The sequence below is a fragment of the Reyranella aquatilis genome (assembly GCF_020880995.1).
In the GTDB taxonomy this organism is placed as follows: domain Bacteria; phylum Pseudomonadota; class Alphaproteobacteria; order Reyranellales; family Reyranellaceae; genus Reyranella; species Reyranella aquatilis.
In genome coordinates this window covers 227,001-282,438 of sequence record NZ_JAJISD010000007.1, presented here as the reverse complement: position 1 = coordinate 282,438, position 55,438 = coordinate 227,001, and the positions used below count along the sequence as shown (strand labels likewise).

The following is a 55,438-nucleotide window of genomic DNA, read 5'->3' as shown; positions in this document are numbered from 1 at the left end:
GCGGGATATCGAGGGCGACAGGCGCGGGCCAGGGCTGGCACACTTGCGGCCGGAGGCATTGCATGACCAACGAACTTTGGCGTCTTACCGCGGTCGAGGCCGTTTCGCGTCTCAGGAAGAAGGAGATCACGCCGCTCGACCTGGTCGAGGCGTCGGCCCGGCGCATGGAAGAGGTCGAGCCCGCCGTGAACGCCATGCCGACGCTCTGCCTCGATCGTGCGCGCGATCATGCGAAGAGGATCATGGCAGGCCAGGCCAACGAGGCCGAAGGCGAGGCGGGCTGGCTGGCCGGCCTGCCGGTTTCGATCAAGGACCTGACCGACGTGGCGGGCGTGCGCACGACCTACGGCTCGCCGATCTTCGCCAACCATGTGCCGGAGAAGTCCAATCCGCTGGTCGAGCGCATCGAGCGCAAGGGCGGCATCGTGATGGGCAAGTCGAACACGCCTGAGTTCGGCGCAGGCGGCAGCACTTTCAACGAGGTCTTCGGACGCACGCGCAATCCCTGGAACACCTCGCTTACGTGCGGCGGCTCGACCGGCGGCGGCTCGGTCTCGGTGGCGACCGGCGAGGTCTGGTTGGCGCACGGTTCCGATCATGGCGGCTCGCTGCGGCGGCCCGGTACCTACTGCTCGACCGTGGGCCTCAGACCCTCGGCGGGCCGCGTGACGCGCGGCACTTCCAACAATCTCTATTCGCCGCAGTCGGTGCAGGGGCCGATGGCGCGCAACGTCGCCGATCTGGCGCTGTTCCTCGACACCATGGCGGGCTTCTGTCCGCAGGACGCCATGACCTTCGACGCGCCGGCCGTCTCGTTCAGCGCGGCCGTGGCCAATCCGGTGGTCCCGAAGCGCGTCGCCTTCACCATCGACTTCGGGGGCCGCTTCGAGGTCGACCGCGAGATCCGCGAGATCTGCACGAAGATGGCGCAGCGCTTCGAGGAGCTGGGCTGCATTGTCGAGGAAGTGTCGCCGGATTTCGGACCGGTCGACGAGGTCTTCATGGCGCTGCGCAGCCAGCAGTTCGTGGTCGATCGCGAATCGCAGATCCAGCAGCATCGCGACAAGTTCAAACCCGACATCATCTGGAACACTGAACTGGGCCTCAAGCAGACGACCAGCCAGCTCGCCTGGGCCGAGCGGGAGCGCGCGGCGCTCTACCGGCGTATGTTCGCCTTCTTCCAGACCTACGACCTGCTGGTGACGCCGGGCGCGCCGACCGCGGCCTTCGACGTCAACCTGCGCGCGCCGGCCACGATCGCCGGCAAGAAGCTCGAGAACTACATGTCGGGCTCGACGCTGAACTCGGCCATCACCGTGACCGGCAGCCCGGCCATCGCCGTGCCCTGCGGCTTCGACAGCTTCGGCCGGCCGGTGGGGCTGCAGCTGGTCGGCAAGCCGCGCGGCGAAGCGGCGCTTCTCCAGGCGGCGGTGCTCTACGAGAGGCTCGTCGGCCTCGACCGGCTGCTGCCCATCGACCCCAAGCCGGGAACCGTGCCACCATCCTCCCCATAACGGGGGAGGAGAACAATGAGGGTTGTCATCACCGGCGCGAGCCGGGGCATCGGTCGCGCGACCGCCCTGAAACTGGCGGCGGACGGCGCGGAGGCGATGACGCTCTGCGACGTCGCCTATCTCGACGAGCTGGAGACGCTGGCCACGAACCTGCGCACCTCGGGCTGCAAGGTGCGCACGCTCAAGGCCGACATGGCCAAGCCCACGGAGCCCGCGAAGGTGATCGCCGCGGCGGTGAAGTCGATGGGCGGCATCGATGCGCTGGTGGGCAATGCCGGCATCACCGCGCCCTCGAAGCTGGTCGACCTCGACCTCGCGACCTGGAACCGCGTGTTCGACATCAACCTGCGCGCCAACTGGCTGCTGGCCAAGGCCGCGCATCCGCATCTCAAGCGCTCGCGCGGCGCCATCGTGATGCTGGCCTCGATGGCGGGAGTCGTGCCGCAGCTGCCGACCGGCGCCTATAGCCCGACCAAGGCGGCGCTGATCATGCTGACCGAGATGATGGCGCAGGAATGGGCGCCCGACGGCATCCGCGCCAACGCGGTCTGCCCGGGCTTCGTCCATACCTCGATGACCGACGCGATCTACAGCAAGCCCGCGCTGGCGCGCGGGCGCGCCAGGATGGTGCCGCTCGGCCGGGTGGCCAAGCCGGGCGACATCGCCGATGCCATCGCCTTCCTGCTGGGGCCGCAGGCGAGCTACATCACCGGGCAATCCCTGCTGGTCGACGGCGGGCTCGTCCACTCGGTCCTCAATCATGTGCCGGGAGTCGCCGCGACACCGAAATCGAAGTAGGGGGCGACCGACATTGACAGGGGAAGCGGCAACCTTCTTGCTAGGTCTGCGGCAGAGCGGGTCGCCTCCGTCGATGCCGCGCTTCCCTTAGACCCCAGCTTCCGCGAGGACCGCCATGGGCATGTTGAGCGACGAGGAACATCGCGGGCTCCTGCCGGCCCGGCTGGCCGGCAAGGCGACACCTGTGCCGACGCAGGTCGTCTCCAGCGACGAATTCCTGCCCGTCCCGCAGACCGAGCAGCAGAAGAAGGTGGAAGCGCGCATGAACGCGCTGGCCGACGAGTATGCGCCGAAGAATGGCCTGTCGCGGCGGCGTTTCTTCCAGACCGCGGCTGGCATGGCGACGGCTTTCCTCGCGATGAACGAGATCTACGGTCCGCTCTATGGCGCGGCGCCCGCGGAGGCCAAGAGCGTCGATCTCGCCCAGGCGCGCGCCGACGGGCTGAAGGACCAGTTCGTCATGGACGTGCACACGCACTTCCTGCGCGACGACACGCGGCTTGCCGGATTCGTGCGTGGCCGGGAGGCGGTTGGCAAGGCCGGCTGGAATCCCGGCCTCGTCGACAGGCCGCAAACACTCGAGGACCTCAAGTATCCGAACTGGTTCAAGGAGATCTATCTCGACAGCGACACCAAGGTGGCGCTGGTCAGCGGTTCGGCCTCGGAGGATCCGCGCGACTGGTTCCTGACCAACGAGATGAAGGCCGACGCACGCGAGAAGGTGAACAAGGCGGCTGGCTCGAAGCGCTGCCTGTCGCACGCCATCTTCACGCCGGGCTACGACGGCTGGATGGACGAGGTCGACAAGTGCATCGCGACGCTGAAGCCCGATTCCTGGAAGGGCTATACGGTCGGCGACAACACCAACAAGGACCTCGCGCGCCATCCCTGGCGCATGGACGACGAGAAGCTGGTCTATCCCTTCTACGAGAAGATCGTGAAGGCGGGCTACGACATCGTCTGCGTCCACAAGGGTCTCTATCCCCCGTCGGTTTCGCAGCGCTGGCCTCATCTCACGCCGTACGCGACGGTCGACGATGTCGGCAAGGCCGCGAAGGACTGGCCGCAGATCCGCTTTGTCGTCTATCACTCGGCCTTCCGCTGGACCGGCGCGCCCGGCGCTTCAGCCGCGGGCTACGAGCAGTTCGAGAAAACCGGCCGGGTCGACTGGACCACCGATCTCGCGGAGATTCCCTCGAAGTATGGCGTCAGCAACGTCTACGCCGACCTCGGGCAGATCTTCGCGCAGACGACCGTGACCGAGCCGCGGCTGTGCGCGGCCCTGATGGGCATGCTGATCAAGGGCATGGGCGCGGACCATGTGGTGTGGGGCACCGACGCGGTCTGGACCGGCGCGCCGCAATGGCAGATCGAGGCGCTGCGCCGCCTCGAGATTCCCGAGGACATGCAGAAGAAGTTCGGCTTCGCCCCGCTCGGCAGCGCCGACGGCCCGGTTAAGCGCGCGATCTTCGGCGAGAATTCGGCGAAGATGTACAAGTACGACATCAAGAAAGCCGCCTGGCGCGACGACCGCTTCGCCGCGATCAAGTCGGACTACGAGCGCGGCGGCCGTGATCCGTCGAACCTGCGCTACGGGTTCGTGGTGCCGGGCTGACTTGCCGCGCCGAACCGCATGGAAACCTCGACCAAGACGGCGCGCCAGCTCTACGAGGAGCTGAAAGCCGATCCGCGCCGCCGTCGTTTTGGATTCGGACGCAAGCCGGCCCTGGTGAACGTCGATCTCCAGAACGCCTACACGCGGCCGGCCGAATTCCCGACCGCCTACCAGACCGATCCGCGCCAGATCGAATACGTGAACGGGCTGGCGCGGCGGATGCGCACCCATGGTTGCCCGGTGATCTGGACCTTCGTCGCCTATCTCGACTCGGGCGAGGATTGCGGTGTCTGGGGAACGCGTGCCGACCTGTCCCGGTCGCTTCGCAGCATCACCGCAGAAGATCGACGGTCACGGCTCGACGATCGCTGCGACATCGATCGCGAACGCGACATCGTCATGAACAAGCGCATGGCATCGGCCTTCTTCGAGACGAACCTGGGCTCGCTACTCACCTATCATCGTGTCGACACGGTGATCGTCACCGGCGGCTCGACGTCGGGCTGCGTGCGCGCCACCGTGGTCGACAGCCTCTCGCGCGGCTTCCGCACGATCGTTCCGGAGGAGTGCGTCGCCGACAAGCACGAGAGCCCGCATTTCGCCAACCTCTACGACATGATGGCCAAGTACGCCGACGTCCTGACGGTGGCCGAGGTCGTCGATTTCCTCGAGCGCTACGAGCCTTCGGTTAGTTGAAGATCGACGGATCGATCAGCGGCCGGCCGCGCGGGCGTGCGGCTTCGGGGCGGTCGCATTTCTGGAACTGGCCGCGGCCGGCGGAGCCGCTCATCCGGCCTTCGTCCATTACGACCTCGCCGCGCGAGAGGGTCATCACCGGATAGCCGGTGAGCTCGCGGCCCTCGTAGGGCGTGTAGTCGCAATTGTGGTGGAGGATCGAGTTGGTGAGGCTCACCTTGCGCTCGGGATCCCACAGCACGATGTCGGCGTCCGACCCGACGGCGATCGTGCCCTTGCGCGGATGCAGGCCGTAGATCTTCGCCGCATTGGTCGAGCTCAGCGCCACGAACTGCTGCAGGGTGATGCGGCCCTTGTTGACGCCCTCGGAAAAGAGCAGCGGCAGCCGCGTCTCGACGCCCGGCACGCCGTTCGGGATCTTGCGGAAGCTCTGGGCCGCGCCCGGCAGCTTCTTGCCGCGCACATCGTCGAACTTGAAGGCCGCGTGATCGGAGGACAGGACCTGGAAGGTGTTGGCCGAGAGGCCGGTCCAGATATGCTCCTGGTTGTCGGTGCCGCGCGGCGGCGGCGAGCACACGCACTTGGCGCCCTCGTCGCCGGGCTTCTCGAAATCCTCCTCGCTCAGGAACAGGTATTGCGGGCAGGTCTCGCCATAGACCCTGAGGCCGCGCGCCTGCGCCCGCTGGATCTCGTGCATGGCTTCCTTGGCCGAGACATGGACCAGCAGCATCGGCACGTCGAGCAGCTCGGCCAGCGAGATGGCGCGGTGCGTGGCCTCGCGCTCGACCACGAACGGGCGCGAGGTCGCGTGGAACTTGGCGGCGGTCATGCCCTTCAGCTCCAGCCGTTCGGTCAGCCAGGTGATGCAGTCGGAATTCTCCGCATGGATCATCAGCATCGCCTGCTCGCGCCGCGCGGCCGCCAGCGCATCGAGCATCTCGCGGTCCGTCAGCTTCACGTCGTCGTAGGTCATGTAGACCTTGAACGAGGTGTAGCCGTCGGCGACCAGGGCGGTGAAGTCCTGGCCCATGATCTTCTCGCTGGCGTCCGACAGGATCACGTGGAACGCGTAGTCGATCAGCGACTTGCCCTCGGCGCGCGCGTGATACTTGTTCACCGCGTCGCGCAGCGGCTGGCCCTTGTTCTGGTAGGCGAAGGGGATGATGGTCGTCGTGCCGCCCGCCGCCGCGGCGCGGCTGCCGCTCTCGAAATCGTCGCAGAAGACCGAGCCGTCGGCGGTGTCCTGGTCGAAATGGACATGGGCATCGATGCCGCCGGGGACGGCGATCCGTCCCGTGCCGTCGATCTCGCGGCGGCCCTTGTCGAGGCGCTCGCCCAGCGCGACGACCCGCCCGCCCGCGATGCCGATATCGCCCTTCACGACGTCCGAGGCCGTGGCGATGGTGGTGTTGCGGATGACGAGATCGTACTCGGCCATGGTTCCTCCGGGGGCGGCTTGGAGTCCGGCTTTCGGAGCCAGCTTAGGGCCGAGTGTAGCAAGTCCCGTGCCCGCCGAACCGGACTTCCTCTTCGCCTAGACCCGGGACGCGCCCCGGTCCAAACTCGGGGCAACAACATGGGAATCGCAATGAATCGCTGGGTCGGATCGCTGATCTCCGTGCTGGCTGCCGCCGGTCTCGCAGCCGTCGCGCAGGCACAGACGGCGCCCATCAAGCCCGCCGTCGTCTTCAGCACGGGCGGCAAGTTCGACAAGTCCTTCAACGAGGGCGTCTGGCAGGGTGCCGAGCGCTTCAAGAAGGAGACGAACATCGCCGTCGCCGAGTTCGAGCCGAGCAACGAGACGCAGTTCGAGCAGGCGCTGCGGCGCTTCGCCCAGCGCGGCCAGGATCCGATCATTGCGGTCGGCTTCGCGCAGGCCGTCGCGCTCGAGAAGGTCGCCAAGGAATTCCCCAACATCCATTTCACGCTGATCGACAGCGTGGTGAACCTGCCCAACGTCCAGTCCGTGGTGTTCAAGGAGCAGGAAGGCTCGTTCCTGGTCGGCATGCTGGCGGCCATGGCCTCGAAAACCGGCAAGATCGGCTTCGTGGGCGGAATGGACATTCCGCTGGTGCGCCGCTTCCAGTGCGGCTTCGAGCAGGGCATCAAGTACGCCAACCCGAATGCCGAGCTGATCACCAACATGACCGGCACCACGCCTGCCGCCTGGAACGATCCGGGCCGCGGCGCCGAGCTGGCCAAGGGCCAGTTCGACCGCGGCGTCGACGTCGTCTATGCCGCTGCCGGCAGCACCGGGCTCGGCATCCTCCAGGCCGCCAAGGATCGCGGCAAGCTGGGCATCGGCGTCGATTCCAACCAGAACCATCTCCATCCCGGCAACATGCTGACCTCGATGCTGAAGCGCGTCGATCTCGCGGCCTATGACAGCTTCAAGGCGGCGCAGGCCAACCAGTGGAAGGGTGGCGTGCAGGTGCTCGGCCTCAAGGAAGCCGGCGTCGACTGGGCACTCGACAAGGACAATGAAAAGCTCATCACGCCGGAAATGAAGGCGAAGGTCGATGCGGCGAAGGCTGCAATCATCTCGGGCCAGATCGTCGTCCACGACTACATGAGCAACAATTCGTGCAAGAGCTGACGTCCGACGCTGCGATCGAGCTTCGGGGAATCGACAAGTCGTTCGGCAGCGTGCAGGCGGTGCGCGGCGTGTCGCTGCGCATCGAACGTGGCAGCATCACCGGCATCGTGGGCGAGAACGGGGCCGGCAAGTCGACGCTGATGAGCATCCTCTATGGTCTCTATCGCGCCGACGCGGGCGAGATCCGGGTCGAGGGACGTCCGGTCGAGATGACCTCGCCGCGCGATGCGATCGGGCGGGGCATCGGCATGGTCCACCAGCATTTCATGCTGGTCGACAGTTTCACCGTGCTGGAGAATCTGATCCTGGGCGCCGAAGGCGGGCCCCTCCTGGCCGGCGGGCTGGCCGCGGCGCGTGCGGAACTGGCGCGTCTGGCGCAAGACTATGGCCTCGCGGTCGATCCCGACGCGCGCGTCAGCGATCTCTCCGTGGGCGAACAGCAGCGGGTCGAGATTCTCAAGGTCCTGTTTCGTGGTGCCCGGATCCTGATCCTGGACGAGCCCAGCGCCGTGCTGACGCCGCAGGAGACCAACCGGCTGCTGCAGATCCTGCGCGTGCTGCGCGACCGTGGCGTGACCGTGGTGCTGATCACCCACAAGCTGCGTGAGATCCTGAGCGTGACCGACAGGGTGATCGTGATGCGCCGCGGCGAGGTCGTGGCCGAGCGGGCGACCTCGAAGACCAGCGCCGAGGAACTCGCGGAGCTGATGGTCGGGCGCAAGGTGCGCTTCTCGTTTGACAAGGCGCCGGCCCGCACGGGCGAGCCGCGGCTGGTGGCGCGCGGCCTGTCGCTGGTCGACGACCGCCTAGTCCGGGTGCTCGACGACATCTCGTTCGAGGTTCGCGCCGGCGAGATCGTCGGCATCGCCGGCGTCTCGGGCAACGGCCAGAGCGAGCTTCTCCAGGTCCTGGCCGGCATCCGGCGGCCGACCGGCGGCGCGCTGGAAGTCTGCGGCCGAAAGGTCGATGCCGCCCATCCCGCGGACCCCGCCGAGATGCGCGAGCTGGGCGTGGCGCATGTGCCGGAGGACCGGCTGCGGCAGGGGCTGGTGCCGGCGTTCCTGGCGTCGGAGACCTCCATCCTCGGCTACCAGGATCGCGAACCCTTCTGTCACAACTACCTGCTCGACGGGCCGGCGGTCGGCAAATACTGCGCCGAGCTGATGGACCGGTTCGACGTGCGGCCGCGCACACCCGGCCTGTTGTCGTCGAGCTTCTCCGGCGGCAACCAGCAGAAGCTGATCCTGGCGCGCGAGATGGCGCGCCATCCGAGGCTGCTGCTGGTCGGGCAGCCGACGCGCGGCGTCGATATCGGCGCCATCGAATTCATCCGCCGCGAGCTGATCGCCAGCCGGGACGCGGGCTGTGCGGTGCTGGTCGTGTCGGTCGAGCTCGAGGAGATCCTGTCGCTGGCTGATCGGATCCTGGTGATGTCCGGCGGACGCATCGTGGGCGAGGTCGCTGCGGCCGACGCCGACGAGCGCACCCTCGGCCTGATGATGACAGGCGCGCGGGCGGCATGAGCACGGCGCCCCGACCGCTACCCGGCTGGGTCGAGATCGGCCTGATGCCGCTGGTCAACGTCGCGCTGGCGTTCCTGCTGGTCGGTCTGATCGTGGAACTGATCGGCGCCGACCCGCTGCAGGCCCTGAAGCTGCTGGTGCTGGGCGCCGTGGGCTCCTCGGAATCGATCGGCTACACGCTCTACTACGCCACCAACTTCATCTTTACCGGCCTCGCCGTCGCGGTCGCCTTCCATGCCGGCCTGTTCAACATCGGCGGCGAGGGCCAGGCCTATATCGGCGGGCTGGGCTGCGGGCTGGCCGTTCTGGCGCTCGACCGGTATCTGCCGGGCCTGCTGACGATCCCGCTGGCCATCCTCGCGTCGGCGGCCTTCGGCGCGGCGTGGGCGGCCATTCCCGCCTGGATGCAGGCCTGGCGCGGCAGCCACATCGTCATCACCACCATCATGTTCAACTTCGTGGCCTCGGCCTTGATGGTCTACATGATGGTCAACGTGCTGATTGCACCGGGCTCGATGACGCCGCAGAGCCGCGGCTTCGAGGCGTCCGCGGCGGTGCCGTCGATGCAGGCGGCGCTGCAATGGTTCGGCATCGCGGTCGCGCGATCGCCGCTCAACCTGTCGCTCCTGCTGGCGCTGCTTTCCAGCGCGGGCGTCTGGATCTTCCTGTGGCATACGCCCTGGGGCTACGGGCTGCGCACCATGGGGCACAATCCGGAAGCCGCCCTCTATGCCGGGACGAACCTCAAGCGCATGACGATGCTCGCCATGTGCCTGTCCGGCGCCCTGGCGGGCGGCGTGGCGGTCAACGAACTGCTGGGTGTGCATCACCGGCTCGTGCTCGATTTCGCCGCCGGCTACGGCTTCACCGGCATCGCGGTCGCGCTCATGGGGCGCGGCCATCCGCTGGGCATCGTGCTGGCGGCGCTGCTGTTCGGCGCGCTGCAGCAGGGCGGCGCGGAACTCGCCTTCGAAGTCCCGGCGATCACGCGCGAGATGGTGGTGGTGATCCAGGGCCTCGTGATCCTGTTCTCGGGCGCGCTCGTCCATCTGCCGCGGCCCTGGCTGCAGGCACTGTTCGCGCGGAAGGGCTGAGATGGAAGAGGTGTTTACCCTCGTCGTCGCGACGCTCGCCGCCACCCTGCGCGTGGCGACGCCGTTGGTGCTCTGCGCCATGGGTGGGCTGTTCTCGGAGAAGAGCGGCATCATCGACGTGGGCCTCGAAGGCAAGATGCTGATGGCGGCCTTCTTCGCGGCTGCCACGGCAGCCGTCACCGATTCGGCCTGGATGGGGGTCGGTGCGGCGATCATCGCGGCCGAGGCGCTCGCCCTGCTGCACGGCTTTGCCTGCATCACCCATCGCGGCAACCAGGTGGTGAGCGGCATCGCGCTCAACATCCTGGCGATGGGCCTCACCGTCGTGCTGGGCACGGCCTGGTTCGCGCGCGGCGGGCAGACGCCACCGCTCAGCGCAGGCGAGCGGCTCAACCCGATCTTCTTTCCCGTCGCGGGCGACAACGTGATCGTCTATGCCGCGCTGCTCTCGGTGCCCGTCACCTGGTGGCTGATCGAGCGCACGCGCTTCGGTCTGCGGCTGCGTGCCGTGGGCGAGATGCCGCTGGCGGTCGATGCAGCGGGCATTTCCGTCCCTTGGCTACGCTACCGCGCGGTGCTGCTGTGCGGCCTGTTCGCCGGGCTGGCGGGCGCCTATCTCTCGATCGCCCAGAACGCCGGCTTCAGCCGCGACATGACGGCGGGGCAGGGGTTCATCGCCCTGGCCGCCATCATCTTCGGGCGCTGGCGGCCATTCCCTGCGTTCGGCGCCTGCCTGGCCTTCGGTCTGCTCGATGCCATCGCCATCCGACTGCAGGGCGTCAAGCTGCCCGGCATCGGCGAAGTGCCGGTGCAACTGATACAGGCCATGCCCTATCTTCTCACCCTGTTCCTGCTGGCCGGATTCATCGGCCGCACGGTCGCGCCGAAGGCGGCCGGCGTGCCCTACGAGAAGGAGCATTGAGTTGGACGACCTTCTCCATCTGGCGCAACGCATGATGCTGCGCGCCCATGCGCCCTATTCGAAGTTCCATGTCGGTGCCGCGCTGCGCGCCGAGGACGGTTCGATCCATGGCGGCTGCAACGTCGAGAACGCGGCCTATCCGCAGGGGCTTTGCGCCGAAGCCGGTGCCATCGCGGCGCTGGTTGCGGCGGGCCACAAGCGCATCCTCGAATGCGTCGTGGTCGGTCCCGGCCCCGAAGTCATCACGCCCTGCGGCGGCTGCCGCCAGAAGCTGCGCGAGTTTGCCGCCGACGACGTGCCGGTCCATCTCTGCGGCCCCGACGGGCTGCATCGCACGGTGACCCTGGGCCAACTCCTGCCGCTCTCCTTCGGCCCCCAGCATGTCGTGAAGCCATGAGCGACGTCATCGCCCGCGCCGCGCCCGGCTTCCGGCCGAAGGTCGCGCTCGTTCTCGGCTCCGGACTCGGTGGCTTCGCCGAGGAGGTGAGGGAGGTCGCCATTATTCCCTATGCCGACCTGCCGGGCTTTCCGCAGCCGACGGTCGGCGGCCATGCCGGCCGGCTGGTGCTGGGTCATGTCGGGCCAACAGCCGTCGCGGTGCTGCAGGGGCGGGCGCATTACTACGAGCGTGGCCGGGTCGACGAGATGAAGGGCGCCATCGACGCCATGGCGCAACTCGGTTGCGAGACGCTGCTGCAGACCAATGCGGCCGGCAGCCTGCGGCTCGATATGCCGCCGGGATCGGTGATGGCGATCAGCGACCACATCAACTTCACCGGCACCAACCCGCTGTTCGGCTCGGGATCGGGCGACAGTCGCTTCGTCGACATGGTCGATGCCTACGATCCCGCCTTGCGCGCGCGTGCGCTGGAGGCTGCCAAGGCCGCGAACGTCGTCTGCCACGAGGGCGTCTACATTTTCTTCAGCGGACCGAGCTTCGAGACGCCGGCCGAGATCCGCGCCGCCCGTGTGCTGGGCGCGGATGCGGTGGGCATGTCGACGGTGCCCGAGACGATCCTGGCGCGCCACGCCGGGCTGAAGGTGGCGGCGCTGTCGCTGATGACGAATTATGCCGCCGGGCTGGTACCCGGTGTGCTGGCGCACGAGCAGACGCTCTCGGTCGCGGCTGCCGCCGCGGGCAAGGTACGTCTCCTGTTGCGCACCTTTCTGGAGCATTACGCATGAGCCTGCTGCCGCAGGAGATCATCCGCCGTAAGCGCGACGGCCACGAGCTCAGCGCGGAGGAGATCGACTTCGTCGTTCGCGGCATCCATGACGGCAGCCTGACCGAGGGCCAGGTTGCCGCCTTTGCGATGACGGTGTTCTTCCGCGGCATGACGGTGCCCGAGCGCGTCGCCCTGACCCTGGGCCTCGCGCGCTCGGGCCTGATGCTCGACTGGCGCGACCTCGACCTGCCGGGGCCGGTACTCGACAAGCATTCGAGCGGCGGTGTGGGCGACAAGGTGAGCCTGATGCTGGCCCCGATCGTGGCGGCCTGCGGCGGGTTCGTGCCGATGATCTCCGGTCGCGGCCTCGGCCATACCGGCGGCACGCTGGACAAGCTCTCCGCCATATCGGGCTACGAAACCGAGCCCGACATCGCGACCTTCCGAAGGGTCGTGCGCGAGGTCGGCTGCGCCGTGATCGGGCAGACCGACGATCTCGCGCCGGCCGACCGGCGTCTCTATGCGACGCGCGACGTCACCGGCAGCGTCGAATCGATCCCGCTGCTGGTGAGTTCGATCCTCAGCAAGAAGGTTGCCGAGGGTCTCGACGGCCTGGTGATGGACGTGAAGTGCGGCTCCGGCGCCTTCTGCGATACCGAGCCCATGGCGCGCGATCTGGCGCGCAGCATCGTCGACGTGGCGAACCGGGCCGGACTGCCGACGGTCGCGCTGATCACCGACATGGATTGCGTGCTGGGCCGCGAGGTCGGCAACGCGCTCGAGGTCGCCGAAACGGTGGCCTATCTCACCGGCAGCGGCCCGCGCGAGCCGCGCCTGCACGAGGTGACGATGGCGCTGGCGGCCGAGATGCTGACGCTGGGCGGTCTGGCAGCGGATATCACCGAGGGCCGGACCAAGGCTGAGGCCGCACTGGCCGACGGCCGCGCGGCGGAGGTTTTTGCCCGCATGGTCTCGGCCTTGGGCGGACCCGGCGATTTCCTCGAACACAGCGATCGCTATCTCGGCCGCGCCCCCGTCGTGAAGCCCTGTACCGCCGAACGGCCGGGTCATGTCGCCGGCATGAACGCGCGCGAGGTCGGCATCGCGGTCGTGGCGCTGGGGGGCGGGCGTCGCCATGCCGACGACGCCATCGATCCGTCGGTCGGCCTCACCGGCTTCGTGGCCGTCGGCCAGGAAGTGCGCAGCGGCGACCCGCTCTGCCTCGTCCATGCCGCCAGCGACGCGGACGCCGACGAGGCGATCGCGCTGGTGCGCCGCGCCGTGCGCATCGAGGATCGCGCGCCTTTGGACAGGTCCGTGATCATGGAGCGGGTTGCGCTGTGACCGACGTCGGGATCGGGATCGACCTCGATGCCTATGCGCGCGACGGCTTCGCGGTACTGCCGGACTTCGTGACGGCCGCCGCGTGCGAGGCGCTGAAGGCGCGCGCCGCCGAACTGGTCGCCAGGTTCGATCCCGGTGGCGCTCCTACAGCCTTCTCGACGCGGGACCAGGCCCATGCGCGGGATCGCTACTTCCGGGAGTCCGGCGGGGCCATCCGCTTCTTCGTCGAAGAGGGCGCGCCCGATCGGCTGAACAAGATCGGCCATGCGCTGCACGATCTCGATCCGGTATTCGACCGCTTCTCGCGCCAGCCGCGCCTGGCCGCGCTGGCAGGCGCGCTCGGCCTCGCACGGCCGCTGCTCCTGCAGTCGATGTATCTCTTCAAGCATCCGCATGTCGGCGCCGAGGTCGGCTGGCATCAGGACGCGACCTTCCTGCGGACGGACCCGCCCAGCGTCACGGGGTTCTGGATCGCTCTCGACGATGCCGATCGCGACAATGGCTGTCTCGTCGCGCTGCCGGGAGCCCATCGCGGGCCGTTGCGGCAGTGGTTCGGTTACGAAGGAAGTGAACTCGTCACCCGGACCCTCGATCCGGCACCCTTCCCGGCCGTCGAGCCGGTGGCGCTCGAAGTGCGGCGCGGTACGCTGATCGTGCTGCACGGGCTGCTGCCCCATGCCAGCACCGCCAACCGCTCGCCACGGCCGCGCCAGGCCTACAGCTTGCACCTGATCGACGGCCGTGCCGAATATCCCGGCGACAACTGGCTGCAACGACCCGACCTGCCGCTCCGAGGTTTTGCGTGATTCCCAAGGCCGAAATCCACTGCCATCTCGAAGGCTCGATCCCGCCGAAGCTCGCCGTCGCGCTGGCCGAGCGCAACGGGCTAGCCCTCCCGCCGAACCTGTTCGACGAGAAGGGCCACTATGCCCTGACGGATTTCTGGAGCTTCCTGCAGGCCTACGACCGCGTCTGTACTTCGCTGAAGACGGCGCGCGACTTTCGCGACGTGATCTACACCTACCTGGCCGGCGCCGCGGGCGAGGGCGCGGTCTATGTCGAGATGTTCTGCTCGCCGGAGCGGCCGGCCGCATTGGGCATCTCCTACGCCGCCTGGCTGGCCGCGCTGGTCGAGGGTATCGACGATGCCGAGCGGGATTTCGGGATCGTCGGCCGCATCATCATCATCTGCATCCGCCATCTCGGGCCGGAGCGGGCCGACGCGATGGTCCGCACCATGATTGCCGAGCCGCATCCCTATGTCGTGGGCTTCGGCATGGGGGGCGACGAGGCGAAGTTCGACCCCGTCGATTTCGCGCCGGCCTACCGGCATGCGCACGAAAACGGCTATGGCTGCACCGTCCATGCCGGCGAAGTGCTGGGGCCGGAAAGCGTCTGGGCCTCGATCCGCGACCTGCCGGTGACCCGCATCGGGCACGGCGTGCGCTCGGCCGACGATCCGGCCCTGATGGAGGAGCTGGCGCGGCGCGGAATCGTCCTCGAAGTCTGCCCCGGCAGCAACGTGGCGCTGGGCCTCTATCCCGACCGGGCGTCGCACCCGCTGCATCGCCTGATCGCGGCGGGCGTCCGGGTCACGCTCAATTCCGACGACCCGCCCTTCTTCCACACCACGCTTGGAACCGAATACGACCTCTCCGGTCTCGACGAACCGGCGCTGCGCGACATCGCCCGCACGACCATCGAGGCCTCGTTCGCCGACGACGCGACGAAACGGCGTTTGCTTGGGAAGGTGTCGCCATGAGAATGCGCAAGGCTCTGATCCTCGGTTTTCTGCTTGCGTCCATATCGGGCGGCGCCGCGCGCGCCCAGGAGACGCCGCCCGCCAGCGACCTGCTGCTGGCGACGCTGTGGACGCAGCGCGCCGTCGAATACAAGGCCAATGCGCTCACCGTGTTCGCCCTCGCGCGGATCCGGCTCGACGAAGCGCTGGCCGACAAGTCGTGGACGGCGGCGCCGGCCGAGCAGACGGGCGATTTCGCGAACCTGCCGCCGGCGGTGGTGCTGGATGTCGACGAGACGCTGCTCGACAATTCGAAGTACCAGGTCTGGATGATGCGGACGAACCAGAGCTTCAGCACGAAGAGCTGGAACCAGTTCTGCGCGGCGCAGGTCTCGACCGCGATTCCGGGCGCGGTCGAGTTCACGAAGTACGCCGACTCGAAGGGCGTGAAGGTGTTCTACGTCACCAACCGCGGCGCCGAGACCGAGAAGGACACGCGCGAGAACATGCAGCGGCTCGGCTTTCCGATGGGCGGGAACGTCGATACCTTCCTGATGCAGGGCGAGCGGCCCGACTGGACTGGCGCCAAGGGCACGCGTCGCGCGGTCATCGCGAAGGACTACCGGGTCCTGCTGAACATCGGCGACAATTTCGGCGACTTCGACGACCGCTATCGCACCAGCGAGGCCGATCGCGTGAAGGCCTTCGAAGCCGGCATGGGTTATTGGGGCAGGCAATGGCTGATGCTGCCCAATCCGACCTACGGCTCGTTCGACACCGCGCCCTTCGGCCACGACTTCAAGAAGTCGCGCGAGGAACAGCGCAAGGCCAAGTGGGACGTGCTGGAGTCCTGGGTGGGGCCGGCGCCGTAGAGCCACCGTCGTCTCGACCGAATCCTCGCGCGGCGAGGCGGAGCGGCCCTTTGTCGGCCCGAAGCCGGCAAGTCAGAAGGTTTCTCTGCTGCGCGCCGTGCGTTCCGGCCGAAACGACGGGTTACCTGATGTCGCTCAGATCGCGACTTCGGTCTCGGCGTCGAAAAGGTGGAGGCGTTCGGGCTTGAGGGACAGGCGCAGCTTGTCGTTGCTTCGGATGCGCATCGTGGGATCGACGCTGGCGACCACGGTCGCCGGGCCTACCCGCGTGTCGAGCAGGATTTCCGACCCGAGCTGTTCGACGACCTCCACGGTGGAATCGAAGCAAAGGTCGGGCGAGTCCGATGCCGTCGCGACATGGACGTCCTCCGGCCGGATGCCGAGGGTCACGCTGCGGCCGGCCTTGGCGCGGGCCCGGGCCGCCTGGGGGCCGGGCAGGGTGAGGCGCAGGCCAGGCGCTTCGGCCACGACGGCGCCGCCGCTTTCAGCCAGCGTCGCCTCGATGAAGTTCATGGCCGGGGAGCCGATGAAGCCCGCGACGAAGCGGTTGGCTGGCGTGTTGTAGAGCTCGAGCGGTTCGCCGACCTGCTGCACCCAGCCGTCCTTCATGACCACGACGCGGTCGCCCAGCGTCATCGCCTCGACCTGGTCGTGCGTGACGTAGATCGCCGTCGTGCCCAGCCGCTCGTGCAGCTTCTTCAGCTCGACCCGCATCTGCACGCGCAGCTTGGCGTCGAGATTGGAGAGTGGCTCGTCGAACAGGAAGACCTTGGGATCGCGCACGATCGCGCGGCCCAGGGCGACGCGCTGGCGCTGGCCGCCCGAAAGCTGGCGCGGCTTGCGCTCCAGCAGGTTCTCGATGCCCAGGATGGCGGCGGCGCGCTTGATGCGGGTCTCGATCTCGGGCTTGGCGAACTTCCGCATCTTGAGGCCGAAGGCCATGTTGCCGGCGACACTCATGTGCGGATAGAGCGCGTAGTTCTGGAACACCATGGCGATGTCGCGGTCCATCGGCGGCACCTCGTTCACCACCGCATCGTCGATCAGGATCTGGCCCGACGTGATCGCTTCGAGGCCGGCCACCATGCGCAGCGTCGTCGTCTTGCCGCAGCCCGAGGGGCCGACCAGGACGACGAACTCCTTGTCGCGGATCTCGAGGTCCACGTCCTTCACCACATGGGTGACGTCGAACATCTTGTTGAGCTTGCGGATACTGACCTCGGCCATGATGCGCTATCCCTTGACCGAGCCGGTGAGGCCCGAGACGTAGTGTTCAACGAAGAACGAGTAGACGATGGCGACGGGGATCGAGCCCAGCAGGGCGCCGGCCATCAACGGCCCCCAGAAGAACACGTCGCCGCGGATCAGCTCCGAGGTGACGCCGACCGGCACCGTCTTCTGGTCCGGCGAGGACAGGAAGACGAGGGCGTAGATGAATTCGTTCCACGAGAGGGTGAAGGCGATGATGCCCGACGAGAGGATGCCGGGCACGGCGACCGGAATGACGATGTAGAGCATCGCCTTCCAGCGCGAGGCGCCGTCGATCCGTGCACACTCCTCGAGTTCCTTGGGGATGGCCTTGAAGTAGCCCATCATCAGCCATGTGCAGAAAGGGATGAGGAAAGTCGGATAGGTCAGGATCAGCGACCATGGGGTGTCGCCCAGCTGGAAGTTGCGGATGATCTCCGCCAGCGGAATGAACAGCAGCGTCTGCGGCACCAGGTAGGTGACGAAGATCGCGGTGCCGAGGCCTCCGGCATAGGGAAAGTTGAGGCGGGCAAGCGCGTAGCCGGCCAGGACACCGCAGAACAGCGATATGATCGTGGATACGAACGCGATCATCATCGTGTTCAGCATCCAGCGCATGAAGTTGGTTTCCTCGAACAGATAGAGGATGTGCTCGATCGTCGGATTGTTCGTCCAGAACGGCATGTAGTTGACCGCGTTCCACGGCCGGTAGAGTTCGCCGTCGGGCCGGAAGGTCGTGATGATCATCCAGTAGAACGGGAACAGCAGGACGAACACGAACAGGATCAGCGGGATGTTGTAGAAGACCCATCGCCGCCACAGCGCGCCTTCGATCATCAGCGGGTCTCCACTCGGCGGATGTAGAGGAGCTGTGCGACCACGATGATGAACAGGAACGGGAACATCGCGAGCGAGATCGCAGCGCCTTCGGACAGCAGTCCGGTCCCGATGCCGAGCTGGTAGGCATAGGTGGCGAACAGGTGGGTGGCGTTGGCAGGACCGCCGCCGGTCATCACGTAGACGAGCTGGAAGTCGGCGAAGGTCTGGATCACCGAGAACAGCACGACCACCAGGGTCACCGGCATGAGCAGCGGCCAGGTAACGTGCCAGAACCGCGCCCAGGGCCGGGCACCGTCGATCGCGGCGGCCTCGTGGAGTTCCGGGCTGATGGTCTGCAGGCCCGCCAGCAGGGTGATGGCGAAGAAGGGCACGCCGCGCCAGATATTGATGACGATGATCGACGTCATGGCGAGGTCGGGATCGCCCAGCCAGTTGATGCGCGTCGTGATCAGTCCGAGCTGGAACAGGGTCCAGTTGATGACGCTGAAGGTGGGATCGAACATCCACTTCCAGGCGAAGGTCGACAGCACCGTCGGGATGATGAAGGGCAGCAGGATGAAGGCGCGGATGATCGCCTTGCCCCTGAAGTGCCGGTTGAGCAGCAGCGCCAGCCAGAGGCCCAGCGCCAGCTTGAAGACCGTCGTCACGCCCGTGTACCAGAACGTGTTCCACACGGTCGTGTGGAAGATGCTGTCGTTCCAGATCTTGTAGAAGTTCTTCAGCCCGACGAACTGGCCGGGATCGCCGACGCGGGCGCTGCTGAGGGACAGCAGCACGCCTTCGACGAACGGATAGGCGATGAACAGGCCGAGCAGCACCGCCGTCGGCGTGAGGAGGACCAGCGCCAGCCAGCGCTCGTCCTCGAGGCGCCGCAACCGGGCGGAGGGGCGCTTGCCCTCCGCGGTCGCGAGTGTGGTTGCAGCCATGACCCGGCGCCGGTTCAGCGGGCCGGGATCAGACGTAGATCTTCCTGAGTTCGCCGTCGGCCCACTTGACCGCATCCTCCGCGGACATGCCCTGGACGGCCTTGGCGTACATGTCGGTGACGATGTACTTCGAAAGCGCTTCGGCCGCCTTGGCGTTCGGCGGTCCGGCATGGCCCGGCGCCTGGCCGAGCTTGGCCGCAACCTTGAAGGGCGCCATGACGGGATCGTCGGTCCAGACCTTGTGGCCCTCCCACTTCTCGGTGCAGGGCGTGGCGAATCCCTTCTGCGAGATGAACCACTTCTCGAAGTTCTTCTCGGTATGGATCCACTTCAGGAACTCCTTCGCGGGGTCCTGGTTCTTCGAGTACTTCATCAGCATGTGCGACTGCAGCAGATGGAAGCCGAACTGCCCCGCCGGGCCCTTGGGCAGCGGCGAATGCAGGATGTCGGTGTGCATCGGCGCGCCCTTCTCGGTCTTGTACTGGTCGGGCTTGCGCAGCGTCTCGATGTAGATCGAGGCGCCGTTCAGCGTGGCCGAAATGGTCTGGGACAGGAAGGCGCGGTTGTTGTTGGTGTCGTCCCAGGCGAGACCGCCCTCGTCATGGGCGTCCTTCCAGAAGCCCTGCATGAACTTGACCGATTCCAGCGTCTCCTTGCTGTTCATGATCACCTTGCCAGAGGGATCGACCTCCATGCCGCCCCATGACCACAGGTAGGGATAGGTGAAGCCGGGGGCGTCGCCGAACGTGTGGCCCAGCGTCTGGCCGATCGGCCGGCCCTTGGCTTTCAGCTTCTTGCCGACTTCGCGATACTGCTCCCACGTCTCGGGGAACTTGGTAGCGCCGGCCTCCTCGAACCAAGACTTGCGATAGGCGATCATGCCGCCGATCACCGCCCAGGGCATACCCATGAACATCTTGCCGTCGCTGCAGACGGCGCGGGCGTACTTGTACATGCCGCCCTGCTCCTTGCCGACAGCCTCGGCGATCTCGGTCAGATCGACGACGCTGTTGGCGTAGAGATAGGTCTGGTTGTTGAACGCCATGATCAGGTCGGGACCGGCGCCCGACTGGATGCCGGCGGTGACGCGCGGCTGCAGGTCGTTGCCGTTGACCGTCTCGAGATTGATCTTGATGCCCAGCGCCTTCTCGGCTTCAGGCAGCATTTCCCTGCGCAGCAGCGTGTCCGACGCCGGCACGAAGTCGACCCACTTCAGCCAGTGGACCGTTCTCTGCTGGGCGAAGGCGGGCATGCGGCCGGTTGCAAGGATGGCGGCCATGCCGCCCATGGACGCGGCGGCAGCACCGCCGGCAAGCTTAAGCACGCTACGACGCTTCGTCTTGGCCATGTTGTCCTCCCAAGGACGGCCGCCTCATTGGACGGCTTGTGATTGCGCTCATCGTAAGCATCCGGACGGAGCCAGCGCAAGCCGAACTACCGAATTTTTATGGGCGATATCGATTCTCGCCCATCGAGTCGACGCTCGGTTGCAATTGCGCCGGCTACATCAACGCAGGATCCAGGGTGAAGAGGTCCTGGGCCTTGCCGACGCCGCGCAGCGCAAAGCGGCCGACGGAGACCAGTCGGTCGCGTTCGGTCGCGGACAGCGCCTCGGCGAAGGTCGATGAGACGAGAAGCGGGCGATCGACCGAACGGCACATCGAGGCGATGCGGCTCGTCTCGTTGACCGCTGGCCCCACGACCGTGAAGTCCAGTCGATCGAAGCTGCCGATGTTGCCGTAGAAGACCTCGCCGATATGCAGGCCGATATAGGCCTCGGTGATCGGTTGTTCCCCGGCAAGGCGCCGTTCGTTCAGCTCCTTCATGCGGCGGCGCAGGTTTTCCTCGGCGCGCAGCGCCCGGCGGCAGGCCTCGGCCGGGTCGCCGGCGCGAAACACCGCCAGCGTGCCGTCGCCGATCAGCTTCAGCACGTCGCCACCGGCTTCGTGGATCGCCGTGATCACCGCCTCGGCATAGTCGTTCAGCAGCGGAATGATCTCGCTGGGCTTCGCGGTATCGGTGATGGCGGTGTAGCTGCGCAGGTCGGAGAACCACAGCGCTGCCTCGATCCGGTCGGCGACGCCGCGCTGGATGCTCCCGTCCAGTACCCGCCGACCGGCGTCGCGCCCCAGATAGACCTGGACCAGCGTGTCGGCGATGCGCGCGAGCGCGGCGCTCTTGATCGCGAGCGCCAGCGCCGGCACCAAGCGGCGCAGCGCTTCGAGATTGGCGTCGCTGAAGCCTCCGGTGTGGCGCGTCGACCAGGCCGAATAGACGCCGTCCATGTCGCCGATCTTGGTGTCGCCGGCGAAGCGATGGATGAAGACGACGTAGTCGGTGTATCCGGCATCCTTCATGTCCTGCACGACGCTGAAGTCGATAGGGTCGCCGAAGCCGATGCGCCGCCGCAGTTCATCTCCGCCGGTCTGCAGCAGGTGGAAGAACGGGCTGCGCTGCCACGACTCGGCGGCAGGCCCGCCCTGGTCGGTGCGTGCATAGTCTGTGGCGGCCTCTTCCTCGACGGAATCGTCACGCCAGCGGTAGATGCGCCCCTCGTGCACGGGATGCAGCGTGTCGATGAAGGACAGGGCACGGGAAAGCATGAGCCCGGCTTCGCGGCATTTCTCGCAGAACTCGCGCAGCAGCTGGGCCTCGTCGACACCGTCGAGGCCGCGGCGGACGATCCAGTCGAGAAGGATTTCCGTGTCGAGGGGAGTCATGCGGCTATCGCCCCATCAACTCACGTGGTCGCGGAAATGACAAGCCGCGCGGTGGCCGGGCGAGACCTCGCCGAATGCCGGATACTCGGCCGTGCAGATGTCGGCCTTCAACGGACAGCGGGGGTTGAAGTGGCAGCCGGCCGGCGGGTTGAGGGCGCTGGCGATCTCGCCGCGCGCCTTGGCGTTCGCGCCGATGGCGGCGCGGTGGAACGGATCGGGGATCGCCGCGATCAGCGCGCGTGTGTAGGGATGGCGCGGGTTCTCGAAGATTTCCTGCCAGCCGCCCTGTTCGACGATGCGGCCGAGATACATCACAGCCACGCGGTCGCTCACATGCTCGACCACGCCGAGGTCGTGGCTGATCATGATGTAGGCGAGCCCCATCTCGTCCTTCAGTTCGAGCAGGAGGTTGATGATCTGGGCACGGATCGACACGTCGAGAGCCGACACGGGCTCGTCGCAGAGCACAAGCTTCGGCTTCAGGATCAGGGCGCGGGCGATGCCGATGCGCTGGCGCTGGCCGCCGGAGAATTCGTGCGGATAGCGGTCGGCCTGTTCGGGACGCAGGCCGACCTTGGCCATCATGTCGATCACCCGCGCCTCGACTTCGGCCTTGTCGGTTATGCCGTGCAGGCGCAGCGGATCGGCCAGCGTCCGGCGCACCGTCTGGCGCGGATTGAGCGAGGCATAGGGGTCCTGGAAGACCATCTGGACCGTACGCGCCATCTTCATGCGGTCGGGCGCCGTCGAGCCCGAGATCTGCTGGCCGTCGATGCCGATCGTGCCGCGCGTCGGCGGCAGCAGGCCCATGATGGCGAGTGCCAGCGTGGACTTGCCGCAGCCCGATTCGCCGACCAGGCCCAGGCACTCGCCGGGCTTCACGTCGAGCGTGACGCCGTCGACCGCCTTCAACGTCCTGACGCCGCCGCCCAGTGCGTTGCCGATCTTGAAGTGGACCGCGAGGTCGTTCAGCGAAAGCAGGGCCTCAGCCATGGTGATGGCACCTCACAAGTCCCTCGGCCGGCAGCGGCGTCGCCTCCGGCACGGTCGAACGGCACACATCGGTCACGGCGGGGCAGCGCGGATTGAAACGGCAGCCGGACGGATAGTTGGCGATCGAGGGTACGACGCCCGAGATCTCGCGCAGCTTCTGGCGGCCGCGCCGCGCGCGCTCGCCCAGCCGCGGCAGGGAATCGATCAGCCCCTGGGTATAAGGATGGCTCGGCCGGGCGAAGATCGAATCGGCCACCTGGCTCTCGACGATGCGGCCGGCGTACATGACGGCGACGCGCTTGCACATGTTGGCGACGAGGCCGAGATCGTGGCTGATCATCAGGATGGCCGTGCCCTTGGCGGCGCAGAGCTCGGCCATCAGGTCGATGATCTCCGCCTGCACGGTGACGTCGAGCGCCGTGGTCGGCTCGTCGGCGACCAGCAGGTCGGGGCCGCAGGCCAGCGCGATGGCGATCATCACCCGCTGGCGCATGCCGCCCGAGAGTTGGTGCGGATAATCCTTGATGCGCCGCTCGGGCGAGGGCACGCGCACCTGCCGCAGCGCCTCCTCGGCCCGGTCCATCGCCTCGTTCCAATTGGCACCCTGGTGCAGCACGAACATCTCGGCGATCTGCCGGCCGACCGGCGACAGCGGATTGAGCGCCGTCATCGGTTCCTGGAAGATCATGGCGATGCGCTTGCCGCGGAGGCGGCGCATCTCGGCGGCAGAGACGTTCTGGATTTCCTGGCCGTCGAGCATGATCTTCCCGCCCGCCAGCGACAGCGGTCGGCGCAGCAGGCCCATCACCGAGAGCGCGGTGATGCTCTTGCCGCAGCCCGATTCGCCCACCAACCCGAAGGCCTCGCCGCGGCCGATCTCGAACGAAACGTTCTCGACCGCGTCGTAGGTGACGCCATCGCCGGCCAGGGCGATGCGCAGGTTCTCGACCTTGAGGAGGGGCGTGGTCATGCGCGCGGCCTCATCCCCGTCGAGTCGTCGATTGCGGGTCGAGATAGTCGCGCAGGCCGTCGCCCAGCAGGTTCAGGCCGAGTACGGTGAAGAAGATCGCGAGGCCCGGGAACACCGACAGCCACGGCGCGGTCGTGATCTGGTCGCGCGCTTCCGACAGCATGCTGCCCCAGCTCGGGAAGGGCGGGCGGATGCCGAGGCCGAGGAACGACAGCGCCGCCTCGGAGAGGATGGCGCCGCCCATGCCGAGCGTGGCGATCACGATCAACGGCCCCAGGATGTTGGGCAGGACCTGCGTGAACATGATGCGCAGGTCGCCGTATCCCAGGATCCGCGCGGCCTGGATGTAGCCCTGGCTCTTCAGCGACAGGACCTGGGCGCGCGCGATGCGGCAGGAATAGGACCAGCTGGTGAGGCCGAGCGCGATGACGAGGCTGACGAGGCCAGGCCCGAGGATCGCCATTATGGCCAGCGCGAAGACCAGCGACGGGATCGCCAGCATGAGGTTGGTGAGGCCGCTCACAAGGTCGTCCCACCAGCCGCCCCAGTAGCCGGCGGTAAGGCCGAGCGTCACGCCAATCAGGCTGTTGCAGATCTGGCTGATGATGCCGACGCTCAGCGACACGCGCGCGCCCCAGACGATGCGGGAATAGATGTCGCGGCCCTGGGCGTCAGTGCCGAAGGGGAACTCCCAGCAGGGCGCGATCTCGGCGTTCATCAGGTTGGCGTCGAGCACGGGATCGGTGAGCGCGATCCAGGGCGCGAGGATGGCCGAGGAGATGGCGATGGCGACCAGTGCGCCGCCGACCCAGAGCGAGGAGCCGCCCTTCAGCCGCAGGCGGGGGATCTTGAGGGCGAGGCTCATCGGTACCGGATCCGGGGGTCGATCACGACATAGGCGATGTCGACCAGCGTGTTGATGACGAGGAAGAACAGCACGATCATCAGGATGCAGCCCTGGACGGTCGGCATGTCGCGCTGGAACACCGAATCGACCATCAGCGAGCCGACGCCCGGCCAGGCGAAAAGCTTCTCGACCACGACCGCCTGGCCCATCAGCGAGCCGAACTGCAGGCCGACGATGGTGATGACCAGGACCAGCGCGTTGCGCAGCACGTGCCATTCGACGACGCGGCGCTCGCTCATGCCCTTGCTGCGCGCGGTGCGGACGAAGTCGGCGTTCAGCACGTCGAGCACAGCGGCGCGGGTGGTGCGGGCGAGCAGGGCCATCGGGCCGACGCCCAGCGCGATCGCGGGCAGAATGAGGTTGCGCAGGCCGCCATCGCCGTAGCCGAAGCTCGGCAGCCACTGGAGTTTCAACGCAAACAGGTACATCAGCATCAGGCCGAACCAGAACTGGCTGAGCGAGAGGCCGGAGATGGCGCCGACCATGGCGGCGGTATCGATGAGGCTGCCGGGCTTGAGGGCGGCAAGGAAACCCAGCGTGACGCCGACCAGGATGGCGAAGGTCATGGCCGCGAGGACCAGCTTCAGCGACGGCCAGATGCGGACCGCAAGCATCTTGGTCACCGGCTCGCGTGTGCGGAAGGAGGTGCCGAGGTCGCCGGTCGCGGTGGCCGCGACATACTTGGCGAAGCGCTCGACTAGCGGATCGTCGAGGCCCATCTCCTTGCGCATGCGCTCCATGACCGCGGGGTCGATGGTCGAGCGGCCGTCCTCGTTCATGCCCGAGATGAAGCTTCCCGGCAGGACGGAGAAGAGCAGGAAGACGAGCGCCACGACGGCGAGCAGCGTCGGGATGACGTTGGCGAGTCGGCGGCCGAGGACAAGGAGCATTGCGAGGGTTCTAAAGGTCCCTCGCTGGTGTTCGGGATGACAAAGGTGCTGTCATCCCGAGCGCAGCGAGGGACACTTAACTTTCTGTGTCGCCGGTTACTTGGCCGGCGAGCTGGCGTCGACCCAGATGTTTTCCGGGTACTGATGCGTGATCTCGGTCGGGTTGGGCTGCAGGCCGTGGACCCACGGCTGGAAGGCCAGGACCGCCTTGTTGTAGTTGAAGAACCAGACCGGCGCTTCTTCGTAGAGCAGGTTGTTGGCCTTCTTCAGGATCTCGTCGCGCTTGGCCATGTCGCCTTCCTGGGCGGCATCGTCGAGCAGCTTGTCGAAATCGGCGTTGTTGAAGCCGGTGTAGTTGCAGGCCGTGCGCGGCGTCTTGGAGTAGTAGCAGCGCAGGGTGGCGAGCGAGTCCGGGCCGGTCAGGCTGGAGGCGATCAGCGACTGGTGGTCGCCCTTCATCAGGATCTCGGTCAGCACCGTGACCTCGACCAGCTTGGGCTTGGCCTTGATGCCGACCTTGGCCAGCATCGGGATCACCGCCTCGACGATCGGCAGGCCCCAGCTCTCGTTCTGGCTGGTCGTCCACTCGAACTCGAAGCCGTTGGGATAGCCCGCCTCGGCCAGCAGCTTCTTGGCCTTCTCCGGATCGTACGGGTAGGGCTTCATGGTCTTGTCGAAGGCCGCGGAGGAGGGCGGCAGCCAGCTGGTGGCGCGATAGGCCTTGTCCTTGACCAGGCGCGAGATGATCAGGTTCGAATCGATCGCGTAGTTGATCGCCTGGCGCACCCGCTTGTCCTGGAAAGGCTTGATCGAGTTCAGGTTGATGTGCATCGAGCGCGTGAACATCTCGGCCACTTCCAGGATGCCCTTGGAGAGCTGAGGATCGGCGCGATAGGCGACATACTGCGCTGGGCCCAGGATCGAGGTGTCGATTTCCTTGTTGCGGAAGGCAACGTCGCGGGCGGCGGCTTCGGCCATGATCAGTACCTCGAGCTTGTCGAGGTAGGGCTGGCCGGTCTTGTAGAACTTGTCGAAGCGCTCCATTGAGACGCGCGAGCCGGGAATGTGCTCCTTGAACTTGAACGGCCCGAGGCCGACCGGATTGGAGGCGTAGTTGCCCTTCTCGACCTCTTCCTTGGGCAGGATCGCGGTCGAGCCGCCGAAGAAGTAGTAGCCGGGATCGACGCGGTCGGTGATCGTCATTTCCAGTGTGTAGTCGTCGATCTTCTTGAGGCCGGAAATCTCCTTGGCCGTGCCTTTCTCGACATCGACCGCGCCCTTGATCAGGCGGACGTAGCGGGCGCCGGGATAGCCCTTGCTGCCGTCCATGATGCGGGTGAACGAGAAGATCACGTCGTCGGCCGTCATCTTGCGGCCGTTATGGAAGAAAGCGTCGTCGCGCAGCTTGTAGGTATAGGTGAGGCCGTCGGCCGACGCCGTGACCGACTTGGCGAGTTCCAGCGTGAGCTTGTTGGCTGCCGTGTCCCAGTTGTAGAGCGAGCGCTGCAGCGCCTTGCCGACGATGTCGTCCTGCGCGCGTGGCGTGACGTGCGGGTCGAGGCTGCCGAAGCTCGCGGCGTAGGGCGCCGTCATGCGCAGCGTGCCGCCCTTGCGCGGCGTCTGTTGGGCATTCGCCGCCCCGGCGCCGATGACGGCAATCGCGGCGACCGCGAGCCATGCCAGTTTACGCATTGACCATCCCCCTCCTGAACATTCTCGTTGGAACGCATTCCATAGTGCCTCGCCCCTCCGTGCAAGAGGAATGCCGAGTTGCGTTCAAATGGGTGCCGTTACCCAAAGGTCCCTCACTTCGTTCGGGATGACACCGTTCATGGCATCGGCGCACTGCGCCAATTTCGGCAAAATTGTCATCCCGAACGAAGTGAGGGACCTTTTGCTTCTTCTTCTCGGCCCTGCCTCAAGCCGGAACGCAGTAGCCGTCGCGGCGCGGGTCGCAGCCGCCGGTGAAGATACCGGTCTCGGGATCGACCGCGACGCCCTGCATGCCGCCGACCTTCATCGTCCATTCCGGGCCGGTCGTGATGTTGTGACCGAGCTTGCGCAGGTCGGCGTGGACCTCCGGCGGCAGGCGCGATTCCAGGTACACCTCGGCGCCGTCGGTCAGGCGGCCGCGGGGCGCCTCGATCGCCTGCTGCAGCGGCAGGCCGAAATCGACATGCTGGACCATCGCCTGCGGCTGGGTCTGCAGGATGCCGTAGCTGCCCGGCGTGCCCAGCGCGAGGATGGGGTTGCCATCCTTGGTGGAAATCGAGGGCGCCATGCACATCGGCAGCTGGTCGCCCGGCTTCACGCGGTTCGGGCTCTTCGGATTGACGTCGGCCCAGTAGAGGAAGTTGTTGAGGCAGAGGCCGGTGCCGGGCACCACGATGCCCGAGCCGAACACGCTGCCCAGGCTCTGCGTCAGGCAGATCAGGTTGCCCTCGTTGTCGGCGATCGAGAACGACGTGGTGTGGCTCTCGTCGGTCGGCGAGACCGGCTCCTGCGGCGGCGTCCACTGCTCGGTCGGGCCGATCACCGGCTTGCCGTCGCGCACGCGGGCGCGCAGCGTCTCGACATGGGCGTCCGACAGGATTTCGGCCAGCTTCTGCGGCGCCGGGACGCCTGTCGCGATGCGCACGCCGGCAGCGAGGCGGACGGCGCGCAGCACCGTGTCGACATGCTCCGTCGAGTTGCGCTTCATCTTCGCGAGGTCGAAGCCTTCGAGGATGCGCAGTGTCAGCAGGAACTGGAAGCCCTCGCAGGGCGGCGGCGGCACATGGACGGTGCGGCCGCGATAGGTGACGGAGACGGGATCGCGCCAGGTCGCCTTGGCGGCCAGCAGGTCGTCCATGACCATGCAGCCGCCCAGCTCGGTCAACCGGTCGAGGATCTTCTTTCCGAGCGCGCCGCCATAGAGCAGGCCCGGACCCTCGCTCGCCAGCGCCTCGAGCGTGCGCGCGAGATCGGGCTGCTTCAACACGAAGCCCGGCTGCACGTTGCCCGCGCCGGCGGTGTAGACGCGCGACCATTCGGGATGCAGCGCCTTGTGGCCGGCCAGTTCACCGGCGACGCCCTGGATTTCCTCGATGTTGAATTCGATCAGCTGGAAACCGTCGCGCGCGATGGCGATCGCAGGCGCGAACAGTTCCGGCAGCTTCTTCTTGCCGTGCGTGCTGTTCAGTTCGCACCAGCCGGCGAGATTGCCCGGCGCGCCGACGGCGAGGGCGCCGCGCTGCAGCTGCGATCGGTTGCTGAGCTTGTCGATCGGGAAATTCTTCGAGATCGGTCCGACGAAGTCGAGCGTGCGGACGCGCTTCTCGCTGGCAATGTAGCAGGTCGCGACACCGCGGCCGGCGAGACCGGACATGTAGGGCTCGACCACGTTCAGTGCGGCTGCAGTCGCGACCGCCGCGTCGAAGGCATTGCCGCCGTTCGACAGGATGCGCGCGCCCGCGGCGGCGGCCAGCGGATGGGCGGCGGCCACCATGCCGTGCCGCGATGCGATTGTCGGACGCTTGCCGTGCTGCAGCATGAGTTCTCCCTTGAGGCGGGCGGATCGTGCCGCCTCTTTCGCGCTTCGACCAGCGGCAATTGCGCATCGGTGCCGCCGCTTGCATAAAGACCGGCATGAGCATCAGCCGGCGCAAGGCACTGACCATTCTCGCGGCCGCTTCCGCGACCGCAGCCCCCGCACGGGCGCAGACGGGCTGGCCGGCGAAGCCGCTCACCATCGTCGTGCCCTATGCCGCCGGCAGCGCGACCGACACGCTGGCCCGCCTCATGGCCGAGCAACTGGCGCCGAAGCTCGGCCAGCCGGTGATCGTCGACAACAAGGGCGGCGGCAACGGCTCGATCGCCGGCACCTTCGTCGCCAAGGCACCACCCGATGGCTACACGCTGATGATCGCGACGGCCGCCACGCATGCCGGCAATCCCAACCTGATGAAGTCGCTGCCCTACGATTCGCTGGCCGATTTCGCGCCGGCCGGCTTCTACGGCTTCATCCAGTTCGTCCTGCTGGTCCGTGCCGATGCCGGCATGGACACGCTCCCCGACTTCATCAAGCGCGCCAAGGCCAAGCCGCCGCTCACCTCGGGCGCCGGCACGCCGTCGGCGCGCGTCATCACGGCGACGCTGGCCGAGCGCCTCGGCACCGACATCACCTACGTGCCCTACAAGTCCGCGCCGCAGGCGCTGGCCGATCTCCTCTCGGGCCAGATCGACATGACCTTCGCCGACGTGTCGATCGCGGTGCCGCAGGTGAAGGCAGGCAAGGTCAAGGCGCTGGTGATGGCCTCCGACTCGCGCTCGCCGCTCTTGCCCGAGGTGCCGACCTTCCAGGAAGCGGGTCTCGGCCAGTTCGCGCTCGACGCCTGGTTCGTGATCATGGCGCCGTCGAAGACCCCGCCCGAGATCGTGGCGCGGATCGACAAGGCGGTGCAGGAAGTCGTGACCGACCCTGAGGTGATCAAGCGCCTGCGCGGCATCTCGTTCGAGCCGAAGCGCAAGGCGCCCGAAGAGGTCCGGCCGTTCATCCAGTCGGAAATCGAGAAATGGGGCCGGCTCTCCAAGGCTGCCGGCATCGAGAAGGAATGACGATGGTCGAACCGAAGCGTCTCGAATTCGGCTGGTTCCTGCCGACCGCGGGCGACACCACGGCTTACGGCCTCGCGAGCGCCCAGATCCCGCCGTCGCTGGAGCTGTTCGACAAGATCGTCGGCGCGGCCGAGGCGGCGGGCTTCGAGTACATGCTGGTGCCCGTCCAGACCGCCTGCTGGGAGGCGTGGATCTCCAGCGCCATGATGGTGGCGCGCTCGAAGTCGATGCGCATGCTGGTGGCCGCGCGGCCGAGCTACATCAATCCGGTGCTGCTGGCCAAGATGATCACTGCCTTCGACCAGCTCTCGGGCGGTCGCATCTGCATCAACCTGATCGCCGGCCAGAGCGAGGCGGAGAACGCCTCCGAAGGCATCAAGTGGGGCAAGGAAGAGCGCTACGAGATCATGGACGAGGAAGTCTCGATCCTGAAGGCGCTGTGGACCACCAAAGGTCCGGTGAACTTCGACGGCAAGTTCTATCAGCTCAAGGGTGCGCAGATCCGGCCCTATCCGCTGCAGAGGCCGCATCCGCGTTTCTATCTCGGCGGCGGCTCGAAGCAGGCCTGGGAGATTTCCGCCAAGCATTCCGACGTGCACCTCTTCTGGGGCGACACCTATGAGCGCATCCGCGCCAACATGGCCGAGATCAAGTCGATGGCGGCGCGTCACGGGCGCGAGAACGAGATCGGCTTCGGCATGCGCCTGCAGGTCGTCTGCCGCGAGACCGAGAAGGAAGCCTGGGATTTTGCCCACGGGCTGGTCGAGCATGCGAGCGAGGCACAGAAGGCCTTCGTGAAGGAACGCTTCGCGACCTCGGAAGCCAATCGCCGCGTGCGCGAGCTGGCGGCGATCGGCGAGACGATCGAGCCGCATCTGTGGACCGGCATCACCCAGGTCCGCCCCGGCGCCGGCATCGCCATCGTCGGCAATCCCGACCAGTGCGCCGACACCTTGCAGAAGTTCATCGACCTCGGCTGCCACTCCTTCTGCCTGTCGGGCTACCTGCACGACGAGGAGGCCGAGCGCTTCGGCAAGTGGATCATGCCGATCCTGCGCGAGCGCAACCCGGAGCGGATGCTGGCGGCCTAGGCCGAGCGAAGCTCGGCCCATGAGTGGCAGGACATTGCATCGCAATGTCCGGGAGCGCCGAAAGGAGGAGGGACCACCCATGACCCTCCGGCGCTGCGCGCCACCTTCCCATTTGGATGAGGAGGAAGTGATCATGCTTCGTCTTCACGGTAGACATCATCAAGGATGCCCCCACGGAACGTGAGCTGCCATGGCCCCGCCGACCCTGCCGGATTTCAGCGCTCGCCAGCTCGAGGCCGTGCTGGCCGTCGGCGAATACGGCAGCTTCATCGCCGCAGCGTCGCGGCTGCGCATCTCGCAGCCGGCGCTGACCCGCACCATCAAGCGGATCGAGGCGGCCTTGGGCGTGCGCCTGTTCGAGCGCAGCACGCGCCATGTCCAGATCACGCCGGCCGGCCGAGAGTTCGCGGCGGTGGCCGAGCGCATGCTGAACGACCTGCGCATCACCGTGCGCTCCATCCGCGAAGTAGCCGAGGAGCAGCGCGGCCGGCTCAGTATCGCCAGCATCATGTCGGTGGCGAGCGGCGCGCTGCCCGTTCTGCTCGCGGCCTATCGCGCCGACCGGCCGGGTATCGAGATCCATGTCCAGGAAGGCGTGCACGGCAGCGTGCTGGAGGCGGTGCGCAGCGGGGCGGCCGATCTCGGCCTCACCTATGTCGACGAGCTACCCGATGCGATTTCGGGCGAGGCGTTGCAGCGCGAGACCTTCTGCCTCGTGGTGCCGCGCCGTCACCGGCTGGCTGCGCGTCGGACCGTGGCGCTGGCCGAGTTGCGGGACGTGCCGCTGGTGGCACTGCCCAGCGATTCGCGCACCCGGCGGACGGTGGATGCCGCGGCGTCGGTTGCGGGGCTCACGCTTCGCCAGATCGTCATCGTCAACCAGTTCGCGACCCTCATGGGCTGCGTGCGCGCCGGCGTCGGTCTCGCCATCGTGCCGACCGGCGCCACCGGCCTGTTCCTCGGCCGCGATCTGCGGGCCATTCCGCTCGGCGAGCCGAAACTCTCGCGCCGCCTCGGCCTCGCTCTCCTGCGGGAACGCGAACCGTCACCGGCTGCGGCCGGCTTTCTCGCGCTGGCGCGACGGGCTTGGCCAAAGCCCGCGGTGCGTTGATGCACAAAATGGAATAATCGCGGCTATCAGCTTGCGGTTGGCATAGGCGCGGGGGAGGTTATTCTGGCGCATCCCGTCTAGCGTCACGTGCGCGGCGCGGTGGAGGAAACGACGTGCAGTTTGCATCCCGATCCTACTCGGCCGACAGCATTTCGGCCGTCCAGGAACTCTATCATTCCAACGGCTGGACCGACGGCCTGCCGATCGTGCCGCCGACGCGCGAGGCGGTTCAGGAATGCCTCGAATGGGTGATGATGCCGCCCGACCAGCTGATCGGCATCGAACCGGTGCGCGGCCTCGCCATCACCGCCGAGAAACTCGCGATCAATGCCGTGATGGCAGGCTGCCTGCCCATGCACTTCCCCGTGGTCGTGACGGCCTGGACCGCCATGATGCAGCAGGAATTCCTGATGCATGGCGCCACGGCGAGCACCGGCGGTTGCGCGGTGTTGGTGATCCTGAACGGGCCGATCCGGCTCGAGATCGGCGCCAGCGGTAGCTTCAATGCGCTGGCCAATTCCGACCGGGCGACAGCGGTTATCGGACGCGCCATCCGGCTCTGCCTCATAAACCTGCTCGACGACCGGCCGGGCGTGATCGACCGCTCGACGCTCGGCCATCCCGGCAAGTTCAGCTACTGCGTCGCCGAGGACGAGGAGGACACGACCTGGCTGCCGCTGGCCGAGCATCGCGGCGTGCCGAAGGGCGCATCCTCCGTCACGGTCATGTCCGCGGGCGCGCCGCGCCAGCTCATGAACGAATGGACGACCAAGCCGGAGGAGATCCTCGAGACCTTCGCGGCCGAGATGCGCGCCAACATGCGCCACTATTCGATCCATCCCGGCAACTACGCGATCGTCATCCCCAAGCAGCTGCGCGAGCATCTGCAGGCGGGCGGCTGGACCAAGGCCGATATCGCGACCTTCATCCACGAGCGCGCGCGCATCCACCGCCGCGAATGGGCCGAGGTCGGCAAGGGCGCGGTCGTGCGCGACCGCGGCGACAGCGTCTACACCGCGATGGATTCGCCCGACCAGCTTCTGGTCGTGGCCGCGGGCGGTCCCGCCGGCGGCTTCGGCGCCGTAATCCCGCCGTGGCTCGGCAACAAGAGCTATGCCGTCACCTTGCCCATCGGCGTCTGCGTCGATTGCGAACCGCCCAAGAAGTGACAGGAGTTCCCATGTTCGAAGTTCTCGATCCCACGCCGGGCACCGCCCCGCCGGCCGGCCGGCTCGCCCCGCGCCTCGACACGCTGGAGGGCAAGACCGTCGGCTTCATCTCAAACGGCAAGGAAGGCACCAAGGGCTTCTTCAAGCACCTCGATCAGATCCTGCGCGAGGAATACGGCGTCGCCAGCGTGGTGAGCCGCACCAAGTCGAACTACAGCGCGCCGGCGGATCCGCACATCGTGGCCGAGATCAAGGGATGGGATGCCGTCGTCTCAGGCCTGGGGGATTGAGGGTCCTGCTCATCGTGCAGTCTGCACGACTCCGTTACCGCTGAAAGACTGGACGTTCCCGCGTTCAGCGTGATGACCACCCGGTTCGCCAGCGCCGCCGACATGATGGGCCGCGTGCTCGGCATGCCGGGCTATGCCTTCGCCCAGATTGGCCATCCAGTCAGCAGCGCCACCGACGACCAGCTTCGCGACATGGCCCGCACGGCCATCGAGCAGGGGCTGGCGATGCTGGTGAAGCCCAAGGTCTGAACACCCTGCCTGGCAACCTCCGGCGACTTTTTGCGTTGCCGGAGGGAACCAAGAACAAGGGAGTTCGGGCTGATGAAGCCGATGGCTATTTTGGGCGTTCTTCTGATCGCGATCGGCATTGCCGGCCTGGCGATCGACAACATTTCCTTCACCGAGCGCAAGACCATCGTCGATGCCGGCCCGATCAAGGTCACGGCCGACGAGCAGCGCACCATTCCGATCCCGACGATCGCGGGCATCGTCGCGGTGATCGCCGGCGCGGGCCTGCTATTCATGGGCCGTGCGGCGCGGGGCTAGGCTGAGCGAAGCTTGGCCCGTGGAGCGTCGAGACATCGCCCTTGGCGATGTTCGGGAGTGTCGAAGGAAGAACGGCCCCCGCAGCCCCTGATCCCTCCGTTGTCGTGAGATGCCGACGCCTCCTCATCTGTACGGAGGAGGTGTGCTAACCGAGCGGCCAAGTGAAGCGGATGTTGTTCTTGGCCAATCCGTCGAGGACGATCTGCAGGCCGCCCGACTTCATCATCCATTCGAGACGATGATCGCGGTACTCGCGTCGGATCTGGCCTGACGCGAGCCGTTCGTGCGCATTGGCCATGCCGGCGGCGGCCATCTCGAACTCGTTGAAGGTCGCGGCCACGGACGGGCGCTCGATCAGCCGCTCGCGCCACTTTGCCAACGGTGAGCCGGCGGGCGTGCCCAGGCCATAAAAGAACGAGCGATTGAGATAGGGCGCGACGCTGAGATCGGCCCAGCCGAAGCTCTCGCCGTTGAACCATCGCCGGTCGCCGAGCTTGTCCGTGAGCCAGGTCTGCAGCTCGGCGGTCTGCCGAGCCGCCGTGGCCTTCATCGTCTCGGCCTGCTCGCCCTCGGCGCGCCCGAACCAGCGGATCTCGCTCAAGCCCCAGTTCACTGCCTCGTAGAGCGTGTCGCAGAGGTCCTCGATCATGCGCGCCTCGGCGCGCGCCGCGGGATCGCGCGGGAGCAGGGCGGGGGAGGGATGCTTGTCCTCGAGATACTCGAGGATGATCGTCGAATCGAAGATGCGCGCCTCGCCGTCGATCAGGGTCGGCACCTCGTTGCGCGGACTGGCCGCCGCAAATGCGCCGCCAGCCGTGCCGGTGCCCAGTGCGGCGGGAGTCTCGACCCTGAAGTCGAGCCCCTTCTCGCGCAGCGCGATCTTCACCTTCTGGGCATAGGACGAAAGCGGGTGTTCGTAGAGCAGCATGGCGCTCACTTCGCTTGGGGAATCTCCATCCGGACCGCGATGGCGGCACTGGCGATCACCGCCGGATCGTTGTTCTCCGGATCGGCGATGTCGAGGCCGCCCTTCACCACCTTCACGGTGACGATGCCGTGGGGCAGGGAGGCCTTCACCCTTTCCGCATCGACCTTGTCGGGCTGCTGAACGCCGATTGTGACGTCGACGAACATGCCGGTCTTGGTGTCGATCTTCAGGGTGCGGATCATGGCGAGCGAGGAATGGTGCAGGGCGTCCTGCACCGCGCGAAGGGCGGCCTTGGTGTAGTCGCCGCCGTGCAGGTCGTTGCCGGTACCGAGTTCGAGGATCACGCGCTTTGCGGTCATCGTCTTCTCCTCACAGGTCCAGGCGGACGATGGCGGCCGCCTGGGCAATCACCGTCTTGTCCGTGCCGGCTTCGTTGGCGATCTCGAGCCCGCCCTCGACCACCTTCACCGTGCCGGTGCCGTGCGGCAGTACCGCGAGCACCTGAGCCGTGTCGACCTGCTCGGGCTGGGGTACGCCGATGAGCACTTCGACCACCATGTCGTCGCTCGACTTGCCTAGCGCCGTCGCGACGGTGAGCGAGTTGTGCCACAGCGCGTCGCGCAGGGCCCGGACGGCGGCCTTCGTGTAGTCGCTGCCCCTGATGTCGGTGCCCATGCCGATCTCGAGGGCTATCTTCTTCAATGCCATGGTCTTCTCCCGGTCAGGGCTTCGCGAGGCCGGCCTTGATGAGCAGCGGCTTCACCTCGGCATAGTACTTCTCGGCGAACGCTCGGAAATCGGCGGGATTCTTGTCCCACGGCACCTGGATGAACTTCGCGAGATACTCGGTCACCTTCGGCTCGGCGGAGGCCTGCTTGAAGGCCTCGTGGAGCGTGTTGACGATCTCGGGCGGCATGCCCTTGGGACCCAGCAGGCCGTAGGGGCTCTGGCCCACGACGTTGACGCCGAGTTCGATCATGGTCGGAACGTCGGGGTAACGCGGGATGCGCTTCTCGGTGGCGAAGGCCAGGATCCGGCACTTGCCGTCGTCGACGAACGGCGCCCATTGCGCGGCGTCGGCAATGAACTGGATCTCGCCGCTCATCAGCGCCTGCATCCACTCCGCGCCACCCTTGTAGGGGACGTGGGTAAACTTCGCGCCGGTGGCCTGCTCGACCTCGATCATCATGAGCTGGCCGGTGCCGCCTACGCCCGAGGTGCCGTAATTGTACTTGTCGGGGTCCTTCTTGCCCGCCGCGATCATGTCCTGGAACGTCTTCCAGGGAGAATCGGAGCGCACGACGATGCCCATCGTGTAACCGGACAGGCCGGTGATGTAGGTGAAGTCGGTCAGCGGATTCCAGCTGGTCTGCTGATAGTGCGGATAGCGCAGCGTGTTGATGCTCATGACAGCCAGCGTGTAGCCGTCGGGCTTGGCGTTGAGCAGCATGGCCGGCGCCAGCGTGCCGGCGGCGCCTGGCTTGACGTCCACGATGATCTGCTGGCCCAGGATCTTGCCCACGGCCTCGGCGAGCAGGCGCATGTGGACGTCGGTGACGCCGCCCGCGGCGAACGGATTGTAGATCGTGATGGGCTTCTCGGGCTTCCAGCGGGCCTGGCCGCGCGCGACCCCCGCGGCCACCATCGGTGCGGCAAGCGCCGTCGTCCCGGCCAGGGCGGTGAAGCAGCGACGGTTCATCGACATCGGGGACATGAAGGCTCCTCCTGTTTCGTTCTTGTCGTCTCGCACACGGCGAAACGGCTGCGCGAGGCAGCCGTCCGTTCGTTCCATAGCGTCTTGGCGGAGGCGCGTTAAGCGCTACTTCCGGCGTGCGGCGTCGATGCTCCACGGGCCGGGGCCCGCCGCGGCGAAGTACAGGAAGACGAAACAGAAAAGGATCGCCAGCTCGCCGGCGTTGAGGATGGGATAGAAGCCGCGCGGCGCATGGGCCATGAAATAGGCCGCCGCCATCAGTCCCGACAGCACGAAGGAGACGCTGCGGGTGAACAGGCCGAGGATGATCAGCACGCCGCCGACGAGTTCCAGGATGCCGGCGATGCCCGGCGGCGAGGTCAGGCTGAGATTGGCGAACATCGGGACGACGGGGATCTTCAGAAGCTTGGCCGTGCCGTGCTGGAGGAAGAGCAGTCCAGTCATGATTCGCAGGATGCTGAGCAGGCGTGGGGCCCATGCCGAGGCCAGAGCGTCGAAGTTCATGACGAAAATTCCCCATGGTTGAACCGTGTGGAGGCCATCGTCGGTGCGGTTCTCGCTTCTGACAAGGGATTGGACGGTGATCGGGTTACCAAACGGTCAGTGAGCGCTCGCGCTTCGTTGCAGGTTCGGATGTGATCCGCTGCAACCGGTCGCGAGAACTAAGCCGGGACTTCAGGCGATCTGGCTCGGCGGGCCTGCCGGATGGGGGACTGGCGTCGGGTGGTCCTCCGGGATCGGTACGCCGGGACGCCCCGGCATTTCCGGCGGTACGGGATCGACTTTTCCAGGAATGGGCGGGACCGCAGGCACTTCGCGGGGCGGGTCTGCTGCGTGTGAAGTCATCATCCGTTTCCGATCCGATCGCTTTAAGGATGTTCCATGAGGAAACGCTGCGCTTCGGAACAGGGTTGCACGCCGCGTCAATTCAGGACGCGGTTGATCGCGGATTTCGCAGTAACCCGGATGATCTCCGGCAGCCTATTTCTCCGGCACCTTGCCGATCCGTTCCACGGCGACCTTGAGGCGCGCCGCATCCTTGCCGAGGAACACCTTGAATTCGGGGGCATACAGATAGGCGATCGGCGTATCCACCTTGGCCATCGCCTCCTTGAACTCGGGATCCTCCGCCGTGCGCCGGACCGCGTCGCGCAGTGCAGCCTGTATCGGGGCGGGCGTTGCCGCCGGCGCAAACAAGCCCGACCAGATGTAGAAGGTGGCGTCGTAGCCGAGCTCCTTCATGCTGGGGACGTTGGGCAGCGAGGCGAGACGCTTGTCGCCCCATACCGCGAGGGCACGCATCTTGCCCGCCTTGATCTGCGCCATTGCCGCCGACGGTCCGGACGCCAGCGCGTCGATCTGGCCTCCCAGCAGGGCCGCCACGGCGGGGCCGCCACCCTGATAGGGAATGTGGAACAGCTTGATGCCGGCGGCCTCGGCGAAGATCTCCATCGCCACGTGCAAGGTGCCATACACGCCGGACGAGCCGTAGTTGATCGTGCCGGGCTTCGCCTTGGCGGCGTCGACCAGGTCCTTCACCGTCTTGTAGGCACCGTCCTCACGCACCACCAGGACCGTGGGATCGGCGCTGACCAGCGCAATCGGCGCGAACTGGTCGAGTTCGTAGGCGGGCGTCCTTCCCTGCAGCACATCGGCGATCGGCAGCACCGAGATCGACGACAACGCCATCAGCAGCGTGTATCCGTCCGGCGCCGATCGCGCCGCTTGGGCGGTACCCACCGAACCACCGGCGCCGCCCTTGTTCTGCACCACCACCGACTGCTTCAGGATACGGCTCATCACGTGCGCCAGCGGCCGTCCCGTGATGTCGGCCACGCCGCCGGGCGGAAAGGGCACGATCATGGTGATCGGACGCGACGGGTACGCATCCTGCGCCCGGACGGGGAGACCGAGCGGCAGAAGTACAGCACTGGCCAGAAGGGAACGGCGCTTCATTTCTTCCTCCTTTGTCCTGCTTCTATTTCCTGGCGCCGGCCTGGGCTGCGCCGGGTTTCGTACCGGGATAGGTGGCGGTGAAGCCGAAGAAGGTCGAGAGGCCGTTCGGCATCATGATCTTGTCGAGGTCGTCGAGGCCTGCGGTCTTGGCGGGCTTGAGGCCGAGCACGATCGGACCCTTCGGCGCCTTCCAGTCGGCGACGAACGACGCGACGGCATCGAGCGCCTTCAGGGTCTCGCCGCTCTGGACCTGCGCGAAGCCGCCGAGCGCGTCGAGCGCGGTGGTGACCAGCTCCTCGGCGGTGATGCCTTCTTCCTGGGCGGCGGCCGGGATCAGCTTGGCGAACAGCTCCTTGTCGTCGATCGTGAGCGAGGCGCTGCGCAGCCGGGCATCGTCCTTGGCGTTGGCCATGTCGCTCACGCCGTCGAGCACCATCGACAGGGCGAGCCGCGCCTGCCCGCGCAGGGCCACTTCCAGCATGTCGAGTGTGAGCACCTTGGTGTCCGGATCGAGGCGATAGTCGAGTGCGACGTCGAACGGCACCCGCGGGACGCCATAGGGTTCGAGTGCGCTGAACAATTCGTCGTCGCCGGTGATGCCTTCCATCCGCAGCTTGGCGAAGCGCGGCACGAGATCGTCCTTGGCGTCCTTCTTCAGACGATCGAAGTCGAGGGCCTCGACCGTCACCTTGTCGATCCTGACCGTGCTCTCCTTGTCGCCCGTGGCGGCGTTGGCCGGCACGACCGCCACGACGTCGTTCAGGACGAACCCCGCGGCGCCGACCGGCTGGGCGCTGCCGTAGCTGAACTTCTTCAATTCGAACTGGGGCTTGATGTCCTTCTCGAAGCGCTCCAGCCCGTTCTGCGCCGAGGCGCCCGCCGCAAGTCCGATCCACAGCAGCGCCGATAGCAGCGCCGCAAAAACGATACGCATATGTCACTCCTGCTCGTTGACGGCACCCTAGCAGCGGCGGGTGGCAGCGACGAGGGCCAGAACAGGGATGGGTCACCTCATACGAAGGGATGAATCGATTCTGTCATTCGTCGCGGGCATGCTGCCTCCAGCCAACCGCACAGGAGACGAAGACATGATCCGCAAGGCAAAGGCCGCATGGCGTGGCACGGGCAAGGACGGCAGCGGCGATCTCACCACCGATTCCGGTGTGCTTTCCACGACACCCTATTCCTTCAAGACGCGCTTCCAGGGCGAGAAGGGCACCAATCCGGAGGAGCTGATCGCGGCCGCCCATGCCGGCTGCTTCACCATGGCGCTTGCCTTCCAGCTGCAGACGGCGGGCTTCACGCCGACGTCGCTCTCGACCGAAGCCGCCATCTCGCTCGACCAGGACGGCGCGGGCTTCAAGATCACGAAGTCGGCGCTCACCCTGGTCGCCGAGGTCCCGAACCTCGACCAGGCGACCTTCGACAAGCTGGCCGAGGCGGCCGAGAAGGGTTGTCCCGTATCGCGGCTGCTCAACGCGGAGATTACGCTCGACAAGACTTTGAAGTAGCATTCCTTCCTCAGCCCCCGGGGCGCCACGTGGCGTGGCGCCCCGCCCAGGAGTCTTCGATGATCCGCTCGCTCTCTTGTTTCCTCGTCCTGCTTGCCCTGCCGTTGGCAACCGCGTCCGCCCAGAAACCTACGAAGGAAGATGCCGAGAAAATGGTGATCGGTCTCTACGCCGTCTCCATCGCCGTGGACACCTGCGACCTCGACATGACGAAGGACCAGGAGAAGCGCCTCGAGTTCTGGACCGATTGGGCGGAGAAGCAGCTCAACATCGCCGATCGCAAGCTCGACAAGGCCTACGACGCGATGGAGAAGGAAGCGGAGAAGAACAAGAAGGCCTTCTGCGCCGAGATGATGCCGATCGCCGAGAAGGCGCTGAAGGAGCTTCCGCCCTCGATGTAGGGCTCGGCGAAGCTCGGCCCGCCATTGCCGTGGCAATGGCGGGAAGCGCCGAAGAAAGAACGACTACAGCCCCCGACTGCAGCCCCCGACTGAAGCCCCACGACCAGGGCACTCCTTACTTCTTCAGTTCGATCCATGAGGGCGCATGGTCGCTCGGGCTTTGCCGCCCGCGTTCGTCCCGGTCGACGCCGCCGCGTTTCAGGCGCGGGGCGAGATCGGGGCTCACCAGCAGATGGTCGAGACGCAGGCCGGCATCGCGCTCCCAGCGATGTCGCATGTAGTCCCAGAACGTGTACATCGGCGCGTCGGGATGCAGCGCGCGCAGGCTGTCGGTCCAGCCTTGCGCCAGCAGTTTGCGGAACGCGAGCCGCGGCGCCGGCTGCACCAGCGCATCGTTCTTCCATGACCGCAGCGAATAGATGTCGAAATCGGTCGGCACGACATTGTAGTCGCCCGCCAGCACGACCGGCGCGCCGCTCTTCAGGAGCGACTTCGCCTGCCGGTGCAGGCGGCGCAGCCAGTCGAGCTTGTAGTCGAACTTCGGACCCGGCTGCGGATTGCCGTTCGGCGCATAGAGGCAGCCGACCACGATGCCTTTGACCGCCGCCTCGATGTAGCGGCTCTGCGTGTCGCTGCGGTCGCCCGGCAGACCCTTGCGGATCAGGACCGGCGCGGCCTTGCGCCCGAGGATGGCGACGCCGTTCCAGGTCTTCTGGCCCTGCCAGACGGCCGGGTATCCGGCGCGGCGCAATGTCTCCTCGGGAAAGGCCTCGTCGGCCGCCTTCAGTTCCTGCAGGCATACGATGTCGGGCTTCGTGCGCTTCAGCCAGGCAAGCAGGTTGGGCAGCCGCCGATTCACGTTGTTCACGTTGAAGGTGGCGATCTTCATGGCGCTACCGGTAGCCCGCCGCCTGCAGTTCGAACAGTTCGGCGTAGCGGCCCCGCTGCGCAAGCAGTTCCTCGTGCGTGCCCTGCGCCTCGACCTTGCCGTCGGCCAGCACCAGGATGCGGTCGGCCATGCGGACGCTGGAGAATCGGTGGGAGATCAGCACCGCCGTCTTGCCTTCGCTCAGCTCCTTGAAGCGGCGGAACACCTCGTACTCGGCGCGGGCGTCGAGGGCGGCGGTGGGCTCGTCGAGGATCAGCACCTCGGCCTCGCGCATGTAGGCGCGGGCGATCGCTATCTTCTGCCATTCGCCGCCGGATAGCTCGACACCGTTCTTGAAGCGCTTGCCGATCATCTGGTCGTAGCCGTGCGGCAGGCGGCCGATCACTTCGTCGGCCTGGCTGCGAGTGGCGGCACGCGCGATGCGCTCGCGGTCGTCGCGCGCCTCGACCCGGCCGACCGCGATATTGTCGCCGGCCGGCAGGTTGTAGCGCACGAAATCCTGGAAGATGACGCCCATGCTGCCGCGCAGATCATCGAGCCCGTAGTCGCGCAGGTCGTGGCCGTCGAGCAGGATGCGGCCCTCGTCGGGGTCGTAGAGGCGGGTCAACAACTTCACCAGCGTGGTCTTGCCCGCACCGTTCTCGCCGACCAGCGCCACCACCTCGCCGGCCTTCAGGGTGCAGGAGAGATGGCGCACCGCCCAGCGCTCGGCGCCGGGATAGATGAAGCCCACATCCTCGAATACGAAGCCTTCGCGGATCGGCCGGGGAAACGGCAGGGGATCGGCCGGCGAATGGATCTCAGGCCGGACCTCGAAGAAGGTGAAGAGATCGTCGAGATAGAGCGCCTGGCCGGCCACGGAAGAGAAGCCGCTCAGCAGCGCTTCGAGCAGCGTGCGCAGCCGGCGGAACGAGCCCGCGAGGAAGGTGAGGTCGCCCACCGAGAATTCGCCGGTCAGCGTGCGCCAGGCGATGTAGGCGTAGGCGAAGTAGTAGCCGACCGTGCCGATGGTGGTGAACAGCCCGCCCCAGCCGGCGCGGCGCAGCGCCAGGCGCCGGTTGGCGTCGTAGAACGAGGCGGCAAGGCGGCGGTAGCGATCGATCAGGAACTCGTTGAGGCCGAAGATCTTCACTTCCTTGGCGGTCTCGGCGCTGGCCGCGGTCTGGCGGACATAGTCGAGCTCGCGCCGCTCGGGCGTGCGGCCGAAGTCGAGCGAGTAGCTCTTGGCGTTGAAATGGGCTTCGCCCAGGAACGCCGGGACCAGCGCCACGATCAGCAGCACGATCAGCCAGGGCGCGAAGACGATCAGGCCGGCCGCGAGGCTGGCCACGGTGACGAGGTCCTGCGCCTGCGAGAAGAGCTGGCTCATCAGGGTCATGCGGCCGCTGGTCTGGCGGCGGGCGCGTTCGAGCTGGTCCTGGAACTCGGCATCCTCGAAATCCTCGAGGTCGAGGGTTGCGGCATGTTCCATCAGCCGCACGCTCGAACTGGTGCTGACGCGCTCGGCCAGCATCCCGTCGAGCAGCGTGACCACGCGGCCCAGCACGTCGGCCAGCACCGCCACGGCGAACTCGGCCGCCAGCAATAGACCGAGCCTATTGAGATGGCCGCTATCGAGCCACTGCTGCAGCGTCACCGGCTTGTCCGGAAGCTGCACCAGCATCACCACGTCGTCGATGATCAGCTTTCCGACATAGAGCGTGGCCACCGGCAACAGCGCGCGCATCAGGCGCAGGACGATGGTGGTGGCGGTGAGCGACGGACTGGTCGCCCACACCATGCCGAGGAAGGGACGCAGGTTCCGGAGCGCGCCGACGCGTTCGCGAAAGGAGCTGGCGTTGACCGTCGAGGGTGAGGGCATCCCGATCTAACCGCGACCGCAGGGTGGGGGTTCCGGCTCCGTCATTACCGGGCGCTTCCGCACGAAGACATGATCTCGAACGACCCTCTGGGGGCGTTGGCCGACGGTGGGCCGCCGCGCTGAATCCTCCATCGAACGGACATCGGAAATTCTAGCACGGGACGGATGACGGGCGGGACCCTGAGGCGGCATAGTGCGGCCTTCGGGGAGTCACTGCCATGAGTCTACGCGTCCGTACCGCCATTTTCGCCGCCTCGCTCGTCACGTCGGTGGTGGCGATGATCGCGTCCGTCCATGCCCAGATCCTGCCGACCCCGCCGGGCTGGCAGATCGAGCGGGCCGTCGTGATCAACCGGCATGGTGTGCGCGCCCCCATCGCGACCAATGAAGAGCTCGATCGATACAGTGCGACGGCCTGGCCGACCTGGCCCGTGGCGCCGGGCTTCCTGTCGCCGCGCGGCGAGGAACTCATGCGCCTGATGGGCACCTACTATCGCGTGCTGTACGGAGGGCGCGGGCTGATCCAGGCGGACGATTGTCCCACCGCTGGAACGGTCGCGGCCTGGACCGATCTCGACCAGCGCACCCGCGCCACCGGCGCGGCGATCCTCGCCGGCATGTATCCGCGCTGCGCGAACCTGCCGTTGCGCAACCAGGCCAACTTCACCGTGCCGGATCCCATCTTCCACCCCCAGCCGACCGCTTCCTGCCCGATGAACGGAGCGGCCAACCAGGCCGCCGTCATGGCGCGGCTGGGCGGCAGCTTTGCCTCGGCGCTGCAGAACTACGCTTCGCAGCTCACCATGATGCAATCGATCCTCTGCCCGGCCGGTGCGACCAAGGGTGTGGGCGGCGGCAGTTGCGCGCAGGCCGCCATGGCGTCGAGCGTGGTTGCCGATGCCGATGGCTGGGTCAGGATACGTGGCCCGCTGGGCTACGCGGCCACCGCCGCCGAGAACTTTCTGATGCAGTCGGCCGATGGCATGCCGAAGGATCAGGTGGCGTGGGGCCGCCTCGCGCACGACGCGACGCTGAACGAGCTGCTGTCGATCCACCAGTTCGTCCAGGATCTCACGCAGAAGACCGTCCCGATCGCCCGTCAGCGCGGCTCGAACCTCCTCTCGCTGGTCGGTGCGATCCTGGTGAACGGGCACAGGTTCCCCGGCCATGCCGCTACCGGGCAGCCCGTGCGCCTCGGTCTCCTCGTCGGACACCAGAGCAACATCCACAACGTCGCCGCCCTGCTCGGTCTGACCTGGCAGATCCCCGGCTTCCTGCCGGCCGAAGCATCGCCCGGCGGAGCCTTGGCCTTCGAGCAGTTCCTCGATGTCGCGACCGGCAAGCGCTACGTGCGGCTCGCCTACTATGCGCAGACGCTCGACGAGATGCGCCGCCGCGCGGCGCTCAGCTACCGGGATCCGCCCGGCATGACGCAGGTTGCCCTGCCGGCCTGTGCCGCGGACCAGGTCAACAATGCCTGTCCCCTCGACAGCTTCCTGAAGATCGTGAGGGCGGCGGTCGAGCCGGGGTGCGTCTCGTCCACCACCGACTATTAGCGATCGGAGACCAGCCGTTCGCGGCCAAGCGCCGTGATGGCATCTCCCTCGGGACCCGATTCGATCAGCGCGAGGTGAAGCAAGCGGGCGCGATGCCCCTCCGGCATGGAGGATTCGCTCCCGTCGGCGAGCCCCCGCAGAGAGGCGAGCGCCGCCTGCGTCAGCGGCGCGATCAGCCCCTTCGGCATCGTTCGAATGTCTCTCGGCATTGTTTGAAATGAACCTCCGTTTCTCCGCCGGACAACGCGAGGGAAATGCGAAAGTTGAACGCGCATAGGTCGATCGCGCCGGGAACCGCCGCGACTTCGCCCAGTTTCGCGAGAACTCCTGCGGCGGATTTCCGCTACCGCGCCGCGGACCAGTCAAGCCGGTCCGAGGACACCGGGATTCATGCCTTGGTGAACTGCGCGGCTTCCCGCCGACCGGCCTGTTCGCTGGCCATCATCACCAACCCGTAGGTCACGACCAACGTGAAGACGATCGTGGCGTAGAGCGTATAGGGGTGAGTGGCGGCGGCGGCGCCCCGCGGCAGCAGATGGAGGACTTCGAAGCCCAGGACGCCCGCGCGGATCACGCGCGCGATGCCGAGCCCGACGAACGCCAGGGCGGCCGGCAGGCGGCTGCTGAGCTGGTCCTTGTGGCGACCCTGCCAGATCTCCCAGGCGCAGGCGAGCCCCAGCAGGCCGAGGAACAGCGAGAAGGGGATGGCGGCCGCCTGACGCCCCGCGCCGATCGCGCGCAGCACGACGAAGAGGGCGAGAAACGCCAGGCTGACCGTGATCGAGAGCAGGATCAGCCGCAGCAGGTCGACGCGGCCATGATTGTCGAACCTGAGGCTGAGCCACATGCAGGCGAAGCCCGAGACGATCACCATGTCGGCGACAAGCGCCAGGGTGAGGTCGGCCTGCGACGTCTGCAGCCGCAGGATCAGCGCGCCGAGGCTGGTGAGCAGCAAGGCCGCGGTCCAGGCCCGCAGGCCCGGCGCATCGCGATGATGGTACCAGGTGAGCAGCGCGGCGCCCGCGCCGCACACCGTGACGATGGCGCCGATCAGGTAGAGCGTCTTGATGTTGAGTTCCATGAGGGCGCGGCAGCTCCAGGAACGTCAGGCGGGGGGCGCGACCGTCAGGCCCTTGACCTTGTGGCGGTCGATGAAGCCCTGGACGAGACCCGACTTCTTGGCCTTTTCGACGAAGTCGGCAAGGAAGGCCGCGCCTTCGACGTTGGCCTTGGCGGTGCCGACGGCCTGCTGCACGGCGGTGAACTTGCCGTCGAGGATCTTGAGGCCCGGGGCCTTCTCGACATCTTTCAGCAGGCCCGGGCGAAGGCCCGCCAGAACCTCGAGCTTGTCCGACATGAATTTCTGGTAGGCGGCATCGAGGCCGTTCACCTGCACCAGCGTGGCGTTCTTGATGTTGTTGACCAGCCAGAGGTCGTAGGCCGAGCGCGCGGACACGGCGATGCGCACGCCTTTCCTGTCCACGTCGGCGATCGATTTGATCGGTGAACCCTCGGGCACCATGTAGGTGGCCTCGATCTCGACATAGGCGGCGGTGAACTGGATCTTCTCGGCACGCTGCGGCTCCGCGCCGATCAGGCCGATGTCCCAGATATCCTTGCCGACCTGGTCGCCGAGCTCGCCCGGTGTCTTGAAGGGGACGTACTTCACCGGCACGCCCAGCGCTTGCGCGATCGCTCCCGCCATGTCCGGTGCCACGCCGACCGGGTCGTTGGTCTCGCTGCGGCCGGTGACCAGCAGGAAGTTGGAAAGGTTGATGCCGGCGCGCAGGACGCCGGTGGGGGCAAGTTGGGCTCGGGCTTTGTCGGTCATGAGGGCAGTCTATGGGCAACCGCGACCGGATGGTAGACGCCAGAGCGCGCGCTGCGTGCCGGCAGCGAAATAGATGCGATCGCACGGCAGCGCCGGGCGGGCGGTTCGCGCTAGACTGGGGGCATGAGCACAGACGTCGTCGTCGAGACCAGCGCCGGGCGGATCCGCGGCACCCGCGAGCGCGGTGTGGAAACGTTCAAGGGCATTCCGTATGCCGAGCCGCCGCTGGGCGAGCTGCGCTTCCGGCCGCCGCGCAAGCCCAGCCCCTGGACCGGAATCCGCGATGCGACCGGGTACGGCAACATGGCCGTGCAGAGCCAGAACGTCTTCGCACTCCCCGACGACCTGCTGCGCCTCTTCACCCTGGCGGGCAAGCAGAAGCTCGACGAGGACTGTCTTTATCTCAACGTCTGGACACCGGGGCGCGACGGTACGGAGCGCCCCGTCCTGTTCTGGTGTCATGGCGGCGCCTTCATCACAGGCTCGGGCTCTTCGCCCTGGTCCGACGGCGCCAATCTCTGCCGGCTCGACGATGTCGTGGTCGTCTCGTTCAATCATCGCCTCGGTGCGCTGGGCTATCTGCACCTCGAGGATATAGCCGACGATTTCGAGCAGGCGGGCCTTGCCGGCGTGCTCGACATCATCGCGGCGCTCGAATGGGTGCGCGACAATATCGCCCGCTTCGGCGGCGATCCGAGGAACGTCACGATTTTCGGCGAATCGGGCGGCGGTGCGAAGGTGAGCGTGCTGATGGCGATGCCGCCGGCGAAAGGTCTGTTCCACAAGGCTATCATCCAGAGCGGCCCGGCCGTGCAGATGGCCAACCGCGAGGACGGCACCAAGACGGCGCGCCAGATGCTGGAGCATCTCGGCCTCGATGCGTCCGATGCCGGCAAGCTGCGCGCGATGCCGCCGGCGAAGATCCTGGAAGCGCAGGTCAAGGTGCTGGCCGGCGTCAGCCGCGCCGCCTTCGCCGACCGTCGGCGGCTGGGCTTCAATCCGGTGATCGACGGCACGATGTTCCCGGGCGGTCCGTTTGCCCCGAAGGCGCCGCTGGCATCGCTCGAGGTGCCGCTGATGATCGGCAGCAACAAGGACGAGATGACGCTGTTCCTGGGGCACATGCCCTGGGTTGCCGATGCCACGTTCGAGAGCCTGCCGGAATCGCTCGCGCCCTATCTCGGCGCGAAGGCGGCCGAAATCGTCGCCACCTATCGCAAGGCCCAGCCGCGCCTGCGGCCGGACGAGGTCGCGATCGCCATCGTTTCCGACCAGGGCATCCGTGCGCCGTCGCTGCTGATCGCGGAACGCAAGCTGGCGCAGGGGACCGCGCCGGTGTTCGTCTATCTCTTCGCCTGGGAGACCCCGGTGCTGGGTGGCAGGCTGCGTTCCTGCCATACACTGGAGATCCCCTTCGTCTTCTCCAATCTCGAATCGGCGGAACTGACTGGCGACGACGCGGCGCGGCTGCCGCTCGGCGACGCGATGAGCCGGGCCTGGATCGCCTTTGCCAAGAGCGGCAATCCTGGCCATCCCGGCCTGCCGGTCTGGCCCGCCTATACGACGGGGATGCGCGCCACGATGATGTTCGACACCGTTTGCCACCTCGATATCGACCCGTACGGCGTGGAGCGGCGGGTCTGGGAGACCAGGGAATGAAGATCACCGACGTCACGCTGACGCTGTTCGCCTGGGACGATATCCCGCCGACGACCTACGGGGCGCATACCGGCCGCTTCTCGGGCAAGAGCGCGCTGGGCCTGCTGCGCATCGTCACCGACCAGGGCCTCGAAGGTCACGCCTTCCTCGGCTCGGCCATGAATCCCGCGACCACCGACGGGCAGGGGCTGATCACCCACCTCAAGCCGGGGCTCATCGGCAAGGACCCGTTCCAGCGCGAGCACATCAACCAGGAGATCTGGAAGCGCCAGCGCTCGGCCGGCGTGCGCGCCATCGGCGCGGTCGACGTCGCGCTGTGGGACCTGGTCGGCAAGGCGATGGGCCAGCCGATTCATCGCCTGCTCGGCACCTATCGCGAAGCCGTGCCGGCCTACGCCAGCTCCGCCGTGCTGGCTTCGCCGGCCGCCTACGCCGAGGAGGCGATGCGCTTCAAGGAAGAGGGATGGGCCGCCTACAAGATCCATCCCCCGACGCGCTGGAAGGAGGACATCAAGGTCTGCGAGGCGGTGCGTCGCGCCGTGGGCGACTACACGATCATGCTCGATTCGACCTGGAGCTACGACTATCCGGCGGCCGTACGCGTGGGACGCGCCGTCCAGGAGATGGGATTCTACTGGTACGAGGACCCGCTCGCCGACCAGGACATCTACAACTATACCAAACTGAAGCAGCAGCTCTCCATTCCGATCATGGCGACGGAGTATCCAGTCACCGGCCTCGATTCCTATCAGCAATGGATCATGGCGAAGGCGACCGACTATCTGCGCGGCGACGTGGCGGTGAAGGGCGGCATTACCACGCTGGTGAAGACGGCGCATCTGGCCGAGGCCTTCCGCATGAACTACGAGGTCCATCACGGCGGCAATTCGCTGAACAACGTGGCCAACCTCCATGTGATCGCCGCGATCCGCAACACCGAGTTCTTCGAGGTCCTGTTGCCCGACGGCGCGCAGAAATACGGGCTGGAGCGCGACATCGTCGTCGGGCGCGACGGCATGGTGCACGTGCCGAACGAACCGGGTCTCGGGGCCGCCATCGACTTTGCCCTGATCGAGCGCAAGAAAGTAGCCGTCCTGACGTGAGGACGGTCCAGATCTACATCGATGCCGATGCCTGTCCGGTGAAGGCCGAGGTCTACCGCGTGGCCGAACGCTACGGCCTCAAGGTGTTCGTCGTGGCAAACTCCTACATCAACGTGCCGCGCGATCCGCGCGTCGAGCGTGTCGTGGTGAGCGACGGCTTCGACGCGGCCGACGACTGGATCGCCGAGCGGGCCGGGCCCGACGACATCGTCATCACCTCGGACATCCCCCTGGCCGATCGCAGCCTGAAGAACGGCGCAGCAGTCATCGGCTCGAACGGGGTGCCGTTCACCACGTCCTCGATCGGCATGGCGCTTGCCAGCCGCGAACTCATGTCGAACCTCCGCGCCATGGGCGAGATGACCGGCGGGCCGAAGCCGATGGCGGCACGCGACCGATCGCGCTTTCTGTCTGCGCTCGACGAGGCCGTGCAGAAGATCCGGCGCCACCCGTCCTAGGGGCTTTCCGATGCAGACAGGTCAAACACCCGCCTCATTCTGAGAGCCGGGCCGGAAATGAATGCAGCGAAAACAACAGGCTATGAAAAGCCCCTATGACCTCACCCTGAGGAGCATCGCGCAGCGATGCGTCTCGAAGGGTGGGAACGCGTACCTTGCCTGTTACCCATCCTTCGAGCCGCGCCGTGGAGTTTACCCCGATGCACTCGAGGGGCGGCGCTCCTCAGGATGAGGTAAGTGCTTGAAGCGATTCAATTCATTTCGAGCCAGCCTCTCAGGATGAGGCGGGCGTTGGCATGCGCGGCTCAAGCCAATCTCGCCCAGAAACGCCTCAGCGGCGGTCGATCCACACATCCTCGAAGCGGAAGCCGTTGTAGGAGCTGTTGGTCTGCGGCACGAAGCCCTGCACGTAGGGCTGCCAGCAGGTGGCCGCGCGGTTCCACATCAGCGGCGGGCGGGCGCTGTCGGCCAGCAGGCGGGCTTCGAGGTCCCAGACGAGCTGGCGGCGCTTTTCGACGTCGAGTTCCGAGGACTGGGCCTCGAACAGGCGTTCGATCTCGGGATTGCAGTAGCGATTGTAGTTGCGCTCCGAGCGGCAGGCGAAGGTCTCGTAGAAGACCTGGTCGGGGTCGTCGATGGCATTGCCGGTCGTCTCGATCGCCAGGGCGAAGTCGCGGCGCTGCAGGCGCGTGAACCAGTGCACCGTCTCGACCACGTCGAGCGTCGGCTCGAAGTAGATTTCCTGAAGCTGCGTGGCCAGCACCGCCGCCGGGCTGCGATAGAGCGAGACCGCGCGCGTGAAGATCTTCAGCGGCAGAAGCTTGTCCGGCCCGTACCCCGCCTTGCGCATCAGCTCGCGGGCCTCGGTCCGGTTCTTCTCGAGGTCGGCGCCGTAGCCCGGCAGCTTGGCCAACATCTCCGCCGGCAGACCCCAGCGGCCTTCCGGGGCGGGCTGCAGATGCCCGCCGATGACGCCGCTGCCGTCCGAGAGGGAGTCCATGAAGGCCCGTCGGTCCAGGGTGAGCATCAGGGCCCGGCGGACATCCGGGTTGTCGAACGGCGGCGCCTCGCGATTCAGCATCAGGTTCGTGTTGTTGTTCATCGCTGTCGCCTCGCACATCACACGCGGAGACTGACGCCGGACGTCGCGCAGCTGCGACATCGACACGTCGCTCGGAAAGGTCATGTCGTAGCGGCCGGCGACGAAGCTGAGCAGGGCGGTCGAACGGCTGGCGACCACGGAGAACTCGATGCCGTCGAGATAGGGGCGGCCGGCCTTCCAGTAGTCCGGATTGCGCACGAGGCGAATGCGGTCGAACTGGTTGAACGACTCCAGCTTGAACGGCCCGGTGCCGACCGGCTTCACCCGCATCTGTGCCAATGGCACGTGACAGGGATAGATCGGGACGAAGCCCGAAGCCAGCATGGCGAGCAGAGAGGGCTGCGGCCGGTTGAGATGGATCGTGACGTCGAAGTCGGTCGGCGCGCGCACGAAGTTGACGTTGCCGAACCACGAGCCCCGTGGATTGGTGCGCAGCCGGTTACGCGCCCGGTTGGTCAGCAGATTGAAGGTGCATTCGACGTCGCTCGACGTGAACGGCATCCCGTCGTGCCACTTTGCGCCCCGGCGCAGCTTGAACGATAGTTCGGTCCTGTCGTCGTTCCAGGTCCAGGATTCGGCGAGGTCCGGAACGATCGTGTCGTCGGCGTTCTTCGCGACGGCCGGATCGAACATCACGAGGTTGTTGAACACCGGCATGAAGGCCACGACGGTCGAAGCGTTGGCCTCCTCGAGGATCGATGCGCTGGTCGGGTTGTCTCGATGGAAGATGCGCAGCACGCCGCCACTCCGCTGGGCGAGCGCGACGTCGCACCAGCCCAGCAGCAGGGCCAGAGACCCGATCAGCAGCCTCTTACGCATTGTACAAACCTTCACGCGACGCCGGGCCCGCTGGCCTCAGCACTGTCTCAAGGCTGACAGCCTGTCGGGGCGGACGGAAGTTTCATTCCTGCACACTAGGACCGGCGAACGGGACTCGGGAAGGCGACAGGGCTTCTGAAGATACAAGCAATACAAATACCCGCCGGGTCAGGCGGCGTGCGCGGCCCGCATGGCATTCGAATAGCGCGGGCACACTTCCCGGGCGAAGCGCGTCATCATGCGCTGGCGCAGTTCCAGAGGGGTACCGGGCGTGGCCGAGGACACCATGAAATAGTTGAAGCCGAGCGCGGCAAGCTGGTCGATGCGCCGGCAGATCGTCTCGGGGCTGCCCACCAGATTCGAGTCCATGAACGGGCCGAGTTCCGCCGGATCGGTGAGCTTGCGCAGGTTGGCGAACATGCGGCTGAAATCCTGGTACTCGGGGATGTCGGCCCACGGATTGGCGTCGGACTCGTAGTGGGTGCACTGCAGGTCGAAGTAGGGCGGATAGAAGCGGCGGCCCAGCTCGCGTGCCTCCTCGTCGGTGTCGGCGATGAACATCTTCACCGAGATCGGCAGGATCGCATTCCGGGCCGCGGCGCCCGCGCGGGCGCGCCAGCGTTCGAGGATCTTGGTCAGCAGCTTGTCGGGAAAGGTCGAGAGACAGATCGGCGCGACGCCGAGATCGCCCATCACCTCGGCACTCGCCGGGCTGCCGATGGCGCCGTAGAAGCGGACCTTCTTGGTGGTGGGATCGGGCCGCAGCCTGATCGGCTTCTCGATCTTCCAGAACGGCCCGTCATGGGTGAAGGGCTCGCCCTTGAGGCCCTTCTCGACGATGCGGTAGCATTCGGCGAAGCGGGCGCGCGCCTCGTTCATGTCGACGTTGTAGGCGTCGTATTCCATCTTCGCCGTGCCGCGGCCGATGCCGAGATGCAAGGTGCCGTTGGTCATGCTGTTCAGCATGGCGATCTCCTCGGCCAGCCGCAGCGGATGGTACCAGGGCAGCACCAGCACCGAGGTGCCGAGCGACAGGTCGGGAAAGGCCGCCGCGATGTGCGCCATGAAGAGTAGCGGGCTCGGCGTCGGATAGTAGTCGCTAAAATGGTGTTCGAGCAGCCAGGCCGCGTCGAAGCCGAGCTTCTGGCCGAGCGCGCAGTCCTGCATCACCTCGCGGTAGAGCGCCTGGTCCGACTTGTGGACGTCGCTGGCCGGCGCGGCCTGAAACCCGAACGCAATGTCACCCATCGTCGTCGTTTCCTCTTCTTTGTCCCTGACTATATAAAGCCCCGACGCTCAAGGGGAGGACCGGATGGGACCGACGAGACGCTGCATTGCAGCATGGGGCCTGATGTTCGCGGCGATGCTGCCCGTGGCGGCGCAGGCGCAGCAGAAGAAGGTCGTGATCTATACGTCCAACGAGAGCACGCTGAACGATCTCGTCTTCGCCGCCTTCACCAAGGAAACCGGCATCGCCGTCGAGCCGGTCGTTGCGGGCTCCGGCGTGGTGATCCGCCGCCTTCAGGCCGAGAAGGAACGGCCGCTGGGAGACATCGTCTGGGGCATCAGCCGCTCGCTGCTGCAGACCAACAAGGCGCTGTTCGCGCCCTATGCCTCGAAGAACAAGGACGCGATCCCGGTCGAGTATCGCGACCCTGCGGACCTCTGGATCGGCAACAACCTCCACCTGCTGGTGATCCTGCAGAACACCAAGATCCTGCCGGCCGACCAGGGGCCCAAGGGCTGGAACGACCTGCTCGATCCGAAGTGGAAGGGCAAGATCGCCTTCACCGATCCGGCCAATTCGGGCTCGGCCTACACCACGGTCACCATGCTGGTCGACCTGTGGGGCGGCGGCGACGCCGGCTGGAAGAAGGTCGGGCAGCTGTTCCGGAACCTCAAGGTGCTGAACCGCTCGTCGCTGGTCTTCCAGGGCGTCGGCAACGGCGAGTATCCGCTGGGCATCTCGCTGGAATATGCCGGCCCGATGTGGGCCGCGGGCGGCGCGCCGGTGAAGACGATCTATCCGGCCGACGGCACGCTCGCCACCATGGAAGGCGTCGCCATCATCAGGAACGGCCCCGATCCGGAGGAAGCCAGGGCCTTCGTCGATTTCGTGAACCGCAAGGATGTGCGCGAGATGATCCTCAAGGCGACGTTCCGCCGGCCGACGCGCACCGACCTCGACCTCGCGACGCTGCCGGGCGGCCTGCCGCCGATCGGAAGCCTCAAGATGCTGAGCTACAACGAGGATGCCTGGACGGACAAGCGCAAGGAGACGCTCGAGAAGATCAAGGACCTGTTGCAGGAGTCCCGCTGAGCGTGACCGGCATCGTCATTGAAGGCGTCACCCGGACCTTCGGCACGGTTCGCGCGGTCGACGGCGTAAATCTCACCGTCGGCGAAGGCGAGTTCTTCACCCTGCTGGGGCCCTCGGGCTGCGGCAAGACCACCCTGCTGCGCATGATCGCGGGTTTCTGCGAGCTCGACGAGGGCCAGATCCGGTTCGGGACGAAGCGAATCGACACGCTGCCGGCGCATACGCGCGACATCGGCATGGTGTTCCAGAACTATGCGGTATTCCCCAACCTCACCGTGGCCGGCAACGTGGCCTACGGCCTGAAGGCGCGGAAGGTGACCGCGGCGGAGGTGGCGCGCCGCGTCGAGGAAGCGCTGTCGCTGGTCCAGCTCGGCGGATACGGCGAGCGCTGGCCGCACCAGCTCTCGGGCGGCCAGCTGCAGCGCGTCGCCATCGCCCGCGCGCTGGTGATCCGCCCGCAGGTCCTCCTGTTCGACGAGCCGCTCAGCAATCTCGATGCGCGGCTGCGCGTCAGCATGCGTGCCGAGATCCGCGAGCTGCAGAAGTCCCTGGGCATCACCGCGATCTACGTGACGCACGACCAGGAGGAGGCGATGTCGGTGTCCGACCGCATCGCCCTGATGCAGAGCGGCAGGCTGGAGCAGGTCGGCGCGCCGGCCGAGATCTACCGCCAGCCCGCGTCGCGCTTTGCGGCGGAGTTCATGGGCACCACCAACCTGCTCGAACCGAAGGCGCTGGGCCTGTCCGGCGCCGGCCGGGTCTCGCTGCGCCCGGAGGCACTGCGGCTCGATGCCGAGGCGCCGGCTGGCTGGCCGCGGCTGTCCGGCACCGTGGCGCATGTCGAGATCCTGGGACCGATCACCCGCTTCGACGTGCGCCTGGCCGATGGCAGCGTGATCCGCGTGGCGTCGCTCGACGAGCCGCATCGCACGCTGGCGACGGGGGCACAGGTGACGCTGGCCTACGATCCGGCGCGCGTGACCGTGCTGGCCTGATCGTGCTGCCGTGACGCTCACGATCCCGCACCAGCAGCGCCTGCCGCTGGCCATCGCCGCGCTGGGGTTCCTGTTCCTCGGCCTGTTCCTGCTCTATCCGCTGTTCAACGTGTTCGGCGCCAGCGTGCTCGACGGGGACGGCGAGAAGTTCACCTTT

55 protein-coding genes (1 of these 55 running past the window's edge) are annotated in these 55,438 nt (G+C 66.7%); 29 read left to right on the top strand and 26 right to left on the bottom strand.

The window, feature by feature from the left end:
• Window positions 1-62: 62 nt before the first annotated feature.
• The 4 genes from LJ725_RS17650 (at window position 63) to LJ725_RS17635 (ending at window position 4,623) form a co-directional block, all read left to right on the top strand.
• A complete protein-coding gene (locus tag LJ725_RS17650; protein WP_230551954.1) occupies window positions 63-1,514 on the top strand; it encodes an amidase in 1,452 nt (483 codons plus the stop codon).
• Between the two features lie 15 nt (window positions 1,515-1,529).
• Entirely contained in the window at window positions 1,530-2,312 is a 783-nt protein-coding gene (locus LJ725_RS17645) for an SDR family NAD(P)-dependent oxidoreductase (protein ID WP_230551953.1), read from the top strand.
• 115 nt (window positions 2,313-2,427) lie between these two features.
• Window positions 2,428-3,927 (top strand): amidohydrolase family protein, encoded by a 1,500-nt coding sequence (locus tag LJ725_RS17640; RefSeq protein WP_230551952.1) that lies wholly within the window; start codon window positions 2,428-2,430, stop codon window positions 3,925-3,927.
• Between the two features lie 18 nt (window positions 3,928-3,945).
• On the top strand, window positions 3,946-4,623 hold the full coding sequence (locus LJ725_RS17635; RefSeq protein ID WP_230551951.1) for an isochorismatase family protein: 678 nt from the start codon (window positions 3,946-3,948) through the stop codon (window positions 4,621-4,623).
• Here LJ725_RS17635 and hydA read toward each other — a convergent pair.
• Window positions 4,616-6,061: a dihydropyrimidinase gene (gene hydA / locus LJ725_RS17630; RefSeq protein WP_230551950.1), complete on the bottom strand. Its 1,446-nt coding sequence runs from the start codon at window positions 6,059-6,061 to the stop codon at window positions 4,616-4,618. The two genes, LJ725_RS17635 and hydA, sit on opposite strands and share 8 nt — an antisense overlap.
• A gap of 150 nt (window positions 6,062-6,211) precedes the next feature.
• Here hydA and LJ725_RS17625 point away from each other — a divergent pair, with 150 nt between their 5' ends.
• From LJ725_RS17625 to LJ725_RS17580, 10 genes are read left to right on the top strand one after another with little or no spacing between them, the layout of a single operon-like run.
• Window positions 6,212-7,219, top strand: coding sequence for a BMP family lipoprotein (locus tag LJ725_RS17625; protein ID WP_230551949.1), 1,008 nt, complete (start codon window positions 6,212-6,214; stop codon window positions 7,217-7,219).
• Window positions 7,216-8,742, top strand: a complete 1,527-nt coding sequence (locus tag LJ725_RS17620) for an ABC transporter ATP-binding protein (RefSeq protein ID WP_230552054.1) — start codon at window positions 7,216-7,218, stop codon at window positions 8,740-8,742. The genes LJ725_RS17625 and LJ725_RS17620 overlap by 4 nt, the downstream gene beginning before the upstream one ends.
• A complete protein-coding gene (locus LJ725_RS17615) occupies window positions 8,739-9,836 on the top strand; it encodes an ABC transporter permease (RefSeq protein ID WP_230551948.1) in 1,098 nt (365 codons plus the stop codon). The genes LJ725_RS17620 and LJ725_RS17615 overlap by 4 nt, the downstream gene beginning before the upstream one ends.
• A 1-nt stretch (window position 9,837) precedes the next feature.
• The gene (locus tag LJ725_RS17610) at window positions 9,838-10,758 is read left to right on the top strand and encodes an ABC transporter permease (RefSeq protein WP_230551947.1); all 921 of its coding nucleotides are present in this window, start codon (window positions 9,838-9,840) and stop codon (window positions 10,756-10,758) included.
• A 1-nt stretch (window position 10,759) separates the two neighbouring features.
• The gene (locus tag LJ725_RS17605; protein ID WP_268990720.1) at window positions 10,760-11,155 is read left to right on the top strand and encodes a cytidine deaminase; all 396 of its coding nucleotides are present in this window, start codon (window positions 10,760-10,762) and stop codon (window positions 11,153-11,155) included.
• Window positions 11,152-11,943 (top strand): purine-nucleoside phosphorylase, encoded by a 792-nt coding sequence (locus LJ725_RS17600; protein ID WP_230551946.1) that lies wholly within the window; start codon window positions 11,152-11,154, stop codon window positions 11,941-11,943. The genes LJ725_RS17605 and LJ725_RS17600 overlap by 4 nt, the downstream gene beginning before the upstream one ends.
• Complete coding sequence (gene deoA / locus LJ725_RS17595; RefSeq protein WP_230551945.1) at window positions 11,940-13,268, top strand: thymidine phosphorylase; 1,329 nt, start codon at window positions 11,940-11,942, stop codon at window positions 13,266-13,268. Before LJ725_RS17600 ends, deoA begins: the two co-directional genes overlap by 4 nt.
• Window positions 13,265-14,074, top strand: a complete 810-nt coding sequence (locus LJ725_RS17590; protein ID WP_230551944.1) for a phytanoyl-CoA dioxygenase family protein — start codon at window positions 13,265-13,267, stop codon at window positions 14,072-14,074. The genes deoA and LJ725_RS17590 overlap by 4 nt, the downstream gene beginning before the upstream one ends.
• The gene (gene add / locus LJ725_RS17585; RefSeq protein WP_230551943.1) at window positions 14,071-15,030 is read left to right on the top strand and encodes an adenosine deaminase; all 960 of its coding nucleotides are present in this window, start codon (window positions 14,071-14,073) and stop codon (window positions 15,028-15,030) included. Before LJ725_RS17590 ends, add begins: the two co-directional genes overlap by 4 nt.
• The gene (locus LJ725_RS17580) at window positions 15,027-15,881 is read left to right on the top strand and encodes a 5'-nucleotidase, lipoprotein e(P4) family (RefSeq protein WP_230551942.1); all 855 of its coding nucleotides are present in this window, start codon (window positions 15,027-15,029) and stop codon (window positions 15,879-15,881) included. Before add ends, LJ725_RS17580 begins: the two co-directional genes overlap by 4 nt.
• A gap of 135 nt (window positions 15,882-16,016) precedes the next feature.
• Here the strand turns inward: LJ725_RS17580 and LJ725_RS17575 are convergent, their stop codons facing one another.
• From LJ725_RS17575 to LJ725_RS17525, 11 genes are all read right to left on the bottom strand, one after another.
• A complete protein-coding gene (locus tag LJ725_RS17575; protein ID WP_230551941.1) occupies window positions 16,017-17,108 on the bottom strand; it encodes an ABC transporter ATP-binding protein in 1,092 nt (363 codons plus the stop codon).
• 6 nt (window positions 17,109-17,114) lie between these two features.
• Window positions 17,115-17,966, bottom strand: a complete 852-nt coding sequence (locus tag LJ725_RS17570) for a carbohydrate ABC transporter permease (protein WP_230551940.1) — start codon at window positions 17,964-17,966, stop codon at window positions 17,115-17,117.
• Window positions 17,966-18,895, bottom strand: a complete 930-nt coding sequence (locus LJ725_RS17565) for a carbohydrate ABC transporter permease (RefSeq protein WP_230551939.1) — start codon at window positions 18,893-18,895, stop codon at window positions 17,966-17,968. Before LJ725_RS17565 ends, LJ725_RS17570 begins: the two co-directional genes overlap by 1 nt.
• A gap of 28 nt (window positions 18,896-18,923) precedes the next feature.
• On the bottom strand, window positions 18,924-20,243 hold the full coding sequence (locus tag LJ725_RS17560; protein WP_230551938.1) for an ABC transporter substrate-binding protein: 1,320 nt from the start codon (window positions 20,241-20,243) through the stop codon (window positions 18,924-18,926).
• A 154-nt stretch (window positions 20,244-20,397) separates the two neighbouring features.
• Window positions 20,398-21,615 carry an adenylate/guanylate cyclase domain-containing protein gene (locus LJ725_RS17555; RefSeq protein ID WP_230551937.1) on the bottom strand — a complete coding sequence of 406 codons (1,218 nt, stop codon included), beginning with the start codon at window positions 21,613-21,615 and terminating at the stop codon, window positions 20,398-20,400.
• A 15-nt stretch (window positions 21,616-21,630) separates the two neighbouring features.
• Window positions 21,631-22,608, bottom strand: a complete 978-nt coding sequence (locus LJ725_RS17550) for an ABC transporter ATP-binding protein (RefSeq protein ID WP_230551936.1) — start codon at window positions 22,606-22,608, stop codon at window positions 21,631-21,633.
• Window positions 22,601-23,578, bottom strand: coding sequence for an ABC transporter ATP-binding protein (locus LJ725_RS17545; protein WP_230551935.1), 978 nt, complete (start codon window positions 23,576-23,578; stop codon window positions 22,601-22,603). Before LJ725_RS17545 ends, LJ725_RS17550 begins: the two co-directional genes overlap by 8 nt.
• Before the next feature lie 10 nt (window positions 23,579-23,588).
• Window positions 23,589-24,443: an ABC transporter permease gene (locus LJ725_RS17540; protein WP_408015750.1), complete on the bottom strand. Its 855-nt coding sequence runs from the start codon at window positions 24,441-24,443 to the stop codon at window positions 23,589-23,591.
• Window positions 24,440-25,375 (bottom strand): ABC transporter permease, encoded by a 936-nt coding sequence (locus LJ725_RS17535; protein WP_230551934.1) that lies wholly within the window; start codon window positions 25,373-25,375, stop codon window positions 24,440-24,442. Before LJ725_RS17535 ends, LJ725_RS17540 begins: the two co-directional genes overlap by 4 nt.
• A 96-nt stretch (window positions 25,376-25,471) precedes the next feature.
• On the bottom strand, window positions 25,472-27,067 hold the full coding sequence (locus LJ725_RS17530) for an ABC transporter substrate-binding protein (protein WP_230551933.1): 1,596 nt from the start codon (window positions 27,065-27,067) through the stop codon (window positions 25,472-25,474).
• Between the two features lie 226 nt (window positions 27,068-27,293).
• Window positions 27,294-28,907: a gamma-glutamyltransferase family protein gene (locus tag LJ725_RS17525; protein WP_230551932.1), complete on the bottom strand. Its 1,614-nt coding sequence runs from the start codon at window positions 28,905-28,907 to the stop codon at window positions 27,294-27,296.
• 95 nt (window positions 28,908-29,002) lie between these two features.
• Here LJ725_RS17525 and LJ725_RS17520 point away from each other — a divergent pair, with 95 nt between their 5' ends.
• The 6 genes from LJ725_RS17520 (at window position 29,003) to LJ725_RS17490 (ending at window position 34,178) form a co-directional block, all read left to right on the top strand.
• Entirely contained in the window at window positions 29,003-29,971 is a 969-nt protein-coding gene (locus LJ725_RS17520; protein WP_230551931.1) for a Bug family tripartite tricarboxylate transporter substrate binding protein, read from the top strand.
• Window positions 29,972-29,973: 2 nt separating this feature from the next.
• The gene (locus LJ725_RS17515; protein ID WP_230551930.1) at window positions 29,974-31,062 is read left to right on the top strand and encodes an LLM class flavin-dependent oxidoreductase; all 1,089 of its coding nucleotides are present in this window, start codon (window positions 29,974-29,976) and stop codon (window positions 31,060-31,062) included.
• Between the two features lie 190 nt (window positions 31,063-31,252).
• Window positions 31,253-32,173 carry a LysR family transcriptional regulator gene (locus LJ725_RS17510; RefSeq protein WP_230551929.1) on the top strand — a complete coding sequence of 307 codons (921 nt, stop codon included), beginning with the start codon at window positions 31,253-31,255 and terminating at the stop codon, window positions 32,171-32,173.
• A gap of 113 nt (window positions 32,174-32,286) precedes the next feature.
• Window positions 32,287-33,342 carry a hypothetical protein gene (locus LJ725_RS17505; protein ID WP_230551928.1) on the top strand — a complete coding sequence of 352 codons (1,056 nt, stop codon included), beginning with the start codon at window positions 32,287-32,289 and terminating at the stop codon, window positions 33,340-33,342.
• 11 nt (window positions 33,343-33,353) lie between these two features.
• Window positions 33,354-33,881 carry a UGSC family (seleno)protein gene (locus LJ725_RS29220; RefSeq protein WP_329958374.1) on the top strand — a complete coding sequence of 176 codons (528 nt, stop codon included), beginning with the start codon at window positions 33,354-33,356 and terminating at the stop codon, window positions 33,879-33,881.
• Window positions 33,882-33,953: 72 nt separating this feature from the next.
• The gene (locus LJ725_RS17490) at window positions 33,954-34,178 is read left to right on the top strand and encodes a hypothetical protein (protein WP_230551925.1); all 225 of its coding nucleotides are present in this window, start codon (window positions 33,954-33,956) and stop codon (window positions 34,176-34,178) included.
• Between the two features lie 145 nt (window positions 34,179-34,323).
• Here the strand turns inward: LJ725_RS17490 and LJ725_RS17485 are convergent, their stop codons facing one another.
• From LJ725_RS17485 to LJ725_RS17455, 7 genes are all read right to left on the bottom strand, one after another.
• Window positions 34,324-35,106, bottom strand: a complete 783-nt coding sequence (locus LJ725_RS17485) for a glutathione S-transferase family protein (RefSeq protein WP_230551924.1) — start codon at window positions 35,104-35,106, stop codon at window positions 34,324-34,326.
• 5 nt (window positions 35,107-35,111) lie between these two features.
• A complete protein-coding gene (locus LJ725_RS17480) occupies window positions 35,112-35,465 on the bottom strand; it encodes a Lin0512 family protein (RefSeq protein WP_230551923.1) in 354 nt (117 codons plus the stop codon).
• 10 nt (window positions 35,466-35,475) lie between these two features.
• Entirely contained in the window at window positions 35,476-35,814 is a 339-nt protein-coding gene (locus LJ725_RS17475; protein WP_230551922.1) for a Lin0512 family protein, read from the bottom strand.
• A 13-nt stretch (window positions 35,815-35,827) separates the two neighbouring features.
• Window positions 35,828-36,820: a tripartite tricarboxylate transporter substrate binding protein gene (locus LJ725_RS17470; protein ID WP_230551921.1), complete on the bottom strand. Its 993-nt coding sequence runs from the start codon at window positions 36,818-36,820 to the stop codon at window positions 35,828-35,830.
• A 105-nt stretch (window positions 36,821-36,925) separates the two neighbouring features.
• Window positions 36,926-37,324, bottom strand: coding sequence for a DoxX family protein (locus LJ725_RS17465; protein WP_230551920.1), 399 nt, complete (start codon window positions 37,322-37,324; stop codon window positions 36,926-36,928).
• 477 nt (window positions 37,325-37,801) lie between these two features.
• Window positions 37,802-38,776: a Bug family tripartite tricarboxylate transporter substrate binding protein gene (locus tag LJ725_RS17460; RefSeq protein WP_230551919.1), complete on the bottom strand. Its 975-nt coding sequence runs from the start codon at window positions 38,774-38,776 to the stop codon at window positions 37,802-37,804.
• Window positions 38,777-38,798: 22 nt separating this feature from the next.
• Window positions 38,799-39,710, bottom strand: coding sequence for a hypothetical protein (locus LJ725_RS17455; protein ID WP_230551918.1), 912 nt, complete (start codon window positions 39,708-39,710; stop codon window positions 38,799-38,801).
• 154 nt (window positions 39,711-39,864) lie between these two features.
• Between LJ725_RS17455 and LJ725_RS17450 the strand changes: the two genes are divergently transcribed.
• Together LJ725_RS17450 and LJ725_RS17445 are read left to right on the top strand one after the other, a co-directional pair.
• Entirely contained in the window at window positions 39,865-40,287 is a 423-nt protein-coding gene (locus tag LJ725_RS17450; RefSeq protein ID WP_230551917.1) for an OsmC family protein, read from the top strand.
• 59 nt (window positions 40,288-40,346) lie between these two features.
• Complete coding sequence (locus LJ725_RS17445) at window positions 40,347-40,688, top strand: hypothetical protein (protein WP_230551916.1); 342 nt, start codon at window positions 40,347-40,349, stop codon at window positions 40,686-40,688.
• A 115-nt stretch (window positions 40,689-40,803) separates the two neighbouring features.
• On the opposite strand, the gene xth is transcribed toward LJ725_RS17445, so the two are convergent.
• Both xth and LJ725_RS17435 read right to left on the bottom strand, forming a co-directional pair.
• Window positions 40,804-41,577 carry an exodeoxyribonuclease III gene (xth, locus tag LJ725_RS17440; protein ID WP_230551915.1) on the bottom strand — a complete coding sequence of 258 codons (774 nt, stop codon included), beginning with the start codon at window positions 41,575-41,577 and terminating at the stop codon, window positions 40,804-40,806.
• Window positions 41,578-41,581: 4 nt separating this feature from the next.
• Entirely contained in the window at window positions 41,582-43,438 is a 1,857-nt protein-coding gene (locus LJ725_RS17435) for an ABC transporter ATP-binding protein (RefSeq protein WP_230551914.1), read from the bottom strand.
• A 218-nt stretch (window positions 43,439-43,656) separates the two neighbouring features.
• Between LJ725_RS17435 and LJ725_RS17430 the strand changes: the two genes are divergently transcribed.
• On the top strand, window positions 43,657-44,994 hold the full coding sequence (locus LJ725_RS17430) for a histidine-type phosphatase (protein WP_230551913.1): 1,338 nt from the start codon (window positions 43,657-43,659) through the stop codon (window positions 44,992-44,994).
• On the opposite strand, the gene LJ725_RS17425 is transcribed toward LJ725_RS17430, so the two are convergent.
• The 3 genes from LJ725_RS17425 to LJ725_RS17415 all read right to left on the bottom strand — a co-directional run bounded on the left by LJ725_RS17425 (window position 44,991) and on the right by LJ725_RS17415 (window position 46,825).
• Window positions 44,991-45,182: a hypothetical protein gene (locus LJ725_RS17425; RefSeq protein ID WP_230551912.1), complete on the bottom strand. Its 192-nt coding sequence runs from the start codon at window positions 45,180-45,182 to the stop codon at window positions 44,991-44,993. The two genes, LJ725_RS17430 and LJ725_RS17425, sit on opposite strands and share 4 nt — an antisense overlap.
• Before the next feature lie 200 nt (window positions 45,183-45,382).
• Window positions 45,383-46,075 (bottom strand): hypothetical protein, encoded by a 693-nt coding sequence (locus LJ725_RS17420; RefSeq protein WP_230551911.1) that lies wholly within the window; start codon window positions 46,073-46,075, stop codon window positions 45,383-45,385.
• 24 nt (window positions 46,076-46,099) lie between these two features.
• Window positions 46,100-46,825 (bottom strand): ABC transporter substrate-binding protein, encoded by a 726-nt coding sequence (locus LJ725_RS17415; protein WP_230551910.1) that lies wholly within the window; start codon window positions 46,823-46,825, stop codon window positions 46,100-46,102.
• A gap of 123 nt (window positions 46,826-46,948) precedes the next feature.
• Here LJ725_RS17415 and LJ725_RS17410 point away from each other — a divergent pair, with 123 nt between their 5' ends.
• Genes LJ725_RS17410 through LJ725_RS17400 form a run of 3 tightly spaced genes read left to right on the top strand, consistent with a single transcriptional unit; the run spans window position 46,949 to window position 50,045 of the window.
• Window positions 46,949-48,484 carry a carboxylesterase/lipase family protein gene (locus tag LJ725_RS17410; RefSeq protein WP_230551909.1) on the top strand — a complete coding sequence of 512 codons (1,536 nt, stop codon included), beginning with the start codon at window positions 46,949-46,951 and terminating at the stop codon, window positions 48,482-48,484.
• Window positions 48,481-49,587, top strand: a complete 1,107-nt coding sequence (locus LJ725_RS17405; RefSeq protein WP_230551908.1) for an enolase C-terminal domain-like protein — start codon at window positions 48,481-48,483, stop codon at window positions 49,585-49,587. The genes LJ725_RS17410 and LJ725_RS17405 overlap by 4 nt, the downstream gene beginning before the upstream one ends.
• Window positions 49,584-50,045, top strand: coding sequence for a YaiI/YqxD family protein (locus tag LJ725_RS17400; protein ID WP_230551907.1), 462 nt, complete (start codon window positions 49,584-49,586; stop codon window positions 50,043-50,045). Before LJ725_RS17405 ends, LJ725_RS17400 begins: the two co-directional genes overlap by 4 nt.
• 331 nt (window positions 50,046-50,376) lie before the next feature.
• Here LJ725_RS17400 and LJ725_RS17395 read toward each other — a convergent pair whose 3' ends face one another.
• Entirely contained in the window at window positions 50,377-51,966 is a 1,590-nt protein-coding gene (locus tag LJ725_RS17395; protein ID WP_230551906.1) for an ABC transporter substrate-binding protein, read from the bottom strand.
• Between the two features lie 168 nt (window positions 51,967-52,134).
• Window positions 52,135-53,214, bottom strand: a complete 1,080-nt coding sequence (locus tag LJ725_RS17390) for an LLM class flavin-dependent oxidoreductase (protein WP_230551905.1) — start codon at window positions 53,212-53,214, stop codon at window positions 52,135-52,137.
• 64 nt (window positions 53,215-53,278) lie between these two features.
• Here LJ725_RS17390 and LJ725_RS17385 point away from each other — a divergent pair, with 64 nt between their 5' ends.
• The 3 genes in view from LJ725_RS17385 to LJ725_RS17375 are tightly spaced (at most 10 nt apart) and all read left to right on the top strand, a layout consistent with a single transcriptional unit that may run on beyond the window.
• Window positions 53,279-54,286, top strand: a complete 1,008-nt coding sequence (locus LJ725_RS17385) for an extracellular solute-binding protein (protein ID WP_230551904.1) — start codon at window positions 53,279-53,281, stop codon at window positions 54,284-54,286.
• Window positions 54,287-54,288: 2 nt separating this feature from the next.
• Window positions 54,289-55,281, top strand: a complete 993-nt coding sequence (locus tag LJ725_RS17380) for an ABC transporter ATP-binding protein (protein ID WP_230551903.1) — start codon at window positions 54,289-54,291, stop codon at window positions 55,279-55,281.
• A gap of 10 nt (window positions 55,282-55,291) precedes the next feature.
• On the top strand, window positions 55,292-55,438 hold the beginning of the coding sequence (locus LJ725_RS17375; protein ID WP_230551902.1) for an ABC transporter permease. The gene runs 1,509 nt beyond the window's last position; only the first 147 of its 1,656 coding nucleotides appear in the window; the start codon lies at window positions 55,292-55,294; its stop codon lies off the right edge, out of view.

What these genes read in the sequence shown, in the direction of transcription:
- LJ725_RS17650 (WP_230551954.1), top strand. Translation starts at nt 63, where the DNA reads ATGACCAACGAACTTTGGCGTCTTACCGCGGTCGAGGCCGTTTCGCGT.
- LJ725_RS17645 (WP_230551953.1), top strand. Translation starts at nt 1,530, where the DNA reads ATGAGGGTTGTCATCACCGGCGCGAGCCGGGGCATCGGTCGCGCGACC.
- LJ725_RS17640 (WP_230551952.1), top strand. Translation starts at nt 2,428, where the DNA reads ATGGGCATGTTGAGCGACGAGGAACATCGCGGGCTCCTGCCGGCCCGG.
- LJ725_RS17635 (WP_230551951.1), top strand. Translation starts at nt 3,946, where the DNA reads ATGGAAACCTCGACCAAGACGGCGCGCCAGCTCTACGAGGAGCTGAAA.
- hydA (WP_230551950.1), bottom strand. Translation starts at nt 6,061, where the DNA reads ATGGCCGAGTACGATCTCGTCATCCGCAACACCACCATCGCCACGGCC.
- LJ725_RS17625 (WP_230551949.1), top strand. Translation starts at nt 6,212, where the DNA reads ATGAATCGCTGGGTCGGATCGCTGATCTCCGTGCTGGCTGCCGCCGGT.
- LJ725_RS17615 (WP_230551948.1), top strand. Translation starts at nt 8,739, where the DNA reads ATGAGCACGGCGCCCCGACCGCTACCCGGCTGGGTCGAGATCGGCCTG.
- LJ725_RS17610 (WP_230551947.1), top strand. Translation starts at nt 9,838, where the DNA reads ATGGAAGAGGTGTTTACCCTCGTCGTCGCGACGCTCGCCGCCACCCTG.
- LJ725_RS17600 (WP_230551946.1), top strand. Translation starts at nt 11,152, where the DNA reads ATGAGCGACGTCATCGCCCGCGCCGCGCCCGGCTTCCGGCCGAAGGTC.
- deoA (WP_230551945.1), top strand. Translation starts at nt 11,940, where the DNA reads ATGAGCCTGCTGCCGCAGGAGATCATCCGCCGTAAGCGCGACGGCCAC.
- LJ725_RS17580 (WP_230551942.1), top strand. Translation starts at nt 15,027, where the DNA reads ATGAGAATGCGCAAGGCTCTGATCCTCGGTTTTCTGCTTGCGTCCATA.
- LJ725_RS17575 (WP_230551941.1), bottom strand. Translation starts at nt 17,108, where the DNA reads ATGGCCGAGGTCAGTATCCGCAAGCTCAACAAGATGTTCGACGTCACC.
- LJ725_RS17570 (WP_230551940.1), bottom strand. Translation starts at nt 17,966, where the DNA reads ATGATCGAAGGCGCGCTGTGGCGGCGATGGGTCTTCTACAACATCCCG.
- LJ725_RS17565 (WP_230551939.1), bottom strand. Translation starts at nt 18,895, where the DNA reads ATGGCTGCAACCACACTCGCGACCGCGGAGGGCAAGCGCCCCTCCGCC.
- LJ725_RS17560 (WP_230551938.1), bottom strand. Translation starts at nt 20,243, where the DNA reads ATGGCCAAGACGAAGCGTCGTAGCGTGCTTAAGCTTGCCGGCGGTGCT.
- LJ725_RS17555 (WP_230551937.1), bottom strand. Translation starts at nt 21,615, where the DNA reads ATGACTCCCCTCGACACGGAAATCCTTCTCGACTGGATCGTCCGCCGC.
- LJ725_RS17550 (WP_230551936.1), bottom strand. Translation starts at nt 22,608, where the DNA reads ATGGCTGAGGCCCTGCTTTCGCTGAACGACCTCGCGGTCCACTTCAAG.
- LJ725_RS17545 (WP_230551935.1), bottom strand. Translation starts at nt 23,578, where the DNA reads ATGACCACGCCCCTCCTCAAGGTCGAGAACCTGCGCATCGCCCTGGCC.
- LJ725_RS17540 (WP_408015750.1), bottom strand. Translation starts at nt 24,443, where the DNA reads ATGAGCCTCGCCCTCAAGATCCCCCGCCTGCGGCTGAAGGGCGGCTCC.
- LJ725_RS17535 (WP_230551934.1), bottom strand. Translation starts at nt 25,375, where the DNA reads ATGCTCCTTGTCCTCGGCCGCCGACTCGCCAACGTCATCCCGACGCTG.
- LJ725_RS17530 (WP_230551933.1), bottom strand. Translation starts at nt 27,067, where the DNA reads ATGCGTAAACTGGCATGGCTCGCGGTCGCCGCGATTGCCGTCATCGGC.
- LJ725_RS17525 (WP_230551932.1), bottom strand. Translation starts at nt 28,907, where the DNA reads ATGCTGCAGCACGGCAAGCGTCCGACAATCGCATCGCGGCACGGCATG.
- LJ725_RS17520 (WP_230551931.1), top strand. Translation starts at nt 29,003, where the DNA reads ATGAGCATCAGCCGGCGCAAGGCACTGACCATTCTCGCGGCCGCTTCC.
- LJ725_RS17515 (WP_230551930.1), top strand. Translation starts at nt 29,974, where the DNA reads ATGGTCGAACCGAAGCGTCTCGAATTCGGCTGGTTCCTGCCGACCGCG.
- LJ725_RS17510 (WP_230551929.1), top strand. Translation starts at nt 31,253, where the DNA reads ATGGCCCCGCCGACCCTGCCGGATTTCAGCGCTCGCCAGCTCGAGGCC.
- LJ725_RS17490 (WP_230551925.1), top strand. Translation starts at nt 33,954, where the DNA reads ATGAAGCCGATGGCTATTTTGGGCGTTCTTCTGATCGCGATCGGCATT.
- LJ725_RS17485 (WP_230551924.1), bottom strand. Translation starts at nt 35,106, where the DNA reads ATGCTGCTCTACGAACACCCGCTTTCGTCCTATGCCCAGAAGGTGAAG.
- LJ725_RS17480 (WP_230551923.1), bottom strand. Translation starts at nt 35,465, where the DNA reads ATGACCGCAAAGCGCGTGATCCTCGAACTCGGTACCGGCAACGACCTG.
- LJ725_RS17475 (WP_230551922.1), bottom strand. Translation starts at nt 35,814, where the DNA reads ATGGCATTGAAGAAGATAGCCCTCGAGATCGGCATGGGCACCGACATC.
- LJ725_RS17470 (WP_230551921.1), bottom strand. Translation starts at nt 36,820, where the DNA reads ATGTCCCCGATGTCGATGAACCGTCGCTGCTTCACCGCCCTGGCCGGG.
- LJ725_RS17465 (WP_230551920.1), bottom strand. Translation starts at nt 37,324, where the DNA reads ATGAACTTCGACGCTCTGGCCTCGGCATGGGCCCCACGCCTGCTCAGC.
- LJ725_RS17460 (WP_230551919.1), bottom strand. Translation starts at nt 38,776, where the DNA reads ATGAAGCGCCGTTCCCTTCTGGCCAGTGCTGTACTTCTGCCGCTCGGT.
- LJ725_RS17455 (WP_230551918.1), bottom strand. Translation starts at nt 39,710, where the DNA reads ATGCGTATCGTTTTTGCGGCGCTGCTATCGGCGCTGCTGTGGATCGGA.
- LJ725_RS17450 (WP_230551917.1), top strand. Translation starts at nt 39,865, where the DNA reads ATGATCCGCAAGGCAAAGGCCGCATGGCGTGGCACGGGCAAGGACGGC.
- LJ725_RS17445 (WP_230551916.1), top strand. Translation starts at nt 40,347, where the DNA reads ATGATCCGCTCGCTCTCTTGTTTCCTCGTCCTGCTTGCCCTGCCGTTG.
- xth (WP_230551915.1), bottom strand. Translation starts at nt 41,577, where the DNA reads ATGAAGATCGCCACCTTCAACGTGAACAACGTGAATCGGCGGCTGCCC.
- LJ725_RS17435 (WP_230551914.1), bottom strand. Translation starts at nt 43,438, where the DNA reads ATGCCCTCACCCTCGACGGTCAACGCCAGCTCCTTTCGCGAACGCGTC.
- LJ725_RS17430 (WP_230551913.1), top strand. Translation starts at nt 43,657, where the DNA reads ATGAGTCTACGCGTCCGTACCGCCATTTTCGCCGCCTCGCTCGTCACG.
- LJ725_RS17425 (WP_230551912.1), bottom strand. Translation starts at nt 45,182, where the DNA reads ATGCCGAAGGGGCTGATCGCGCCGCTGACGCAGGCGGCGCTCGCCTCT.
- LJ725_RS17420 (WP_230551911.1), bottom strand. Translation starts at nt 46,075, where the DNA reads ATGGAACTCAACATCAAGACGCTCTACCTGATCGGCGCCATCGTCACG.
- LJ725_RS17415 (WP_230551910.1), bottom strand. Translation starts at nt 46,825, where the DNA reads ATGACCGACAAAGCCCGAGCCCAACTTGCCCCCACCGGCGTCCTGCGC.
- LJ725_RS17410 (WP_230551909.1), top strand. Translation starts at nt 46,949, where the DNA reads ATGAGCACAGACGTCGTCGTCGAGACCAGCGCCGGGCGGATCCGCGGC.
- LJ725_RS17405 (WP_230551908.1), top strand. Translation starts at nt 48,481, where the DNA reads ATGAAGATCACCGACGTCACGCTGACGCTGTTCGCCTGGGACGATATC.
- LJ725_RS17395 (WP_230551906.1), bottom strand. Translation starts at nt 51,966, where the DNA reads ATGCGTAAGAGGCTGCTGATCGGGTCTCTGGCCCTGCTGCTGGGCTGG.
- LJ725_RS17390 (WP_230551905.1), bottom strand. Translation starts at nt 53,214, where the DNA reads ATGGGTGACATTGCGTTCGGGTTTCAGGCCGCGCCGGCCAGCGACGTC.
- LJ725_RS17385 (WP_230551904.1), top strand. Translation starts at nt 53,279, where the DNA reads ATGGGACCGACGAGACGCTGCATTGCAGCATGGGGCCTGATGTTCGCG.